This window comes from Streptomyces sp. NPDC050704, assembly GCF_040654355.1.
GTDB lineage: Bacteria > Actinomycetota > Actinomycetes > Streptomycetales > Streptomycetaceae > Streptomyces.
Genome location: NZ_JBFAHW010000033.1, coordinates 57,672 through 101,915, shown reverse-complemented (window position 1 = coordinate 101,915; position 44,244 = coordinate 57,672). Strand labels below are relative to the sequence as shown.

The 44,244-nt window shown below is 70.1% G+C and carries 42 protein-coding genes and 3 pseudogenes (1 of these 45 cut by a window edge); 20 read left to right on the top strand and 25 right to left on the bottom strand.

What is annotated here, in order from left to right:
• On the bottom strand, positions 1–1,138 hold a 1,138-nt coding region (locus AB0I18_RS20975), incomplete at its 3' end, for an adenosine deaminase (protein ID WP_363107037.1).
• Between the two features lie 75 nt (positions 1,139–1,213).
• Entirely contained in the window at positions 1,214–1,624 is a 411-nt protein-coding gene (locus AB0I18_RS20970) for a VOC family protein (RefSeq protein ID WP_363107036.1), read from the bottom strand.
• 182 nt (positions 1,625–1,806) lie between these two features.
• On the opposite strand from AB0I18_RS20970, the gene AB0I18_RS20965 reads away from it, so the two are divergent.
• Positions 1,807–2,517, top strand: a complete 711-nt coding sequence (locus tag AB0I18_RS20965; RefSeq protein ID WP_363107035.1) for a dienelactone hydrolase family protein — start codon at positions 1,807–1,809, stop codon at positions 2,515–2,517.
• Between the two features lie 155 nt (positions 2,518–2,672).
• Here AB0I18_RS20965 and AB0I18_RS20960 read toward each other — a convergent pair whose 3' ends face one another.
• The 5 genes from AB0I18_RS20960 to AB0I18_RS20940 all read right to left on the bottom strand — a co-directional run bounded on the left by AB0I18_RS20960 (position 2,673) and on the right by AB0I18_RS20940 (position 8,633).
• Positions 2,673–4,076: a PI-PLC domain-containing protein gene (locus tag AB0I18_RS20960; protein ID WP_363107034.1), complete on the bottom strand. Its 1,404-nt coding sequence runs from the start codon at positions 4,074–4,076 to the stop codon at positions 2,673–2,675.
• Positions 4,077–4,229: 153 nt separating this feature from the next.
• Positions 4,230–5,117: a glycoside hydrolase family 19 protein gene (locus AB0I18_RS20955; protein ID WP_363107033.1), complete on the bottom strand. Its 888-nt coding sequence runs from the start codon at positions 5,115–5,117 to the stop codon at positions 4,230–4,232.
• Positions 5,118–5,247: 130 nt separating this feature from the next.
• Positions 5,248–6,528, bottom strand: coding sequence for an MFS transporter (locus AB0I18_RS20950; protein WP_363107032.1), 1,281 nt, complete (start codon positions 6,526–6,528; stop codon positions 5,248–5,250).
• 244 nt (positions 6,529–6,772) lie between these two features.
• Positions 6,773–8,095: an aldehyde dehydrogenase family protein gene (locus tag AB0I18_RS20945; RefSeq protein WP_363107031.1), complete on the bottom strand. Its 1,323-nt coding sequence runs from the start codon at positions 8,093–8,095 to the stop codon at positions 6,773–6,775.
• 127 nt (positions 8,096–8,222) lie between these two features.
• Complete coding sequence (locus AB0I18_RS20940) at positions 8,223–8,633, bottom strand: MarR family transcriptional regulator (RefSeq protein WP_363107030.1); 411 nt, start codon at positions 8,631–8,633, stop codon at positions 8,223–8,225.
• A 188-nt stretch (positions 8,634–8,821) separates the two neighbouring features.
• Here AB0I18_RS20940 and AB0I18_RS20935 point away from each other — a divergent pair, with 188 nt between their 5' ends.
• The 6 genes from AB0I18_RS20935 to urtE all read left to right on the top strand — a co-directional run bounded on the left by AB0I18_RS20935 (position 8,822) and on the right by urtE (position 15,052).
• Positions 8,822–9,934 (top strand): substrate-binding domain-containing protein, encoded by a 1,113-nt coding sequence (locus AB0I18_RS20935; protein WP_363107029.1) that lies wholly within the window; start codon positions 8,822–8,824, stop codon positions 9,932–9,934.
• 195 nt (positions 9,935–10,129) lie between these two features.
• The gene (urtA, locus tag AB0I18_RS20930) at positions 10,130–11,425 is read left to right on the top strand and encodes an urea ABC transporter substrate-binding protein (protein ID WP_363107028.1); all 1,296 of its coding nucleotides are present in this window, start codon (positions 10,130–10,132) and stop codon (positions 11,423–11,425) included.
• 67 nt (positions 11,426–11,492) lie between these two features.
• Complete coding sequence (gene urtB / locus AB0I18_RS20925) at positions 11,493–12,389, top strand: urea ABC transporter permease subunit UrtB (protein ID WP_363107027.1); 897 nt, start codon at positions 11,493–11,495, stop codon at positions 12,387–12,389.
• The gene (gene urtC, locus AB0I18_RS20920; protein WP_363107026.1) at positions 12,386–13,516 is read left to right on the top strand and encodes an urea ABC transporter permease subunit UrtC; all 1,131 of its coding nucleotides are present in this window, start codon (positions 12,386–12,388) and stop codon (positions 13,514–13,516) included. The genes urtB and urtC overlap by 4 nt, the downstream gene beginning before the upstream one ends.
• Positions 13,513–14,349 carry an urea ABC transporter ATP-binding protein UrtD gene (urtD, locus tag AB0I18_RS20915; RefSeq protein WP_363107025.1) on the top strand — a complete coding sequence of 279 codons (837 nt, stop codon included), beginning with the start codon at positions 13,513–13,515 and terminating at the stop codon, positions 14,347–14,349. The genes urtC and urtD overlap by 4 nt, the downstream gene beginning before the upstream one ends.
• Before the next feature lie 7 nt (positions 14,350–14,356).
• Positions 14,357–15,052 (top strand): urea ABC transporter ATP-binding subunit UrtE, encoded by a 696-nt coding sequence (gene urtE, locus AB0I18_RS20910; protein WP_363107024.1) that lies wholly within the window; start codon positions 14,357–14,359, stop codon positions 15,050–15,052.
• 12 nt (positions 15,053–15,064) lie between these two features.
• On the opposite strand, the gene AB0I18_RS20905 is transcribed toward urtE, so the two are convergent.
• From AB0I18_RS20905 to AB0I18_RS20860, 10 genes and pseudogenes are all read right to left on the bottom strand, one after another.
• On the bottom strand, positions 15,065–16,261 hold the full coding sequence (locus AB0I18_RS20905) for a sigma-70 family RNA polymerase sigma factor (RefSeq protein WP_363107023.1): 1,197 nt from the start codon (positions 16,259–16,261) through the stop codon (positions 15,065–15,067).
• A complete protein-coding gene (locus tag AB0I18_RS20900; RefSeq protein ID WP_363107022.1) occupies positions 16,261–16,614 on the bottom strand; it encodes a YciI family protein in 354 nt (117 codons plus the stop codon). Before AB0I18_RS20900 ends, AB0I18_RS20905 begins: the two co-directional genes overlap by 1 nt.
• A 92-nt stretch (positions 16,615–16,706) precedes the next feature.
• A pseudogene (locus AB0I18_RS20895) lies at positions 16,707–17,412 on the bottom strand (nucleotidyltransferase domain-containing protein).
• Between the two features lie 125 nt (positions 17,413–17,537).
• A complete protein-coding gene (locus tag AB0I18_RS20890; protein WP_363107021.1) occupies positions 17,538–18,680 on the bottom strand; it encodes an LLM class flavin-dependent oxidoreductase in 1,143 nt (380 codons plus the stop codon).
• A gap of 73 nt (positions 18,681–18,753) precedes the next feature.
• Positions 18,754–19,944 (bottom strand): SfnB family sulfur acquisition oxidoreductase, encoded by a 1,191-nt coding sequence (locus AB0I18_RS20885; protein WP_363107020.1) that lies wholly within the window; start codon positions 19,942–19,944, stop codon positions 18,754–18,756.
• A gap of 8 nt (positions 19,945–19,952) precedes the next feature.
• A complete protein-coding gene (gene ssuE, locus AB0I18_RS20880; protein WP_363107019.1) occupies positions 19,953–20,507 on the bottom strand; it encodes an NADPH-dependent FMN reductase in 555 nt (184 codons plus the stop codon).
• A 115-nt stretch (positions 20,508–20,622) separates the two neighbouring features.
• Positions 20,623–21,375: pseudogene (locus tag AB0I18_RS20875) on the bottom strand (acyl-CoA dehydrogenase family protein); the annotation flags it as partial.
• 149 nt (positions 21,376–21,524) lie between these two features.
• Positions 21,525–21,822: pseudogene (locus AB0I18_RS20870) on the bottom strand (monooxygenase); the annotation flags it as partial.
• A gap of 46 nt (positions 21,823–21,868) precedes the next feature.
• Entirely contained in the window at positions 21,869–23,005 is a 1,137-nt protein-coding gene (sfnG, locus tag AB0I18_RS20865; protein WP_363107018.1) for a dimethylsulfone monooxygenase SfnG, read from the bottom strand.
• A 149-nt stretch (positions 23,006–23,154) separates the two neighbouring features.
• A complete protein-coding gene (locus AB0I18_RS20860) occupies positions 23,155–23,232 on the bottom strand; it encodes a putative leader peptide (protein WP_363107043.1) in 78 nt (25 codons plus the stop codon).
• Positions 23,233–23,495: 263 nt separating this feature from the next.
• Between AB0I18_RS20860 and AB0I18_RS20855 the strand changes: the two genes are divergently transcribed.
• The gene (locus tag AB0I18_RS20855; protein ID WP_363107017.1) at positions 23,496–23,951 is read left to right on the top strand and encodes an SPW repeat protein; all 456 of its coding nucleotides are present in this window, start codon (positions 23,496–23,498) and stop codon (positions 23,949–23,951) included.
• A 121-nt stretch (positions 23,952–24,072) separates the two neighbouring features.
• Here AB0I18_RS20855 and AB0I18_RS20850 read toward each other — a convergent pair whose 3' ends face one another.
• The gene (locus AB0I18_RS20850) at positions 24,073–24,864 is read right to left on the bottom strand and encodes a metalloregulator ArsR/SmtB family transcription factor (protein ID WP_363107016.1); all 792 of its coding nucleotides are present in this window, start codon (positions 24,862–24,864) and stop codon (positions 24,073–24,075) included.
• Between the two features lie 136 nt (positions 24,865–25,000).
• On the opposite strand from AB0I18_RS20850, the gene AB0I18_RS20845 reads away from it, so the two are divergent.
• The 5 genes from AB0I18_RS20845 (at position 25,001) to AB0I18_RS20825 (ending at position 28,914) form a co-directional block, all read left to right on the top strand.
• The gene (locus AB0I18_RS20845) at positions 25,001–26,221 is read left to right on the top strand and encodes an aminoglycoside phosphotransferase family protein (RefSeq protein ID WP_363107015.1); all 1,221 of its coding nucleotides are present in this window, start codon (positions 25,001–25,003) and stop codon (positions 26,219–26,221) included.
• Between the two features lie 90 nt (positions 26,222–26,311).
• Positions 26,312–26,872, top strand: a complete 561-nt coding sequence (locus AB0I18_RS20840) for a GNAT family N-acetyltransferase (protein WP_363107014.1) — start codon at positions 26,312–26,314, stop codon at positions 26,870–26,872.
• 80 nt (positions 26,873–26,952) lie between these two features.
• Positions 26,953–27,516, top strand: a complete 564-nt coding sequence (locus AB0I18_RS20835) for a hypothetical protein (RefSeq protein ID WP_363107013.1) — start codon at positions 26,953–26,955, stop codon at positions 27,514–27,516.
• Between the two features lie 74 nt (positions 27,517–27,590).
• Positions 27,591–27,860 (top strand): GlsB/YeaQ/YmgE family stress response membrane protein, encoded by a 270-nt coding sequence (locus AB0I18_RS20830; RefSeq protein WP_363107012.1) that lies wholly within the window; start codon positions 27,591–27,593, stop codon positions 27,858–27,860.
• 172 nt (positions 27,861–28,032) lie between these two features.
• Positions 28,033–28,914, top strand: a complete 882-nt coding sequence (locus AB0I18_RS20825) for a GNAT family N-acetyltransferase (protein WP_363107011.1) — start codon at positions 28,033–28,035, stop codon at positions 28,912–28,914.
• Positions 28,915–28,930: 16 nt separating this feature from the next.
• Here the strand turns inward: AB0I18_RS20825 and AB0I18_RS20820 are convergent, their stop codons facing one another.
• The 4 genes from AB0I18_RS20820 to AB0I18_RS20805 all read right to left on the bottom strand — a co-directional run bounded on the left by AB0I18_RS20820 (position 28,931) and on the right by AB0I18_RS20805 (position 32,590).
• On the bottom strand, positions 28,931–29,710 hold the full coding sequence (locus AB0I18_RS20820; protein WP_363107010.1) for a GNAT family N-acetyltransferase: 780 nt from the start codon (positions 29,708–29,710) through the stop codon (positions 28,931–28,933).
• A gap of 61 nt (positions 29,711–29,771) precedes the next feature.
• Positions 29,772–30,503, bottom strand: coding sequence for a 2OG-Fe(II) oxygenase (locus AB0I18_RS20815; protein WP_363107009.1), 732 nt, complete (start codon positions 30,501–30,503; stop codon positions 29,772–29,774).
• Positions 30,504–30,581: 78 nt separating this feature from the next.
• A complete protein-coding gene (locus tag AB0I18_RS20810) occupies positions 30,582–31,103 on the bottom strand; it encodes a methylated-DNA--[protein]-cysteine S-methyltransferase (RefSeq protein WP_363107008.1) in 522 nt (173 codons plus the stop codon).
• 122 nt (positions 31,104–31,225) lie between these two features.
• Positions 31,226–32,590: an SGNH/GDSL hydrolase family protein gene (locus tag AB0I18_RS20805; RefSeq protein WP_363107007.1), complete on the bottom strand. Its 1,365-nt coding sequence runs from the start codon at positions 32,588–32,590 to the stop codon at positions 31,226–31,228.
• A 424-nt stretch (positions 32,591–33,014) separates the two neighbouring features.
• Here AB0I18_RS20805 and AB0I18_RS20800 point away from each other — a divergent pair, with 424 nt between their 5' ends.
• The gene (locus tag AB0I18_RS20800) at positions 33,015–33,506 is read left to right on the top strand and encodes a nucleoside deaminase (protein ID WP_363107006.1); all 492 of its coding nucleotides are present in this window, start codon (positions 33,015–33,017) and stop codon (positions 33,504–33,506) included.
• Positions 33,507–33,723: 217 nt separating this feature from the next.
• Positions 33,724–34,794 carry an acyltransferase family protein gene (locus AB0I18_RS20795; protein ID WP_363107042.1) on the top strand — a complete coding sequence of 357 codons (1,071 nt, stop codon included), beginning with the start codon at positions 33,724–33,726 and terminating at the stop codon, positions 34,792–34,794.
• Here the strand turns inward: AB0I18_RS20795 and AB0I18_RS20790 are convergent.
• Together AB0I18_RS20790 and AB0I18_RS20785 are read right to left on the bottom strand one after the other, a co-directional pair.
• A complete protein-coding gene (locus AB0I18_RS20790; protein WP_363107005.1) occupies positions 34,791–35,648 on the bottom strand; it encodes a GNAT family N-acetyltransferase in 858 nt (285 codons plus the stop codon). The genes AB0I18_RS20795 and AB0I18_RS20790 overlap by 4 nt on opposite strands.
• 287 nt (positions 35,649–35,935) lie before the next feature.
• Entirely contained in the window at positions 35,936–36,658 is a 723-nt protein-coding gene (locus AB0I18_RS20785) for a chaplin (protein ID WP_363107004.1), read from the bottom strand.
• A 274-nt stretch (positions 36,659–36,932) separates the two neighbouring features.
• Between AB0I18_RS20785 and AB0I18_RS20780 the strand changes: the two genes are divergently transcribed.
• The 4 genes from AB0I18_RS20780 to AB0I18_RS20765 all read left to right on the top strand — a co-directional run bounded on the left by AB0I18_RS20780 (position 36,933) and on the right by AB0I18_RS20765 (position 42,299).
• A complete protein-coding gene (locus AB0I18_RS20780) occupies positions 36,933–38,501 on the top strand; it encodes an alpha/beta hydrolase (RefSeq protein ID WP_363107003.1) in 1,569 nt (522 codons plus the stop codon).
• A 78-nt stretch (positions 38,502–38,579) separates the two neighbouring features.
• A complete protein-coding gene (locus AB0I18_RS20775; protein ID WP_363107002.1) occupies positions 38,580–39,677 on the top strand; it encodes a chemotaxis protein in 1,098 nt (365 codons plus the stop codon).
• Positions 39,678–39,823: 146 nt separating this feature from the next.
• Entirely contained in the window at positions 39,824–40,564 is a 741-nt protein-coding gene (locus AB0I18_RS20770) for an HAD-IA family hydrolase (RefSeq protein WP_363107001.1), read from the top strand.
• A gap of 289 nt (positions 40,565–40,853) precedes the next feature.
• The gene (locus AB0I18_RS20765) at positions 40,854–42,299 is read left to right on the top strand and encodes a SpoIIE family protein phosphatase (protein ID WP_363107041.1); all 1,446 of its coding nucleotides are present in this window, start codon (positions 40,854–40,856) and stop codon (positions 42,297–42,299) included.
• A 29-nt stretch (positions 42,300–42,328) separates the two neighbouring features.
• On the opposite strand, the gene AB0I18_RS20760 is transcribed toward AB0I18_RS20765, so the two are convergent.
• A complete protein-coding gene (locus AB0I18_RS20760; RefSeq protein WP_363107000.1) occupies positions 42,329–43,828 on the bottom strand; it encodes a hypothetical protein in 1,500 nt (499 codons plus the stop codon).
• A gap of 233 nt (positions 43,829–44,061) precedes the next feature.
• On the opposite strand from AB0I18_RS20760, the gene AB0I18_RS20755 reads away from it, so the two are divergent.
• Positions 44,062–44,244 carry the 5' portion of an aminoglycoside phosphotransferase family protein gene (locus AB0I18_RS20755; RefSeq protein WP_363106999.1) on the top strand. It continues 957 nt past the right edge of the window, so the window shows 183 of its 1,140 coding nt (coding positions 1–183); its start codon is at positions 44,062–44,064; the stop codon falls past the right edge of the window.

Below are 44,244 nucleotides of genomic sequence, written 5' to 3'. Positions count from 1 at the left end.
AGTCGGCGTTGGCGTCGGTGCCGTTGCCGTCCCGGCGGGCGGTGGTGGTGATGCGGTGGCTGTTGGAGCCGGCGTCGGGTTCGGTGATGCCGAAGACCACGTCCCGGATGAGGGCGTTGCGCTCGTCGAACGGGATGAAGGCGCTCTTGAGGGCGTTGACCGTGACCGTGCGCAGGTCGTCGAGGGTCCAGCCCGCCTCGTCGACGAGCAGGGACATCTCGCGGGTCATGGTGGTGCCGGAGACGAGGCGGTTGTCGGTGTTGAGGGTGACGCGGAAGCCCAGGTCGCGCAGGTGGGTGATCGGGTGGTCGGCGATCGAAGTGGCCGCGCCCGTCTGGAGGTTGGAGGTGGGGCACATCTCCAGGGCGATACGGCGGTCGCGCACCCAGCCCGCGACACGGCCGAGCTTGCCGTCCACGATGTCCTCGGTGATACGGACACCGTGACCGATGCGCTGGGCGCCGCAGACCTGGAGGGCCTGGTGGATGCTGGGCAGGCCGTGGGCCTCGCCGGCGTGGATGGTGAACGGGACGTTCTCGGCGCGCAGGTACTCGAAGGCGGCGAGATGGTCGGCGGGCGGGAAGCCGTCCTCGGCGCCCGCGATGTCGAAGCCGAGGACGCCCGCGTCACGGAACGCCACGGCGAGGTCGGCGATCTCCCGGCCGCGGTCGAACATGCGCATCCCGCAGAGCAGCGTGCCCACCCGGACCGGGGTGCCCGCGGCGGCCGCCTTCACCATGCCCGCGGCCAGGCCCTCCTGCACGGCCTCGACGACCTCGGGCAGGGTGAGCCCGCCGTTCAGCATCAGCTCGGGGGCGTAGCGGACCTCGCCGTAGACGACGCCGTCCTCGGCCAGGTCGAGGACGTACTCCTCGGCGGTCCGCAGCAGGCCCTCGCGGGTCTGCATCACGGCGAGGGTGTGCTCGAAGGTGGCGATGTAGCGGACCAGGTCACCGGAGTTGGCCGCGTCGTAGTACCAGGCGGCGAGCGCGTCCGGGTCGGTGGTGGGAAGGGTGTGGCCGACCGCGTCGGCGAGTTCGACGAGCGTGGTGGGGCGCAGGCCGCCGTCGAGGTGGTCGTGCAGGACCGCCTTGGGGAGGCGGCGGATGGTGTCGATGTCTATGCGGGACGCGGTCATGCGGTGGTTCCTCGGCAGGTTCTCTGTGAGTGGGAGCTACTGGTTGTAGGAGCTACGGGCTGTAGGGGCTGCTGATTACTGAGCGGCTTGTTCGAGTGGGGCGGGCTGCAGCAGGTCCCACCGGTTTCCGTACAGGTCCTGGAAGACGACGACCGAGCCGTACGTCTCGTGCCGCGGCTCCTCCAGGAAGGTCACCCCGGCCGCGGTCATACGGGCGTGGTCGCGGGCGAAGTCGTCGGTGTGCAGGAAGAAGCCCACGCGTCCGCCGGTCTGGTCGCCGACCCGGCCGCGCTGCGCCTCGCCCTTGGCCCGGGCCAGCAGGAGCGCGGTGCCGTGCCCACCGGTGTCCGGCTCCACGACGACCCAGCGGGACCCGTCGGGTCGCGGGGTGTCCTCGGTGAGCCGGAATCCGAGGGCCTCGGTGTAGAAGCGGATCGCCTCGTCGTAGTCGTCGACGACGAGGGTGACCAGGGCGATGCGTTTCATCGGGGCCTCTCGGGCAGGTGGTCGGACGGGGAGAGTCCGGGGAAGGTTATACGTAACACGCGAGGATACGGCATCGCGGCGACCGGTCCGTCGAAGTGGGGGGCCGCTTACTGCCTCCTCACCCGACACCTGCATGCTGGAGTCAAGATCGAGTGCGAATCAAGTGACAGGAGTGACTCACCATGTCCGAAACGCCCAGGTCGACCGGGGCTCCCGCCCACCAGAACGTGACCTTCCCGAGCGGCGGGACCACCGCTCACGGCTACCTGGCGCTGCCGCCCGCCGGGCAGGGGCCCGGTGTGATCGTGATCCAGGAGTGGTGGGGTCTGACCGACCACATCGCGGATGTCACCGAGCGGCTGGCGAGGGAGGGCTTCGTGGCGCTGGCGCCCGACCTGTACGGCGGCAATGTGGCGCACGACAGCACGGAGGCGTTCCGCATGATGCAGGACCTGCCCGTGCCGCGCGGTGTCGAACTGCTCTCGGGCGCCGTCGACCACCTGCTCGCGATGCCCGAGGTCACCTCCGAGACCGTCGGCTCGGTCGGGTTCTGCATGGGCGGTGGCTTCGTCCTCTACCAGGCGGCCACCGACCCGCGCGTCAGCGCGGCCGTTCCCTTCTACGGCGTCATCCAGGGCGAGGCGCCCGACTTCTCCGGCCTCAAGGCGCAGATCCTCGGGCACTACGGCGACCGCGACGCCGCCATCCCCGTCGACTCCCTCGATGCCCTGCGCGACACGATCCGCGAGCAGTCCGGCATCACCGCGGACTTCCGCGTCTACCCGGCCGACCACGCCTTCTTCAATGACGGCCGTCCCGAGGTCCACGACCCCGAGTCGTCGGCGCAGGCCTGGGGCAGCACGGTGGACTTCCTGCACGGGCAGTTGGGCTGACACGGTCGCCGCAGCGCCTCGGAGCCGTGCTCGGAGGGCGTGAGATTCGCACAGGTGGGCCGTGCGGATCTCACGCCCGGCCGTGCGATCTCCACTCCGAGGGCACGCGACCACGCTCGGCCCTGTGGTCCAGCCCCGGTTTCACGGCCTGCCCCTCAGTACGTGTACGTGTACGTGTTCAAGGTGGCCACCGCCGCCGCCGGGTTCCCGAGGTCGTACCGGTCCACCGCGAGGAAGTTGGGCTTCTTGCGGGCCGCCGGCTGGCAGAAGCGCTGGGCCCGGTCGGTGAGTTTGGTGTTGTCGGTGGTGGCGGTGGAGGCGATCGCGGCGTCCCGGAAGTGGTTCATCACGAAGAGCGGGCGGAAGGGCGGGGCGGCGCCGGTCAGCGGGATGTTCGTGTTGGCGTCGTACCAGCGGCTGTAGCAGGACCAGTCGGAGCCGCCGAGGCCGGAGCCCATCGACCAGTAGTTCTCCACGGTCCACTCGCGCTGGTACATCACGCCGAAGCTGTCACGGGTCAGGCCCGCGGACTGGTCGGACGAGCGACTGTGGTCGGTGAAGATGAGCAGGCGGTCGTCGGCGGCGATCAGGTCCGCCATCCGCGGCCAGCCCTTTGTCCGTACGCCGGTCTGGTCGGGGCGGTAGAGAACGTCGGACAGGCCGTTCACGCGGGCCAGTTCGCCGCGCAGGACGCCCGGGTCGACGTAGTCCTCCAGGAAGACGGTGACGACCTCACTCGGGTTCTGCTTGAGGAAGTCGACCATGCGCTGGATGTCCACCCACAGGGCCACCGGCCTGCTGACGAGCGTGCAGCTGTTGTGGCACAGGATCGCGCCGTCCGGCGTCTGATGTACGTCCATCATGAACCCGCGTACGCCGTCGGTGAGTTGCTGGCTGATGCCTCGGCTCTGGTTCGGGACGAGGTTCACGAAGGGCGGGGCGAAGCCGCCGTCGACGCCGTTCGCATAGGCGTTGTGCGAGGTGAGGAACGTGACCTGGTCCAGGGTGCGTTGGTCCGGGGACGGCATCGGGGAGGTCGGTGATGTCACCGGGGTCAGATACCAGGCGGACCGGCTGCTCGTCGGGCCCACGACCAGCTGGGCGGGGTAGTTGGCGCCGGAGGGCTTCGCGCCCACGGTCAGGTACTGGTCGGCGCCCGGGACTTTGAGCCGGTACTGGTCCGTTCCCGTTCCCGCCCCCGTCCCCGTTCCTGTCGGTGCGATCTCCCACGCGGCGTCGGCGCCGGCACAGGTCACGGTTCTCGCCTGGCCGGCGGAGCGGCCCAGGCAGCTGCCCGCCGCATCGGTGCTCTCCAGTACGTACGACGTGCCGCTCGGCCGCAGCGTCCACTGCTGGCGGTCCTCGTTGCCCTTGGGGTTGCGCTGGAGGACCGCTCCCCCGCTGTCGGCCGCGTTCAGTCCCGTCACCGCGCTCTGCACGTAGAAGACACCCGACGTCGGCGCCTCCGCCGAGTGTGCGGGAGCCGCCAGGACGGTGGCCAGTGCCGCTCCGGCAACGGCGAAGGAGAGCGAGGAGAGCAGGGGGCGATGGATCCGCATGGCGGTCGGTGTCCCTTCGGCGGCGCGGCGGCGCCGGGAGCGGCGGCCGGGTGTGGGGGTCTGCGCGGCACACTCAATCGGTTTGGTATGTACCGGTCAAGAGCGTGGACCGGTCCGACAGGGCGGCGACACCAGGTCGCCGCCCCACGGACGTCAGCAGTACAGGTTGCCGCCCGCCGTCGTGCCGAGGATCTGCGTGAACCGCTGGTACGCGCTCACCCGGCTCTGCACCTGGGCCGGGTTCTTGCCGTCGCACTCCAGCGAACCGTTGATGCTGCGGATCGTCTGGCCGAAGCCCGCGCCGTTGACCATCGCGTTGTGGCCCGTCATCGTGCCGGGACCGGTCTGCGTGTTCCAGTACCAGAGGCCCGTCTTCCAGGCCACGGATGCGTCGTTCTGTACGAGCCAGGGGTTGTTGAGGAGGTCGATGCCGAGCGCGTCGCCCGCGGCCTTGTAGTTGAAGTTCCAGCTGAGCTGGATCGGGCCCCGGCCGTAGTACGCGGCCTGGCCGGCCGGGCAGCCGTACGGCCGGCCCCAGTCGCAGTAGTGGGGGTAGTTGGCGGTGTTCTGCTCGACGATGTGGACCAGGCCGCCGGTCTCGTGGCTGACGTTGGCGAGGAAGGCCGCGGCCTCCTGCTTCTTGACGGTGTCGCTGCCGGTGTTCGCGAAGGCCGGGTAGGCGCTCATCGCCGCCCGCAGCCCGCTGTACGTGTAGAAGGAATTCCGGTTCGGGAACATCTGGTTGAACTGCGCCTCGCTCACGACGAAGCCGGCGGGGTTCGTGGGGCCCGACTCGCAGGCGTACGGCTCCCAGTACCAGGTGCTGATCGTGGGGTCGTAGCCCGGGTTGTCGTGCTCGGCGATGTAGGCCTTGCCGTCGGTGTAGCGGACGATGTTGCCGGTGACGTAGGGCTTGCCGGCCACCCAGCTCGGATAGCTCGAACAGGCGGCCGCGGTCGCGCCCGTCGCCGGCAGGAGCACCGGCGCGGCGCTTCCGACGATGAGCGCGGCCATGAACCCGGCGATACGGCGTCTCGACACAGGATCAACTCCTTCGCGGAGGACGGCCGTACCCGTACGAGGGCAGCGCGGAGCGGAACCTTGCGCGCACAGGCCGGTGAGACCGGCCACGGCGTACGGGGCGGCCGTGGTGGGGGGTGTGGAGGCACACTCAACTCCCTTGGTCTGGACCAGTCAAGGGTGTAGACCAGTCAACTCGCGGCGGCTGCGGGTTCGGCGTCGTGGCTTCCGTGGGCGCGGGCGACTTCGGCATGTCCAGTAGCGAGCCCCGCGGACCACCGAGCGCCAGGACCGTCATCACCGCCGCGGCGCCCGCCGCCACCCCGAAACCGCCGTGCGCACCGCTCGCGTCCACCGCCCGCCCCGCGATCGCCGCGGCGCCCGCTATGCCTGCCGCGCTTGCGGAGTTTCCCCAGGTGAACGCCTGGGTGAGGACGGCGCGCGGGACCGCCGACTCGGTGAGGACGGAGGCCAGGATCAGCAGGACCGGCACGGCGAGTCCGGTCAGGGCGAGGGTGGCGCCGACCGCGAGGGGAGCGTCGAGGAAGGTCAGCGGGATGCTCGCGAGGGTGAGGCAGGCGGCGGCCGCCGCCTGTCGGCGCCGGGGTGAGCCGCCGTGGCGCCATGCCCCGTAGGCCCAACCACCCACCAGATTCGTGCAGTTGAAGGCGACATAGAGCAGCGCTGCCGCGTCCGGCGTGCCGCGTCCGACGGCGTACGCGGCGACGGACACCTGCACCGCGCCGAAGAACACCCCGAGCGTGAGGCCGAGCGCGACCTGCCGCAGGAACGCGGAGCGGAGCAGGGCGCGTCCGGCGTGCCGGCGTTCGGCGTGGCCGGTGAGGGGCGGCTCGGTGCGGCGCTGGACGGCGAGAGCGAGCCCGCCGCCGACGACGAGCGCGGCGGCGAGCAGCACCCCGGCTCCCGGGCGGCCCGCCGCACCGAGGACGCTCACCAGGGCCGGACCTGCCATGTAGGACGCGCCGTTGGTGAGAGCCTCCAGGGCGAAGGCGGCGGGCAGCGCGGCGGCCCGTTCACCGGACAGCAGGGCGGACCAGCGAGCGGCGGACAGGGCACTGAGCTGGGGCAGCGTCGCCCCGACGAGCACTCCCGCGACGAGGTCCGGAACGGCGCCGGCGAGCAGCAGCGCCACGGCCCCGGCATGTGCGCCCAGCGCGTAGGGAAGCACCCGCGTCTGCCCGAACCGGTCGACAAGGCGGCCGATCTGGGGCCCGGCGACGGCGTCCGCGACAGCGAACCCGCCGGTTACGAGACCCGCGGCGGCATACGACCCGGTTCGAGCGTGCACCAGCCAGACGATGCCGATCCCCGTCATGGCGATACCCAGACGCCCGACAGCGGCGGGAAGAAAGAAGGCCGCGGCACCCGAAGTGCGCAGCAGAGTACGGTAGTTCGCCGACGCCGAAGGCACGACGCATCCCTTTCGCCGCCCGGCGGGACGCGCCACACGGGGTCGTCGGCGTCCGGATGTGCCGACCCGTGGCTGCGCCTGAAGCCGTCCAGTGGTGGCGTGGAGCGGGGACGCGCACCCCACGCCGACTTCGTCACCGGGCAGATGTCATGCGGTAGTTGATGACCTCCTTGAGCCTAGAGGAACGGCACGCAGAAACGAACAGAGGAGCCCGGCCGGGCACTTCACCCAGAGCCCTCGCACATCACCGCAGCGGTTTGGCGAGCACCGCCTTGCGGTGGCTGAACGTCTCGATCGAGTACCGGCCGTGGTAGTTGCCCATGCCGCTCTCGCCGACCCCGCCGAACGGCAGGTCGGAGACGGTGAGATGGGCGAGGGGCAGGCCGAAGCCGAGACCGCCGGAGGAGGTCTCGTCGGCGATCCGCTGCCGGGTGGTGTCGGACTCGGAGAAGACGTAGAGGGCGAGGGGCTTGTCGCGGTCGTTGATGAAGGCGATGGCCTCGTCCAGGCCGGGGACCGTCACGATGGGCAGGATCGGGCCGAAGATCTCCTCCCGCATGACCGGTGCCTCAGGGGCGACGTCGGCCAGGACGGTCGGCGCGATGTACTTCGTGGCGCGGTCACGGTCGCCGCCGACCACGACACGGCCGGAGTCGAGCAGCCCGCTGAGCCGGTCGAAGTGCCGCTCGTTGACGATCCGGCCGTACTCGGCGGAACTCGCCGGGTCGGACCCGTACAGCGTCTCGACGGCCTTCAGGAGAGCGGGTTCGAGAGCGCGGGCCGTCTCCGGATCGGTGAGTACGTAGTCGGGTGCGACGCACGTCTGCCCGGCGTTGGAGAACTTGCCGCGCGCGAGGCGGCCGGCGACGACGGAGAGGTCGGCGTCCCGGTCGACGAAGGCAGGGGACTTCCCGCCGAGTTCGAGGGCGACGGGGGTCAGGTGGCGCGCGGCGGCGGTCATGACGATCCGCCCGACGGTGCCGTTGCCGGTGTAGAAGATGTGGTCGAAACGCTCGGCGAGCAGGGCCGTGGTCTCCGGGATACCGCCTTCGACGACGGCGACCGCGTCGGTGTCGAGGTACTGCCGCAGCAGCCGCGCCAGGACGGTGGAGGTGGCCGGGGCCAGCTCGCTGGGCTTGGCGACGACCGCGTTACCCGCGGCGAGCGCGCCGAGCAGGGGCGCGAGCAGGAGCTGCGCCGGATAGTTCCAGGGTGCGATGACCAGGACGACGCCGAGGGGGTCGTACTGCGTCCACGCCGTCGCGTCGCCGCCGAGGTGCGCGGGGACGGGTGCGGACTCCGGACGCAGCCATTCGTCGAGGTGGTCCAGGGTGTGGTCGATCTCCCGCACGACGAAGTTGATCTCCGTGCGGAACGCCTCCGTGGAGCTCTTGCCCAGGTCGGCATGGAGGGCGGCGGCGAGGTCGTCACCGTGCGAGGTGAGCATCTCGCGCAGGCGCCCCAGCTGGGCGGTACGCCACTCGACGGGCTTGGTGCGGCCGGAGCGGAAGGTGGCGCGCAGCCGGGCCACGACGTCTGCGGGCTGCTCGGGGGTGGGGTGGTTCACGGTGCGTGCCTCGCTGGTCGGGGCGGACGTGGGCCCGCGCTCTGGTGATACTAGATGTATACACCAACCTTTTGGGCGGCCGGATAAATTCCACGTCCGACACGGCACATGTTCCATGAGGGTCAGGTCACACGGAGGACTCCGCGGCCGAGCCGTCGAGCGCGTCCACCAGCCGGTGCAGCAGCCCTCGCAGCAACTCGTCGTCGCCGTCGCTCAGTGCCGGCCACTGGGCACGGACCTCGCGGTCCACGCGCCGCCAGTACGTCTCGCCGCGCGGGGTGAGGTGGGCGAGGATGCGGCGCCGGTCGAGGGGGTCGACGCGCCGGTAGACCAGGTTCTGGTCAACGAGGTGGTCGACCAGCTTGGTCAGGGTCGGCGGCGGCAGGAAGGCCGCTTCGGCGACCGCCGTCATGGGGTGGCCCTCGCCGTCCGAGAGCAGGCAGAGCACGCGCCAGGCGTCGAGTGAGCAGTCGTGCGCCTCCAGGGCGACCTGCAGGCGGCGCGCGGCCAGCCGCTCGGCCCGCGTCAAGAGGTGCATGAGGTCCTGAGACCGACGCGGAGGTGGGGTCGGCATCCTTCTCCTCGCTCCCGGGGGTCAGCACATCGTACAAGTCGCGCTTCCCGTAATGGATCTCCCACCGAAGATCCGCACACCTGCCCCCGCAGGCGCGGACCGCACCCCGAGACGGATTGGAGTTCACCGGACGGACCCGGAATCATGACCGTATGGTCAGGCTCGACCCGCCTCCGCTCGACTGGTTCACCGCCGACGACTCGGTCGTCAGCGTGGCCCTGGTGTTTCCCATGCAGGGCGCCGCGGGGATCTTCGGGCCCACCTGCGAGCTGTGCGCGCGGCTCGCCGCGGAGGAGGTCAACCGCTCGGGCGGGGTGCTCGGCAAGGAGCTGCGGCTGCTGCCGGTCGACGGCGGCGCCGAGCCGCGGCACATCGCCGAGCACGTCGAGGCGCTGGTGGACCTGGGCATCGTGCAGGGCGTCACCGGCTGGCACATCTCCTCCGTACGCCAGGCGCTGGCCCCGCGGATCGCCCACCGGGTGCCCTACGTGTACACGGCGCTGTACGAGGGCGGCGAACACACCGCCGGGGTGTTCCTGACCAGCGAGACGCCGAACGACCAACTACGGCCCGCCATGCGGCTGTTGGCCGGTGAGCACCGGGTGCGCCGCTGGTTCGTCGTGGGCAACGACTATGTGTGGCCCCGGCGCACGGCCAGGGCGGCGCACCATTACGCCCGCGAGTCGGGAGGCGGTATCTGCGCGGAGGCGTACCTGCCGCTCGGCACCCATGACTTCGACGGTGTGCTGCGGCGGATCGAGCGGTCGGACGCGGACGCCGTGCTGATGCTGCTCGTGGGCAGTGACGCGGTCCGCTTCAACCGGGCGTTCGCCGCCTCCGGTCTCGACGAGCGGTGTCTGCGGCTGAGCACGCTGATGGACGAGAACATGCTGATGGCGAGCGGCCCCACCGCCACGAAGGGCCTCTACAGCACGGCCGGGTTCTTCGCGTCACTGGCGAATCAGGACACGCTCGACTTCCACGGCCAGTACGCCGGACGGTACGGAGTCGAGGCGCCGGTCCTCGGCAGTCTCGGTGAATCGTGTTACGAGGGCGTGCTGTTGCTCGCCGCGCTCATCGACCGGGCCAGGACCCTCGACGTCTCCGCGATCGGCGCGGCGGCGGACACCGTGTCGTACGAGGGCCCGCGCGGGCTGCTCCACCTGCGGGGCAGCCATGTGCGCCAGCGGATCTACCTGGCGCGGGCGGACGGCGTGGACTTCGACGTCGTCGCCCAGCTGGATCTTCACGAATCACGGTCTTGACATGCTCCCGTCCTCGCGAAGATACTTCCCACAGGAAGTAATTAGAATGCCTCGGGCGAACTGCGAATTCATGAGCAGAATTCCGCCCCGGGCATTTTTTGTTACCCGCTGAGAGCGCGAAGATACCGCTGGGAAAGTATTGCGAAACGCCGTGGAAACAGGGCGACCTGAGGCTGTGGACCGCACTTCAGGAGGATGTCCTCCTTCCAGCCCGAGGGGGTTCTTTTGTCCAGCGGTTCCAGCGGTTCCAGTTTTTCCCGGCGCAGGGTCATGGCGGGTGCCGCGGCGCTCGCGGCCGTCGTCACGCTCTCCGCGTGCGGCGCCAAGACCGACGCGGGCGGCTCGTCCGACACGGCGGCCAAGGCGGACACGAGCGGCGACACGGTCAAGGTCGGCCTGCTCAACTCACTGTCCGGCACCATGGCGATCAGCGAGGTGACCGTACGCAACTCGCTGAAGCTGGCGATCGAGGAGATCAACACTTCGGGCGGTGTGCTCGGCAAGAAGATCAAGCCGATCAGCGAGGACGGCGCCTCCGACTGGCCGACGTTCGCCGAGAAGGCGAGCAAGCTGATCAAGGAGGACCGGGTCGTGGCCACCTTCGGCTGCTGGACCTCGGCGAGCCGCAAGGCCGTGAAGCCGGTCTTCGAGAAGAACAAGTCCCTGCTGTTCTATCCCGTGCAGTACGAGGGACTCGAGGAGTCCCCGTACATCTTCTACACGGGTGCCACCACGAACCAGCAGATCGTTCCGGCGCTCGACTACCTCAAGAGCCAGGGCAAGAAGAGCATTTACCTCGTCGGCAGCGACTACGTCTTCCCGCGTACCGCCAACAAGATCATCAGGGCGTACGCGAAGGCCAACGGCATGAAGGTGCTGGGCGAGGACTACGCGCCGCTGGGTTCCACGGAGTTCAGCACGATCGCCAACAAGGTGAAGGCGGCGAAGGCCGACGCGGTCTTCAACACCCTCAACGGCGACTCGAACGTGGCCTTCTTCAAGGAGTACAAGTCCGCGGGCCTGACCGCCAAGAGCATGCCGGTGGTCTCGGTGTCGATCGCCGAGGAAGAGGTCAAGTCGATCGGATCGCAGTACCTGGCCGGCCAGTTGACGGCCTGGAACTACTACCAGACGACCGCGGGCGCGGCGAACACCAAGTTCGTGAAGGCGTACAAGGCGGAGTACGGCCAGGACAAGCCGACCAGCGACCCGATGGAGGCCGCGTACACCTCGGTCTACCTGTGGAAGGCGATGGTCGAGAAGGCCAAGTCCTTCGACCCGGAGAAGGTGAAGGCCGCCTCGGACGGCATCACCTTCGACGCTCCCGAGGGCAAGGTCACCGTCGACGGCGCGTCGCAGCACATCTACAAGACCGCCCGGATCGGCAGGATCGGCGGCGACGGACTGATCGAGCAGGTGTGGGACTCCGGCAAGGCGATCAAGCCCGACCCGTACCTCAAGGGCTACGACTGGGCCTCCGGCCTCTCCTGATCACCCGTCACGTGCACGTGGGGGCCTCGCGCGAGGCCCCCACGTCCCGCCTCCCCGGAGCCGCCGCATGACCGTGATCCTCGGTCAGACCTTCACCGGCATCAGCATCGGTGCCGTCCTGCTGCTCATCGCGCTCGGCCTCTCGCTCACCTTCGGCCAGATGAACGTCATCAACATGGCCCACGGCGAGTTCATCATGGCCGGCGCCTACACCACGTACGTCCTCCAGAAGTCCATCAGCAGCGCGGGCCTGTCGCTGCTCGTCGCGCTGCCCGTGGCCTTCCTGGTGGCGGGCGCTCTCGGTGCGCTCCTGGAGTGGCTGCTCATCCGCCGCCTGTATCTGCGCCCGCTCGACACACTGCTCGTCACCTGGGGTGTCTCGCTGATGCTCCAGCAGGCGGCCCGGGACATCTTCGGCGCCCCGAACGTGCAGACGCGCGCGCCCGACCTGCTCACCGGGAACATCACCATCCTCGGCGGCGACGACCCGCTGACGTTCGCCAACAGCCGCCTGTTCATTCTGGGGTTGGCGGTCGCGGCCGTCGTCGCGCTGTCGCTGACCCTGCGCCTGACCTCGCTGGGCCGCCGGATCCGCGGTGTCGTACAGAACCGCGATCTGGCCGAGGTGTCCGGCATCTCCACCGAACGCGTGGACCGGACCGCGTTCTTCATCGGGTCCGGGCTCGCCGGGGTCGCGGGCGTCGCACTGACCCTGGTCGGTCCGATCGGTCCCACGATGGGCACCAACATCATCATCGACGCGTTCCTGGTGATCGTGGTCGGCGGCATCGGACAGCTCAAGGGGACGGTGATCGTCGCCTTCGTGCTGGGCGTCCTGCAGTCCGTCCTGGAGTACTCCACCACGGTCAGCGTCGCGAAGGTGCTCGTCCTCGTGGCCATCGTCGCGTTCCTCCAGTGGCGGCCCCAGGGGCTGTACACGCTGCGCACCCGGAGCCTCGTATGACCGAACCGAAAACCACCAAGGGAATCAAGGGCAAAGGCCTCCTCGACGGGCGGTCGACGCGCGCCGTGGCCGGTTTCGCCGCGGCCGCCCTGGCCCTGTTCGCCGTCGCCCCGCTGGCGCTCTCCGACTTCCGGCTCGGGCTGCTCGCCAAGTACCTGTGCACCGCGATGGTCGCCGTCGGCATCTGCCTGGCCTGGGGCCGCGGCGGACTGCTCACGCTCGGCCAGGGCGTGTTCTTCGGGCTGGGCGGCTACGCCATGGCGATGCACCTGAAGATCGCCGACGCGGGTCCTGGCAACCTCCCCGACTTCATGCAGCTGTACGGCACGGCCACCGAACTCCCATGGTGGTGGCGGCCGTTCGAGAATCCGCTCTTCGCGCTCGCCGCGACCGTGCTGCTGCCGATGGCCGTCGCCGCGATCCTCGGCACGTTCATCTTCCGCCGCCGGGTGAAGGGCGCCTACTTCGCGATCCTCAGCCAGGCACTCACCGCGGCCTTCGCGATCTGGCTGATCGGCCAGCAGGCCACGACCGGCGGAACCAACGGACTCACCGACATCCAGGGCTTCTTCGGCTACGACCTCAACGACCCGGTCAACCAGCGGATGGTGTACTTCATCATCGCCGCGGCGCTGCTGCTGCTCATCGTCATCGCCCGGCAGCTGATCAACAGCCGGTACGGCGAACTCCTCGTCGCCGTACGGGACTCGGAGGAGCGGGTGCGCTTCCTCGGGTACGACCCGGCGAACGTGAAGCTCGTCGCGTACGTCGTGGCGGCCGGCATGGCCGGCCTCGCGGGAGCCCTCTTCGTGCCCGCGGTCGGCATCATCTCCCCCGCGATGATCGGCATCGTGCCGTCCATCGAGTTCGTCATCGGCGCCGCGGTCGGCGGCCGGGCGAGCCTGGCCGGCGCGGTACTCGGCGCGGTCGGGGTCGCCTGGGCGAAGACGGCACTGTCGGAGGAGTTCCCGGCGGCCTGGACGTACTTCCAGGGATTGCTGTTCATCGTGGCCCTGGCGTTCCTGCCGGGCGGTCTCGCCTCGCTGGTCGGGATGGTCCGGCGGCGCAGGGCGGCGCGCGCGACCGGGGAACCGACGCCTGCCCTTCCTCTTGGAGAAGCAGCATGAGTGAGCTCTCAGGCCTTGCGATACGCCAACTGCGGGTGTCCTTCGACGGGTTCAAGGCCGTCGACGGTGTCGACCTCGACGTCGCTCCGGGTGATCTGCGCTTCCTCATCGGGCCGAACGGCGCGGGCAAGACGACGCTCGTGGACGCCGTCACCGGCCTGGTGAAGGCGGAGGGTTCGGTGCTCTTCGGCGGCGGGGAGCTGCTCGGGCGCAGTGTGCACAGGATCGCCCGGTCGGGGATCGGCCGGACGTTCCAGACGGCCACGGTCTTCGAGGAGTTGACGGTCCTTCAGAACCTGGACATCGCGGCGGGCGCCGGGCGCGGCATGCTGACGATGCTGCGGCGCCGCAAGAGCGTCCCGGAGCCCGTCGCGCGCGCCCTGGAGACGGTCGGGCTCACCGAGTCGGCCGACAACCTCGCCGGGACACTCGCCCACGGACAGAAGCAGTGGCTGGAGATCGGCATGCTGCTCGTGCAGGACGTACGGCTGCTGCTGCTCGACGAGCCGGTCGCCGGCATGAGCCACGACGAACGGCAGGCCACGGGTGAGCTGTTGCAGCGCATCAGCGAGGAGCGGACCGTGGTCGTCATCGAGCACGACATGGACTTCATGCGCTCCTTCGCGCGCAGCGTCAGCGTGCTGCACGCGGGCCGGGTGCTGAGCGAGGGGACGGTGGCCGAGGTGCAGGCGGACCCCAAGGTGCAGGAGGTGTACCTCGGGCACGCGGCCGTCCAGGACGCCGAGTTGATACTGCCGGAGCCGGAGCCGGAATCTGAGCCTGAGCCCGTGGACGGTGCCGCCGCCGCAGGCGCGGCCGTGAAGGAGGCGTGAGCCGGACATGAAGCTGGAGATCGACGACATCCGGGTCGGCTACCACCGCAGCACCGTCCTGCACGGAGTCTCCGTGGAGGTGCCGGCCGACGGCGTCGCCGCGGTGCTCGGGCACAACGGCGCGGGCAAGAGCACCCTGCTGCGGGCGGCCGTCGGGCTGCTCACCCCGTCGAGCGGCGCGATCCGCCTGGACGGGGAGGACATCACCCGCCGCAAGCCCCACGAGCGCGTGGCACGCGGTATGGCCTACGTGCCGCAGGGCCAGCAGGCCTTCCCCCACCTCACAACGGCGGAGAACCTCCAACTGGTCGCGGACGGACGCAAACGCGGCAAGGCGGCGATCGCCGAGGCACTGGACATGTTCCCGGTGCTGCGGACCCTGTCGAACCGGCGGGCGGGTCTCCTCTCCGGCGGCCAGCGGCAGCAACTCGCCATCGCCCGGGCCCTGGTGACGGAGCCTCGGATCCTGCTCCTGGACGAGCCGACCGAAGGCATCCAGCCCTCGATCGTGGCCGAGATCGAGGAGACGATCCTCGCGCTGGCCGCTCGCGGCGGACTCTCGGTGCTCCTCGTCGAGCAGCACGTGGGCTTCGCGATGCGGGCGGCGCAGCGGTACTGCGTCCTGGAGGCCGGGCGGGTCACGTCGTCCGGTGAGGGCGGGCAGGAGGCGGAGCGGTCCGTGCGGGAGGCGCTGAGCGTGTGAGCGGGCCCGCCCTCAGGGCCGTACGAGCGCCTGCCGGCTTCGCTCCAGGCAGGCGCGCTCGGCCGAGTTCTCGGTCAGGGCGATGGCCGCCTCGTACGCCCGCACCGCCTCCGCCCCGCGGCCCAGGCGGCGCAGCAGATCCGCTCGTACGGCGTGGAAGGCCGGGTAGCCACCGAGGTCGAGCTTCTCCACGAGGTCGAGGGCGCGATCCGGTCCCTCGGTCTCGGCCACCGCGACGGCGCGGTTGAGGGCGACGACCGGGCTCGGGGCGAGGGTCATGAGCTGGTCGTACAGCCGGCGGATCTGGCCCCAGTCGGTGGCTGCCGCGGTGGGGGCGTCGCTGTGGACGGCGTTGATCGCGGCCTGGATCTGGTACGGGCCGGGCCGGTTGCGGCGCAGACAGCGGCGTACGAGGGACTGGCCCTCGGCGATCAGATCGCGGTCCCACCGGGAGCGGTCCTGGTCGGAGAGGAGCACCAGTTCGCCGTCGGACGTCGTGCGGGCGGGCCGGCGGGCCTCGATGAGGAGCATCAGCGCGAGCAGGCCGAGGGCCTCGGGCTCGTCCGGCATGAGCTCGACCAGCAGACGGCCGAGGCGGACTGCCTCCGCGCAGAGGTCCTCCCGGCCCCCGTACCCCTCGTTGAAAATGAGGTAGACGACCGCAAGCACTCCCTTGACGCGATCGGGGAGGTCGGCGTCGCGCGGAACGCGGTACGGGATACGGGCGTCGCGGATCTTGGTCTTGGCCCTGACCAGGCGCTGGGCCATGGTGGGCTCCGGCACGAGGAAGGCGCGGGCGATCTGTGGCGTGGTGAGCCCGCCGAGGAGCCTCAGAGTGAGCGCGACCTGGGCCCGGGTGGCGAGCGCGGGGTGGCAGCAGGTGAAGATCAGGCGGAGCCGGTCGTCACGCACGGGGCCCTCCTCGGGCGGTGCGTCGGGGGCGTACAGCCGGGCCGCCTCGGCGTGCCGGGCCGCACGCGCGGACTCGCGGCGCCACCGGTCGACGGCCCGGTTGCGGGCGGTGGTGATGATCCACCCGGCCGGGCTCGGCGGGATCCCCGTCTCCGGCCACTTCCGCAGCGCCGTGGCGAACGCGTCCTGGACCGCTTCCTCGGCGAGGTCGATGTCGCCGAGGAAGCGGACGAGGACGGCGACCGCACGGCCGTATTCCGCGCGGAATACGGCCTCGATGGCGGCGTTCGAGGTCATCAGTCCTCGGTTTCGCCCATGAAGGGCCGCACCTCGATGGGAAGCGTGGTCGCCAGCGTCGCCCTGCGGCCCCATTCAAGTGCCGCGTCGAGGTCGGGTGCCTTGATCAGGCAGATCCCGCCCAGGTATTCCTTGCTCTCGGTGTACGGGCCGTCGGTGATCAGTACGTCTCCCTTGTCGGCCCGCACCACCGTGGCCGTCTCAGGTCCGTGCAGTCCCCCGGCGAACACCCAGGCGCCGGCCTCCTTGAGTTCGGCGTGGAAGACATCGAGGTCGTGCATGATCCCTTCCAGGACCTCGGGGGCGGGCGGCTCCCCCACCGGCTGCATCACGCTCAACAGGTAGTGCTTCATGACGTGTCCTCCTTGGTGGTCTCTCACTGACTACACGAAGGGGAGACCGCCGGATCGACACACGCCACGACGTCGACGGGAGATTTTTTCGGTCACCGCCCGGGCGCTGCCGCCGGTGTGTAGTAGTGAGCGCGGACGCGGCGCAGCCACGCCTCGGCGGGCGCCCTCGTCGGGCTGTTCCGGCAGGGCGCTCGGGGTCGCGTCGAAGGCCGCTTCGTACCGCTTGAGCAGGGGCAGCGCGGTCATGGCGTCGGCTGCCACCTGTTCGCCGAAGCGGTGGTACTCCTCCGGGTCCTCGACTCGGATGCTCAGCCGTCCGGTGGCGTACAGCTCGAAGCCCTGGTGGCACAGGCGCTTCAGGTGGCGGGCGTGCTTGGCCGTCCGTTTGCGCGTATCGGCGGAGAAGGAGCCGTCACCGCGCTCGTAGAGCCGCTTGAACTGCTGCGTGGCGTAGCCGAGGTAGGCCTCGCGGACCCGCTGCGCGGCGAGCAGGGTCGACCGGATGCCGATCAGTTCGTCACCGAGCGGCGTACGGACCTCATACAACTCGTCGGGCAGCCAGACGAGTTCCATGACGGTCGGGTTGCCGCTCAGGGCGAGCCGGCACCACTTGGCCGCTTCGTGGAGTGTGCTGTCGGGCGCGGTCGTGACATGGGACTCCTTCGGCCGGTGCAGGCCGTGGAGGTCTTCGGTGGGGGCGGCGAACATGCCGAGCCGGTCCACGTCCGAGCCCGCGTGGGCGAGGCCGTAGGCGGTGGAGCCGACGATGCCGGACAGCAGGATGTTCGCGATCGTCATGGCCGTCCCCCTTACCTGTGCGAGTTCCCCTGTACGAGCCGGGCGGCTCGCTCAAGGTCATCACCTGGGAGGCGGCCGAGTACAGCGGTTTTCCGGGGGCGGGGTGCGGCCGCGCCCCCGGAGCCTCAGCTCGCGAACGGCACCTGTGCCGAGGGGATGGGCCGGTCGGCGAAGGGGTGCTGCCACAGGCCGCGCGCGGCGAGCCGGGGCAGGACGCCCTCGCCGAACCAGTACGCCTCCTCCAGGTGCGGATAGCCGGAGAGCACGAACTCGTCGATGCCCAGGCGGTGGTACTCGGCGATGCGGTCGGCAACCTCGTCGTGGCTGCCGACCAGGGCGGTGCCCGCGCCGCCGCGCACGAGGCCGATGCCGGCCCACAGGTTGGGGTGGATCTCCAGGCCGTCGCGACCGCCGCCGTGCAGCGCGAGCATCCGCTGCTGGCCCTCGGACTCGCTGCGGGCGAGCCCCGCCTGCACGGACTTCACGGTCTCCGGGTCGAAGCCGGCGAGCAGCCGGTCGGCCTCCGCCCAGGCCTGCTCGGAGGTGTCGCGGGTGATGACGTGCAGCCGGATGCCGAACCGGACGCTGCGGCCCTCCTTCGCCGCCAGCCCGCGGACCCACGCGATCTTCTCGGCGACCTGCGCGGGCGGCTCGCCCCAGGTCAGGTACACGTCCACGTGCTTGGCGGCGACCTCGCCCGCGATGGGCGAGGATCCGCCGAAGTAGATCTCGGGGACCGGGTCGGGCACGCGTGCGAGCGTGGCGTCCTCGACCTGGAGGAACTCCCCTGCCAGGTCGACGGTCTTGCCTTCCCACAAGTCCCGGACGATCTCCAGGAATTCGCCGGTACGGCGGTAGCGGGCGTCCTTGTCGAGGAAGTCGCCGTACGCGCGCTGCTCGTGGCTCTCGCCGCCGGTGACGACGTTGAGGAGGAGCCGCCCGCCGGTCTGCCGCTGGAAGGTGGAGGCCATCTGCGCCGCGAGCGTCGGTGAGACGAAGCCGGGGCGGAAGGCGACGAGGAACTTCAGCCGCTCGCTCTGCTGGGCGACCATCGCGGTGGTCAGCCAGGCGTCCTCGCACCAGGCACCGGTGGGCGTGAGCGCGCCGACGAAACCGAGGTCCTCGGCGGCGCGGGCGATCTGGCTCAGATACGCGACCGTCGGCGGCCGGTCCCGGCCGGACACCGTGGCGGGGGTGCCGTGACCACCGCCGACGACGTGACGGCTGTCGCCGTTGGTGGGCAGGAACCAGTGGAAGGTGAGGGACACGGGGGTGTTCTCCGATCGGGGGGTTTCTCGTGGCGGTTCTTGTGGGGGGGGTTTGTACGAGCTCTCGTGGGGCTCAGAGGAGTCCGTGGCGCGGGGGCAGGGTGCCGTTGAGCACATAGCGGCCGATGTGCTGGACCTTCCAGCGGGCCGGGTCGTGCAGTGTGTGGGTGCGGGCGTCGCGCCAATGCCGGTGCAGATTGAGTGAGTTGAGGGCGGATCTGGTGCCGGACACTTCGAAGAGCGCGGCCGACACCTCGACGGCGGTGGTCGCGGCGTACGCCTTCGCGGCGGCCACGGCGATGGACGCCTCCGCCGCCGAGGCCTCCGTCAGGTCGGCGCGGGCCGCGTCGACGGCCCGGGCTGCCGCGCCGAGCAGTGCTTCGGTGGCCCGTACCCGGATGGCCAGTTCGCCGAAGCGCTGGATGAGCAGCGGGTCCTCGGCCGCGGTCTCGACTCCGCTCTCGAACCAGGGACGGCTCTCGGTGCGGACGAACTCCACGGCTTCGGGGAGTGCGCCCGAGGCGATCCCGGCATCGATGGCGGTGTGCAGCAACTGGGCGATCGCGCCGTGGAGTTGAGGGCTCTGGAAGGTGAGGTGGTGCGGGACGATCCGGTCGGCGGGTACGGGCACGGCGTCGAGCCGGACGGTGCCGCTGGCGGTGGTGCGCTGGCCCATGCCGTCCCAGTCGTCGACGACCGTGACTCCGTCGGCGTCCCTGGGCACGTACGCGACATGCAGGGTCTCGTCCTCGGTGCGGGCCAGGACGGGGATCCAGTCGGCGAAGAGGGCGCCCGTGGAGTAGTGCTTGACGCCGGTGAGGACGTACGAGCCGTCCGGGCGCGGCTCCAGCCGGGTGCGGATGTCCTGGACGTGCTTCGTACCGGCCTCCGACTGGGCGTTGCCGAAGCGGCGCCCGGCCAGCACCTCGCCGAAGAAGAACTTCCGCTGTTCCGAGGTTCCCTGACGACGGATCACGTTGACGTACACGAAGTGGCTCTGCGGGATCTGGGCGAGGCTCGCGTCGGCCGAGGCGAGCAGCCGGAAGATCTCGGCGAGGGTCTCCTGGCGTACGTCGGCGCCGCCGTGCTCGGCGGGCACGGTGACGGCGAGCAGTCCGGAGGCGGAGAGGAGCTCCAACTCCTCCCGGGGCAGCCTGCGTTCGGCGTCCCGCCGGGAGGCCTCGGCCTGGAACCCGTCGGCCAGTGCGGCGGCGACGGACAGCGCCTCGGTGTCGTCGGCGATGACTTTGGCTGCCGTGGACACGGACACGGTCAGCCCGCCGCGGCCAGGATCGGCCTACGGCCCAGGGCTTCGGAGAACTGGTCGAGCACCTGGGTCAGGGCCTCGGTGGCCGCGGGCGCCACGGTGATGCCGCCGTCCTCGCCGACCGTGATGTCCTTGTCGAGGGTGAACCAGCCCTGGACTATGTGCCGGGCGCCCATGGAGCTGAGCACCGGGCGCAGGGCGTAGTCGATGGCCAGCACGTGCGCGGTGGTGCCGCCGGTGGCCAGTGGCAGCACGGTCTTGCCGGTGAGGGCGTACTGCGGGAGCAGGTCGAGCAGCGCCTTGAGGACACCGGAGTAGGCGGCCTTGTAGACGGGGGTGCCGATGACGATGCCGTCGGCGCGTTCGAAGAGTTCGGTGGCCTCGACGATCGCGGGATGCCGGAAGTCGGCGCCGAGCAGGGCGTCGGCGGGGATCGTGCGGACGTCGAGCGGGATCACCTCGTGGCCCTGCGCGATCAGCCGCGTGTCGAGGTGGCGCAGCAGACGGTTCGTGCGGGAGGAGACGGAGGGACTGCCGGAGACGGACAGGACGGTGGCCATGGGCCCTCTTTCGGGAACGAGGGGCGCCTCCTGCGCGGAGGAGGCGCCCCGAAGCGAGCGGAAGAGCGGAGGAGCAAGAAACGGTGGAGCGGAGGAGCAGAGGGCAGAGGGGCGGTCAGGAGTACCAGGTGGGTTCGGGCAGTTCGCCCTCCAGGACCCAGCGGCCGACCTCTCGCCGCTTGTAGGCGACGGGGTCGTGGAGGGTGTGGGTGCGGACGTTGCGCCAGAAGCGGTCGAGGCCCTCGGCGGTGGCGGTCGAGCGGGCGCCGGTCACCTCGAAGATGCGGTTGCTGATCTCCAGGGCGACGTCGGTGGCACGCGCCTTGACGGCTGCCACCCGGACCTCGAAGTCGCCGCGGGCCTTCTCGGTGACGGCGTCGGGGTCGTCGTGCAGCTTCTGTCCCTCGGCGGCGACGGTGTCCGCGAGGGCCTCGACCGCCCACAGCTTCGCGGTGAGGTCGCCGTAGACGTCGATGACGTACGGCTCGTCGACCGCACGCTCGTGGCCGCCATGGAGCCACGCGCGCGCCTTGGTACGGGTGTAGGTGGCCGCCGTCTCCAGGGCGCCGCCCGCGATGCCGAGGTAGAAGCTGACGAAGACCAGCTGGATGGTGGGGACGTTGAGGGTGTTGTAGATCCGCGGCCGGAACTCCTTGTCGACGTATCCGGCGGCGGAGGCCCAGGGGGTGCGGACCCCGTCGAGGGTGACGCCGCCACTCTCGGTGAGCCGCTGGCCGATGTTGTCCCAGTCGTCGAGGAAGGTCAGGCCCTCGGAGTCGGAGGGCACCATGGCGAATTGGTGCTGGTCGGTGCCGTCCAGGATGCCTTCGAGGACCATGACATCGGAGACGCTGCTGCCTGTCGAGAAGATCTCTGACGGTGCGAGGCGCCGTGCTACGCTCGCGACGTCGCGGCGGGACACGCCGGTGGGACGACACCGCTCAAGCGGTCGAGCGTCCGTGAACCTCAACCTCTCAAGGTTGGAATCCTCCTGCTTCCAGCGGGGGGAGGATGTCAAAGGTAGTGGTAGCCGAGCAGCTGCCCGATGGAGTCGTCCGCCTTGGAAATCTCGCGGACTACGCGGTGGGCGGTGGGCCAGTCCTGGCCTCCGCCGCCGTGTTCGCTGGGGCTGAGCAGGGTAACCAGGTCGGCGCCCTTGGGGAGTTGGACCCCATCGTGCCGGGTGGCCCACGCGGTCACGTGCGGCGGCGTCGGTGGCGAGGACGGCGGCGACCTCGGCGGCGCGGGCGACCCAGTGCTGGCCGGTCTGCGGGGCGGGGCGGGTCTGCCAGTCGGTGGGCGTGGCGGTGCTCATGGTGAACCTCTCTCGCAGTGCGGTGCGAACGGGTCGTGGACAGACGTCAGGCATGGACCGCTACGGACTCTGGCTCGCTCTCCGGAAGTTGGGCCTCCAGCTCCCGCACCAGTGGCAGCACCCGACGGCCGAAGTACTCCACCTCCTCGTGGTAGTGCAGGAAACCGAGGAGGAAGAGGTCGACGCCGAGGCGCTTGTACGCGACGATCCGCTCGGCGATCTGCTCCGGGGTGCCGATCAGGCCCGTACGGAAGCCGTCGTTGTACTGAACGAGGTCCTCGAAGCTGGAGTCCTGCCACATGCCCTTGCCGTCGGCGGCGGACTGTCCGGCCTGCTTCACCGCGGCACCGAAGCCCTCGACGGCCTCGGTGTCGGCCTGGGCGACGATCTCGCGGAGCGTCTCGCGGGCCTCGGCCTCGGTGTCCCGGGCGATCAGGAAGGCGTTGAGGCCGAACTTCGGTGCCCTGCGGCCGACTTGGGCGGCGGACGTGTGGACGTCGGCGATCTGCTCGGTGACGCCGTCGAAGTCCTTGCCGTTGGAGAAGTACCAGTCGGAGACGCGGCCGGCCATGGCGCGGGCGGCGGTGGAGTTGCCGCCCTGGAAGATCTCCGGGTGCGGGCGCTCGGGGGTGTTGAGGGGCTTGGGCTTGAGAGTGAAGTCGCGCAACCGGTAGAAGTCACCGGCGAGTTCGGTGTGGTCCTCGGTCCAGATCTGGCGCAGGGCGCGGATGAACTCCTCGGAGCGGCGGTAACGCTCGTCGTGCTCCAGCCATGGTTCGCCGAGGGCGGTGAACTCGCCCTTGAACCAGCCGCTGACGACGTTGACCGCGAACCGGCCCTTCGACAAGTGGTCGGCGGTGGCGCCGAGTTTGGCGAGGACGCCCGGGTGCCACAGGCCAGGATGGACGGCGGCGATGACCTTCAGCCGCTCGGTGGCGAGGAGCAGGGCGAGGCTGAAGCTGGTCGACTCGTGCTGGAACTCGGCGCCGTAGCTGGCCATGTAGCGGACCTGGCTGAGGGCGTAGTCGAAGCCGTTGTTCTCGGCGAGGACGGCGAGTTCGCGGTTGTAGTCGTAGCTCCAGTCGGTGCGCTGCTCGATCTTGCTGGTGACCAGGCCGCCGCTGACGTTGGGCACCCAGTAGGCGAAACGGACGGGGTCTGCGGAGAGGTTTTGGGCAGGCATGAGGAACTCCTGTCGCGGAACTGCGGGCAGGGCGAATTCAGGGTGGGGAATTCATGAATTCAGGCAGCACACACCTGTGGACCGACGGCATTCGACGGTTCACGGATCAAGCAGAGAAGGGGGAATGGACGAAGGTGTGCAGGCTGCGGTCAGGCCGCAGGGCAACAGGCCGCGCTGGAGACACGCGCAAGGTCGACATGGCGTCGCCGCGTGAGGTCCAGTCGCATCGTCATGTTCTCGATCGTGGCAGCCTCCGGTCCGGACCGTCAAGGAATACCCGATCGGTCTCGCATCCCGGACCGGCGAATTTCACGTAGCGCACCAACCTCGTCGCGAAGTGTCACCAGGAGCGATACGCCTGACCACTCGCGCCCCTACGGACCCACCGACCGCTACACATAAAGATGAAATAAGCGCACAATGGGTACGCGGCGCTTACCGCACACCACACCGGAGCGGTTGGATCTGCCGAGAACGAAGGAGACGAGTCATGGCCGACGTCTCACACACCAGAGGTGACATCACCAGCCACCCTGATGTAACCGAAATGCGGGACAGGTACGCCCGCATGCTCGGTGGTCGCGATGTGGCACTCGTGGACGGACCGGTGTTCCTGCTCGGTCTGTACTGCGCCACCTCCCCGTGGATTCTCCACTACACGACAAGCCAGCCCGCCCTCGTGACCCACAACCTCATCATGGGCATCGCGATAGGCGTACTGGCCCTCGGATTCACCACCACCCCGGCACGGATGTACGGCCTGAGCTGGGCCATGTGCGCCATGGGCGTGTGGATGATCGTGTCGCCCTGGATCGTCGGCGACAGCCCTGACGCGGGTGTCGTACTGAACAACATCATCATCGGAGCTCTCGCCCTGGTGCTGGGGTTGTTGTGCACGGCCGCGTCGGCGAAGACACAGCGGACAACAACTACACCGCCGGCGTAGCAGGACGCCGGCACGGATGAGGAACCCCGACCGGTCCGAGGCGCTGACGTCGCGGACCGGCCGGCCCATGGGCACGCGGCTCCGGCGCCGGGCCGCACCGCCGAAACTCAGGTACCGAAACTCAGGTACTCGGCACCAGCCACGGCTCCTGCGGCAGCGGACTGCCGGTCTCCAGCAGGGACTTCAGGTTCGACAGGACGGCCGCCCAGCCGGATGCCGCCTCCGCCGCCTCGGCCTCGTCGGCGAGGTCCTCGTGGGTGACGGTGAGCCGGACGATCCCACCGTGCGGCCTGATGTCGAAGGAGACCCGGGAGTACTTGTCCTCCTGGCCCTCGTCCTCGGGCGCGGCCCAGGTGGTCACCAGCCGGGTGGGACGCTCGCTCTCCACGACGGTGCCGACCACGTCGGCGATGCCCGAGCCGTCCGTACGCCGATGCTCCCACCGGGAGCCGGCCCGCCGCCAGTCCTCGCAGACATTGCTGTGGCCCCAGTAGGCGGCGGTCAGGTCGGCGTCGGTGAGCGCGTCCCAGACCTTCTCGGGCGTGCTTGCGATGTAGGTGACATACACATACGTCGGCTTGTCGGTCATGTCTTCCTCGGCTCGTCGCTTGACTGCGCCCAGCACACGCAGACGCGGGCGCTCGAACTTGTCGATCCACCGCTCCTGGATCTCGTGAAGCGGTACGGGGTTGAGGTAGTGCAGCCTTTCCCGCCCCCGCCGCACCACGCTGACCAGGTTGGCGGCCTCCAGGACGGCCAGATGCTGGGTCACGGACTGGCGGGCCATGTCGATGCGCTCGCACAGCTCCCCCAGCGTCTGCCCGTTGTGCTCGTGCAGCCTGTCGAGCAGTCGCCGGCGTGTCCCGTCGGCCAGCGCCTTGAACACCTGATCCGTCTCCGAGTGCCTCTCCACCTCTGAACCCTTCTCCGATCGCACACTCAAAGTTATGCAGGCAATTGCCTGCATGTCAATCACCGGACCGCCTCAGCCGACCGGCGCGGCACGAAATTCACTGGCCGAGCGCGGTCGGGCCGCTCACACTGACGCGGTGAGCCGAACTTTCAGTGCGTGGGTGACGTCGGGTGAGGACTTCCTCGGCGTCGTCGGCCCCTTTCCCGTCGACGTACCGTGGTGGTCCGAGGTGGAGCCGGTCGTGCAGCGGCTGCAAGAGAGCCTCGGTGTACCGGTGTTCGTGTTGCGTCTGCTGTCCGTGGAGGGTGGCGAGGGCGCGCGGGACGGACATGTGACGTACCACGTCGAGGCGTTGGAGCGTCCGAGCATGCTGCTTCAGCTGCCCGCCGAACCAGCGGTGTTCAACGGTTACGAGGCGCTGCGGGCGCCGTGGGCACGGATCGACGGGCTGCGGGAGCTGCTCGACTGGTCGACGGGCACGCTGGCCGCGGCGGGGCGGCCGGTGACCGGGCCCGTGGAGCAGCGCCGCACCTGGAACCTGGCCGGGCTCTTCCGGCTGCCCACCGCCCGAGGTCTTGTCTGGCTCAAGGCCACGCCGCACTTCGCCTCCGTCGAGGCGGCGGCCATCGCCGCGTTCGCCCGCGTCGATCCGGGGCTGGTCCCGACGGTCCTCGGCTCCGCGGGCGGGCGCCTGCTGATGGAGCACATCCCGGGCGAGGACTGCTGGCAGGCGTCACCGGAGACCGCCGCCCTCGGTGTGCGGCGCTTCGTCGCCGCCCAGGCGGTGCTCGCCACACGGCCGTGGGATCGCCCCTCCGGCCTGCCGGACCGTCGTACATCCGTCTTCGCCGAGCGCGTCCGGGAGTTGCTCGACGGCCCGGTCTCCGGCCTGCTCACGGCCCAGGAGCTCACCGTCGTACGGGAGTTGGCCGGCCGCTGGTCCCTGCTCGACGAGTGCGGTCTGCCGGACACGGTCGTGCACGGGGACTTCCACCCAGGCAACTGGCGCAGTGACGGCGGGCCGCCGGTGATCGTCGACTTCGCCGACGCCCACTGGGGGAACCCGGTCCTGGACGGGCTGCGCGTCTACTCCTTCCTCCCCGACGCCGTTCGCGCGGGTGCCGCCCGCGCCTGGGTGGACGCGTGGCGGGCGGAGGTTCCCGACAGCGATCCGGCCCGCGCCCTGGCCGTCGCCGAGCCGCTCGCGCATCTCGCGTACGCCGTGCGCTACCAGGAGTTCCTGGACGGCATCGAGCCGTCGGAGCGGCCCTACCACGAGGACGATCCGGTGTCGTCGATCCGCCAGGCCGTGCGCTGCGCGGCAGCTCCCGACCAGGAGCTCGGAGCCTGTGTCTGAACCCCCGCCTGCGCCCCGACGCCCGCCACGCGCTGAACCGACGACGACGCACCCTTGGCCGCCCGTCCGCGCGCGAGGCACGATCGATTCATGGACAGCCCGCTGACTCTCGCTCTGCCGCCACACCTGCGCCTCGAAGGGTTCGGGCTCCACCTGCGCGAATGGTCCGAGGACGACATCTCCGCCCTGGTCGAGTTGTACGACGACCCGGAAGTCGCTCGCTGGACTCCGGTGGCCTCGCCCTTCGACACCATGGCGGGTCAGGTCTACCTCGCGGAGGCCCGTGAGGCGCGGGTACAGGGGCGCAAGGTGCAGCTCGCGATCACCACGGACGGTGTCCGGCCCCTGGGCGAGGTGCTGCTGTTCCGCAACAAGGCCGACGAGCGGGATGTGGAGATCGCCTACGCCGTCGGCGCCGCCCACCGGGGCCGGGGCCTGGCCTCCCGGGCCGTCCGCCTCCTCTCCGACTACGCCGTGCGCCACACGGATGCGCGGCGTGTGGTGCTGTGCATCGAGGAGGGCAACACGGCCAGCGCCGCCGTCGCCCGGACCACCGGGTTCACCCTCACCGACGACGAGCCCGTCCTGCGTATGTCACGGGGCCGGGAGATCACCCTGCGGACGTGGCGCCTCACCGGCGAGACCGGCTGACGGTAGACCGGTCTGAGGGACGTAGAACCGTCGGGGAATCTCGATCGCGCCACGCCACCCCCAACCGGCAGGCTGCTCCCATGGGTCATGCGGAGGTTCTGCTCATCGGCGGACGTGCGGGAGTCGGGAAGTCGACGGTCGGGTGGGAGGTGTCGGCCCGGCTACGGACGGCGAAGGTCGCTCACGCGGTGATCGAGGGCGACTTCATGGGTCAGGTGCATCCGGCACCGGACGGCGACCCGCACCGGGCCGGCATCACGGAACGCAATCTGACGGCGGTGTGGGGGAACTTCGCCGAGCTCGGCTACCGGCGCCTCGTATATACGAACACCGTGAGCGTCCTGGCCGCGGCGGCCGGCATGTTCGAGCGGGCGATGGGCGCGGACGTACGGCTCGTACGGGTGCTCCTCACCGCCACCGACGCCACCGCCGCCAAGCGGTTGAAGGGGCGGGAGCTCGGCTCGGAACTGGAGCAGGAGTTGAAGGGCAGCGCGCACAAAGCCCGGCTGTTGGAGGAGCGGGCACCCGCGGACACCGTACGGGTGGCGACCGACGACCGCGAGGTGATCGACGTCGCGCGCGAGGTGCTGGCTGCCACCGGCTGGGTCGGCAGTGACGGACGGGGCGGAGACGGCGTCGAGTGAGCCGCGCCTTGTGGACTGCACTCACGACCAGGGGGAACCCATAGCAGCAAGGAGTATGACGAAGAGGGGCTGAGATGGAGATCTCGGGCATTATCAGTGCCGTCGTGATCGGAATCGTCATCGGCGTGCTGGGCCGGCTCGTCGTCCCCGGACGTCAGCGCATCGGCATTCTGTGGACGATCGCGGTCGGCATCCTGGCAGCGCTGGCCGGCACCGCCGTCGCGGGCGCGTTCGACGTGGCCGACACCGACGGGGTGGACTGGGTCGAATGGCTGATCCAGATCGGACTCGCGGCAGTCGGTGTCACGGCCCTGGACCGGTCGAAGGCGGGCCGCCGCCGCTGACCACGACGGTTACCGGCGTTCTTTCGTGTGGGGTCGCGCTCTCGCGGGGCCGCACCGCGTCACCGCCGTCAGTCATCGGCGTACGACTACGCGAAAACCAGTTGCAGACGTTCTCCGTCACGGCTAGCGTCTGCGGGCTTCGGCCCGTACCGCAACCGTGACGGAGACGTCTTTGCCGCATCACATCACCGCGCTCACCGACCCCGAACCCACCGCGTCCAGCCACCGCTTGGCGTGGCTGGCGTCCGACGAAGAGGGGGCGCCGGTCGGATCCGCTTTCCTGCGGCTGTTCACCAAGGAGGGGCAGGAGCATCTCGCCGAGCTCGAGATCTCCGTACACCGGACCGAGCGACGGCGGGGTGTCGGCAGTCGTCTGCTGGACGCGGCCGTGGCGGCGGCCCGGGACGAGCGGCGCCGGTCGCTCCTCGCCCAGGCCCAGGACGGCTCCCCCGGCGACCTCTTCCTCTCGGCACGCGGCTTCCGGAGGGTGCTGGCACTGACGTACGCCCGGCTTCCGCTGGCCGACGCCGACCTCCACCGCATCGGCGAGATCGCCGAACAGGCCCACGAGGGCTACCGGTTGACGCAATGGGACGGCACGGTGCCGCCCGAACTGGCGCAGACCTTCGCCTGGTCGCGACGGGCCATGGACGACATGCCGATGGACGGGACCGACTACGGCACGGTCGTCTGGGACGTGGACCGGGTGCTCTCCGCCGCCGAGGCGATCGCCAAGCGGGGCGAGCTGCTGCACACCGTCGCCGTGGTGGACACGGCGGACGGGTCGATAGTCGGTTTCTCCGAGCTGGTCGTCCCCGGCGACGGCCGGGGCGACGCACAGCACTACGGGACCGGCGTGCTGCCCGAACATCGTGGCCGCGGGCTCGGCCTCTGGATGAAGGCGGAGTCGATCCGCCGCGCACGGCAGCGGCATCCCGAACTCGGCGGTCTGCTCACCGACACGGCCGACAGCAACACACACATGCGCGGCATCAACGACGCCCTCGGATACGTGCCCACGCACAAGGCGGTGGAGTACCAACTCGACCTCTGAGGCGGTGTGCCTGCGCCTACGGGGCCGCGTGGACGTACGGCGTGGTCGTGGTGAGGGATGCGAAGCCGAGCCGTCGGAGGATGGGGCGGCTCTGGTCGGAGGCGTCGACCTGGAGGTAGCGGTAGCCGCGGTCGGCGGCGATGCGGGCACGGTGGGCGACCAGGGCGCGGTAGATGCCGCGGCCGCGCCAGGCCTCGACCGTGCCACCGCCCCACAGGCCCGCGAACCGCGTGCCGGGGGTGAGTTCCATACGGGCCGCGCTCACCGGCACGTCACCGGCGAGGGCCACGACCGCGACCACGGTGTCCGGAGCCGCTTCGAGCTGTGCGAGCAGCTGATGGCGGAACTGGGACTTGTCGGTGCCGAAGGCCTGTTTCTGGACCTCGGCCATGAGGTCCACGCCCGCGCGGTCGGTGATGGGCCGCAGTTCGACGCCCTCCGGCGGCTTGGCGTCGAGGTCCAGCTCACCGCACTCGGCGATCATCAGCGTCTCCTCGGGCTCGGAGGTGAACCCGGCCGCGCGCAGCCGCTGTCCCAGGTCGTACGGCCTGTCGTGCCCGTACAGCTTCCACTCGAACTCGCGGACGAGCCCCGCGAAGTGGCGCACCTGCTCGGCGATCACCACGTCCGCGTCGGCATCCGCGAGGTCCGACCAGAGCACTCCGCTCCAGCCCTGTTCGGGGCCGATCTGCCGCACCACTCCCTCGACCCGCTCCACCACGGCGCCGGGGCTGTCGGCGCGCGCGTTCTCGCGCATGTCCCGGTCGAACAGTGCCAGTACCGCTTCGTGATCCATCCGGCCACTTCAGCATCCGCGGGTCGACCGGGCAACGGAGTTTCCGGCGACACGGGCGGCGCTAAGCGGCTTCGTGGAAGACCAGGCCGAGCGTGCGTCGTCGTCCGGAGCGGACGGTGCTCACCCCGTGCCGCATGGGACCGGTGGACCAGCCGCGCTTGGATGCCACGGGCCGGTCGCGGGTGGTGAAGATCAGCCCGTGGCCCTGCAGCAGGGTCGTGGACGATCCCCTGGACTGGGCGCGCGGTCGCTGCTCGGTCATGAGGAACTCACCGCCCGTGAAGTCGACTCCGGGGGCGTCCAGGCCGATGACGACCTGGAGCGGGAAGAGCAGGTCACCGAACACGTCCCGGTGCAGGGCGTTCCAGTCACCGGGGCCGTAACGCAGCAGGATCTGAGCGGACTTGGTCTGCCCGGCGGCATGGCACCTCGCCACCCACTCCCCCAACGTGTCGGGCCAGGGCGCGGGTTGGCCCAGCTTTGCGGCCCAGTCGCGGGCGACGGGCAGCAGCAGCGGGTAGAACGCCTCGCGCAACTCCCGTACGACATCAGGCAGTTGGTGGGTGAAGTAGCGGTACTGGCCTGAACCGAAGCGGTGGCGGGCCATGTCGATGGTCGCGCGGAAGCGGTCGGGCTCGTCGTACAGGGCGGCGATCTCGTGGCACTGTTCGGGCGTGAGGAGCGGACCGGTGAGCGCGTTGCCGTAGGCGTTGAGTTCGCCGGTCAGCGCGTCCCGGTCCTGTGCCGCGACCCGGTCGCCGACGCGGCCCGCTCGGAGCATGGTGTCGGTCATGGTGAGGGTCTCCTTCGTGGTTCCCCGGCGGTGCTTCACGCGGCGGACCGCCAGGGACTCGGTCTCAGGTCTCAGGTCTCAGAGGAGGGTCGGCTGCAGGACGCCCTCGTGGGTGAGAAGGCGGACCTTGCGCTCCACGCCGCCGGCGTAACCGCGCATGGTGCCGTCCGCGCCGATCACGCGGTGGCACGGACGCACCAGGAGCAGCGGGTTCGCGCCGATCGCGGCGCCCAGGGCCTGGACCCGCTCACGGGGCAGGCCCAGCCGCTCGGCGAGTTCTCCGTACGTGGTCGACGTGCCATACGGAATCTCCTCAAGCGCGGACCACACGCGCCGCTGGAAGTCCGTGCCGCCGCCCGGAGTGAACTCGACCTCGAACTCGGTGAGTTCACCGGCGAAGTAGGCGGCCAGCTGCCGGGTGACGGACGTGAAGCGGTCCGGTTGGCGCGACCAACCGGACCGCACCGTGGGGGCGTTCCGCTGACCGGGCATGGACAGCGACGTCAGTGTCACACCGTCCCGGCTCTCTTCTCCGACCAGCAGCAGTTCGCCGAGCGGACTGTCCGTCGTCGTATAGGCGGTCGTCATGTGGACGGTCATCGTCGCTTCCCCTTCGTTCGGCTTTGTTCCACCTCCCAGAGTGGGGCGTTTCGATCACAGGTGCTGGCGGGATTCGGACGTCACTCTGCGGACGCGCCGTCCCTTGTCCTTCGAGTCGCCTCTTACTTGAAGAAGCGCAGCGGCACCGCGCGGGCCATCGCCTCGCGGCCCGCGTCGTTGGGGTGCAGGTGGTCGCCGCTGTCGTAGGCGGCGAGGAGTTGTTCGGGGTCGTCCGGGTCACGGAGTGCGGCGTCGAAGTCGACGACTCCGTCGTACTCGCCGCTGGTGCGCAGCCAGTGGTTGAAGGTCTTGCGCGCGGCCTCGTTCTCCGGGGTGGAGAAGCCGAGCGTGTCGTTCTTGAACGGCGTGATCGTGCCGCCGTAGATCCTCAGTCCGCGTTCGTGGGCGCGGGCGATGAGCTGACGGTGGCCGTCGATCAGGTCCTGGGCGGTCACCTTCTCGGAGAGCGGGGCGATGTTTCCGGGGTGCCCGAGGTCGTTCACGCCGATCAGGACGAGGAGATGGCGGGCGCCGGGCTGGGCGGCGACATCGCGGTCGAAGCGCTTGAGTCCGCTCTCACCGAAGTAGGCGGCGTATGCCTCGGCGGGGTTGCCGGCGGGCGGGTTGGGGTCGTGGAGCAGGCGGTTGCCGCTGATGCCCTTGTTGAGGACGCCGACGGGGTGGCGTGGGCCGCCGGGACCCTGGAGGCGCTGGGCCAGGTAGTCGGACCAGCGGTGGTTGGTGTCGACGGTGCTGCCGGCGGTGATGGAGTCGCCGAGCGCGACCAGGGCGGATGCGCCTGCCGTGCCGGCCGAGTCGGTCGTGTCGGCCGACCGGGCGGCGGTGGCACGCACGCTGACGCCGGTCAGGAAGTACCACCGCTCGGTGACGGACTCGGCCTCGATCTTGGTCTCGCCCGTGACGTTGCCCGCCGCGACGTAATTGCGCTGCGAGGCGAAGGCGTTGACGGTGGACCCCGGGGTGCTCTCAGGAAGGTAGAGGCTCACGACGAGATCGGAGCGCGCGGGCACGCGGAGCGTGACGGGATCGCTGAGCGCGGGCGATCCGGCGGGGATGGACACGGCGGACTTGCCGCCGAAGGTCAGCCGTCGGTCGCTGCCGGGCTCGATGCTCGCGTTGTCCGTGCCTGCCGCACGGCGCGCGATGTACACTTCGCCGATCTTCAGCGCCTGCTTGCCGAACTCGTTCGACAGCCGCACCCGCAGGGCGTTTCCGGCGATGCTGGTGTGGATGATCTGCCGGATCGTCTGCTTCTCGAAGGTCGTGGTGTCCGACCTGGGCACGGTGGTGGGGGCCGTCGCCCAGGTCCCGGTCCAGGCGGCAGTCGATGCGGCCCGCGGCGCGGCTGCGGGAGCCGCGGACTCGACGGAAGCCGCCGACGCCGTGGGAGTGAGGGACACGCCTCCCAGCAGCAGGGCTCCGGCGAGTAAGGCGGAAAGTCTCTGGCGAACGGTCAGGTGCTTCACGTCGGTCTCCTCGTCGTCCGGGAGGAAGCGGGCGGTCAGGCGGTGACGCAGAGGTTCGGCGGCGCACAGGCTCGAAGCCAGGGGCGATCAGCCCCGGCGGGCGGGCAGAATTCGCAGAGAGTCGTTTCGAAAGTTTCGAGGCACTTTACGAATGAGCGGGTGTGACGATAGAGAGAGCTGTTACTCGCGTCAAGGCATCGAATCAGTGGGAAGCCGAGCGGTCTCCGGCCTTCCGGCCTTCCGGCCTTCCGGACTTCCGGTGAGATGCGCTGGTGTCCGGCCAGGCCGGGGAGGTGCGGGCTCGCCTTCACCATTCTGGGCGCGGCGTTCCACGGACCGACCCGGTCGGATATCGGTGGGCTTCAGGGCGCGGACGGATCTAGTCTGCACCCCGGAGAGCAGGTCCGAGGAGGGTGGGTACGGCATGGTGGACGAGGCCGAGCTGAAGCATTTGCGCCGCTGTGTGGAGCTGGCGGCCGAGGCGCTGGAGGCCGGCGACGAGCCGTTCGGTTCGGTGCTGGTGGGGGCGGACGGCACGGTGCTGGCCGAGGACCACAACCGGGTGGCCTCCGGTGACCGCACGCGCCACCCGGAGTTCGAGCTGGCGCGCTGGTCGGCGGCGCACATGACGCCCGAGGAGCGGGCCGCGGCGACCGTCTACACCTCAGGCGAGCACTGCCCGATGTGCGCGGCGGCCCATGCCTGGGTGGGACTGGGCCGCATCGTGTACGTGGCCTCGTCCGAGCAACTGATGTCCTGGTTCGACGAGTTGGGCGCCCCGGCTCCCCCGGTACGCACCCTGCCGATCCACGAGGTGGCGCCCGGCGTGGTCGTGGAGGGGCCGATCCCGGGGCTGGCCGACGAAGTACGCGCTCTGGTCAGGCGTTTCCTGCACGTCCTTCACGCGGAGGACTGAGTTCCGCCGGCGGAGGCCGCCACCAGCCGCTCCGCCGCCGCCCGGAGTTCGGCCCCGTGGACGCCCTGGAGACGGCCTTCGACCGGGCGGCCGGGCGAATGTGAACGTCCGGGACGACTGAGCCGTATGCGATGGGGCAGGCGGATGGAATCCGCTCATCGATTCGAGGCCTGGAGACGAGGTGCCCCAAGACTTACCGGCCGCCGCATCCGCGACGCTGCCGAAACCACCGCCCGCGAGGCCGGCCAAGCCCGCCGCCGCCCGGGATCCGTACTTCGACAACGCGAAGTACCTCACCATCGTGCTGGTGGCCTGCGGTCACGCCTGGGAACCGCTGACCCACGGAGGCAGGGCGGCGACGGCGGCGTATCTGACCGTCTACGCCTTCCACATGCCGGCGTTCGCACTCATCTCCGGCTATTTCTCCCGGAGTTTCGACATGGCGCCGGGACGGGTGCGTCGGCTGCTGACGGGCGTCGTCGTGCCGTACCTCGTCTTCGAGACCGCCTACACGCTCTTCTACCGCTGGGCGCAGGACGATCCGGGCTATCCGTTCAGCCTGCTGGACCCCTGGTACGTGATGTGGTTCCTGGTCGCGCTCTTCATCTGGCGGCTGACCACTCCGATCTGGCTGGCGCTGCGCCACCCGGTGCCGGTCGCGATGGGCTTCGCCATGCTGGCCGCGGTCTCACCGGATCTGGGCGGGGACATCTCGATCCAACGGACCCTGGGATTCCTGCCGTTCTTCGTGCTCGGACTGACGCTGCGGGCCGAGCACTTCGACCGGCTGCGCACCTGGCGCGTACGGCTGCTGGCGCTGCCGGTTGGCGTGGTCGCGCTGGGGGCGGCGTACGCGGTGGCGCCCTGGTTCGACACCGGGTGGTTCTATCGCCGCGGCAGCGTCGCCGGCCGAGGCGTGCCGGAGTGGGTGGGGCTGTTCAGCACGCCCGCGCTGTTCGTCCTCGCGCTCGTCCTGACGGCCTGCTTCCTCGCGTGGGTGCCGGGACGTCACCTGTGGTTCACGGCTCTGGGCACGGGCACGATGTACGGCTATCTGCTGCACGGTTTCGTCATCAAGACGTCCCGCTTCGAGGGCTGGTACGACCATGCCTGGCTGCACACCCCACTCGGCCAACTGGCCGTCACGGCGGCCGCGATCGGACTCATCACGCTGCTCTGCTCGGCCCCGGTCCGCTCCATGTTCCGCTTCGTCGTCGAGCCGCGCATGACATGGCTGTTCAGCCGCCCCGACGAGGTCGCGAGACCTGAAGCCCGCCCGCCGCGCTAGCCCAGTTCCAGTGTGGTGACTCCGTGGACGCGGTCCGTGGCGTACGGCCGGACGGGCCCGGTGTACATCCGGGCCGTCTCGAACGACGGGGTGAGACCGTGCGCCTCGGCGAGGGCGACGCTCGCCGTGTTGGTCTCGGGGATGTCGATGGCGATCCGGCGTCCGTCGGCCTCGTCGGCCAGTGCGGCGAAGAGCGCCCGGGCGTCGTCGGGAGTGTCGGCGAACAGGGGCCCGATGCGTAGGCAACCGAGGGCGGGCCGGATCACGCCGTAGCCGGTGAGCCGCCCGTCGACGACACGGACCAGGGCGCGGTGCCCGCGGCCGGTGACCCACTGCTCCACGAAGCGCGGCCGGTCGGCCGGGAAGCAGGCGCTGTCGTACGCCGTGATCGCCGCGAGGTCCGCCGCGTCGGCGGGCCTGACGCCACCGCCCACGAACGTCCCCGTGGCGGGGACGCCTGCGAACCGCACGGTGTTGTAGGCGGGTTCGAACCCGGACTGGCGATAGTTGTCCTGTTGTGCGACCACGCCGTCGAGGCCGATCGTCCGGTTGCCGGCGTGGGCGAGGGACGCCTTCCAGGTGGCCAGACCGTAGCCGCGGCCGCGCAGGTCGGGGCGTACGAGATAGCAGCCCAGGAAAGCGTAGTCGGCGCCGTAGTTGACGACGGAGATCGCCGAAACCGGCTCGCCGTCGATCCTGCCGAGGAAGAAGCCCTCGGGATCCTGCGCGAAGAAGCACGGGCCGTCGGACGCCCCCGGATCCCATCCTTCGTCCGCCGCCCACCCGCTGATCACCGGCCAGTCGTCGAGCGAGGCCTGCGTGACGATGAGGTCGTGGGAGGCGGGAGAGGTCATCGATGCGTTCCATTCGTCGGGAGAGGGAAGGGGCGACGGAGTGCGGTGCTCGGCGGTATGTACGCACCATCCTTCCCGGCCCTCGAACCGCACCCGGTGGTAATCGGCCAGGGTGCGGACCGTTGTTCAGACGGCCACGGGGGCGAGCCGGGGAAGCCTGTGGCGAGGGGGCGGAACAGGGAGTTTCCCGAAGGCAGACCCCACCGGTCGCGCACCCGGTGGGGTCTGCGGTCCGCAGCGGCGCCACTCGGCCGCGAATCGGCGCGGCGGTCGGCTGCGGGATCGATTCAGCGCCCTGCCGAGTGGCTGGGCTGGGCACGACCAGGGAGTTGCGGGGACGGCGCACGGAACCGTCGGTACAGCACGGCCCCGCCCAGCATCAGTGCCGCGCTCGCGGCGACCGTGGGACCCGTCAGGTCCATGCCGGTGTGGGCGAGGGAGTCGCCGGGCTGTGGCGGCGCGACGGGTCGTGGCGGCTCAGGAGGCTGCGGGGTTGCCGGCTTCCTCGGCGGTGGGGACGGCTTCGGGACGGCGGGCCCGGCCGGAGGGTGCGGCCGTTCCCCGGGGGTGTTGGTGGACTCGTTGCCGGCGGCGGCGTTGCCGATGCCGACGACGTTGACCGAGTTGCCGGTGACATTCACGGGGAGCTGAACCGGGAGCCGCACACCGTTGCCGGAGAGCACCCCCGGCGAATCCTTTCCGCTCCCGTCGGCGACGGCACCGGACAGATGCTTCGCGTCGCCCCTCCCGGTGTCGCCCGTGGTGCCGCCGCCCGCGTTGGCGCAGCCGTTGCCCGCTGCCGGATTGAGGAGCCCGGCCGCGTTCACGGTGTTCCCGCACACGTTCACCGGAACGTGCACCGGGAGCTGGATGGTGTTGCCGGAGATCAGCCCGGGTGAGTCCCCGGTGGCGCCGCCCGCCGCGGAGTCCGCGTACACCGGCATCGTCACGGCCACGGCGCCGGAGGCGGCGGCCGCGATGATCAAACCATTTCGGGTAACCCGTTTCATAGGTTCCCTGCCTTCCAGACATGGTCGCGGGCGTTCGCCCGCACCGGTAGAACGCGGCCGAACCATGCGAGTTATGGCTTGTCCGCCTTTCACTCGATCGGGCGACACGCTTATCGAACTTGCCCGCTCCAGGACCACGGCGGGGGACGCGCGGCGCGCAGGGTAAGGCCTCCGCCGTCGGTTCGCTCGCCGAGAGGCGTGGTCGACAGCGCCCCCTTATCGTGATCGAGGGGAAATCCCCGGCCGTGGGCCGGGGCGTTCCGGGAGGCCTGTCATGCCGTCCACGCACCAACGCCGCGCGCTGACCTGCGCCGTGACGCTGGCCCTGTTGGGAGCCGGGCTGCCGTCGATGGCCGCAGCGGCCGCCGACCGACTCGACCGGCCCGACCTGTCCCGCTTCTACGACCAGAAGATCGACTGGTCCGACTGCGAGGGCGACGGCGTTCCGGAAGATCTGCAGTGCGGGAAGGTGACCGTCCCGCTCGACTACGCGAGGCCCGCCGAAGGGACGCTCGATCTGGCCATGGCCCGCTTCAGGGCGGCGGGCGGGTCCCGGGGCTCGGTGCTCCTCAACTTCGGCGGCCCCGGCGGGCCGGGAGTCGGCCAACTGGCCGCCGGTGGCGAGGACTTCATGGGCCTGACGGAAGGCTACGACGTCGTGACCTTCGACCCGCGCGGTGTCGGAAGGAGCTCGCCGGTCAGCTGCGGCGAGGGCACGGAGGAGGCCTTGGACGCGACGGCCCCCGACGTGGACGACAAAGGCGATGATCCGCGCGCCTCCCTCGACCTGCTGCGGAAGGTCGCCGCCGCGTGCGCCGAGCACTCCGGTCCCGTGCTGCCGCACATCGGCACGGTCAACGCCTCGCGCGACCTGGACGTGATGCGCCAGGCCCTCGGCGACAAGAAGCTCAACTACCTCGGCTTCTCGTACGGAACACGGCTGGGCGCGGTGTACGCGGCTCAATTCCCCAAGAAGACAGGCCGGTTGGTCCTCGACGGCGTGGACACCCTCATCGAACCGGTGAGCGAACAGGGCATCGCGGGTGCCGAGGGCCAGCAGACGGCGCTGGAGGATTTCCTCAACTGGTGTGTCGAGGACATCAATTGTGCGTTCGGGCAGGACGCGCGCTCGGCCCGGGAAGGCGTGGTCCAGCTGGTCGGCTCGCTGGACGAGAACCCCGTACCGACGGACTTCGGCGAGCAGTTCTCGGGCCAGGACCTCGTGGGCGCCATAGGACAGGCCCTTTACAGCAAGGAGTTGTGGCCGACCCTCTCGCACGCGCTCAGCTCGCTGGTCCAGGACGGTGACACCCGGGGCATCATGGGCTTCTCGATGGGCTTCTCCATGGGCGGCAGCACCATGCCCGGCGACGGCGGGCTCGTGGACGAGGGCGACATCCCGCTCGACAACCTCCCGGCCGCCCTCATGGCCGTCAACTGCGCGGACGATCCCGACCGCCCCAGCGCCGACCAGGTCACCGAGGACATCGACACACTGCGCGCCGAGTACGAGCATGCGTCGCCGGTCTTCGGCGAGTACCGGCTCACCCAAGTACTGATGTGCTACGGCCGCCCCAAGGGCACCACTTACATCCGCGAGGACGTACGCGACGTCGACACCCCGAAAATGCTCCTCGTCGGAACCCGCGGCGACCCCGCAACCCCGTACCGCTGGACCGTGCAGACCGCGCGACGACTCGGCTCGTCGGCCGTCGTCCTAGACAACAAGGGCGAGGGCCACACCGGGTACATGTCCTCGAAGTGCGTACACCGGAAGATCGACGCCTTCCTGCTCCACGGCTCGCTGCCGGACGACGGGAGTTCCTGCGGGCCGGAGGAGTGAAGGGCCTCTCCCGCCGGCCTGTTCCTCCAACCTGTTCCTCCGAATGCCCGACCTTCGATTCGGTCATATGGTGCATATATGGAGCATGCTCTCAGCCCCACCACACTCACCGAGCTGCGTCGGCCCCGGCCCTATCCGGCCGTATCGGTGCTCACACCGACCCACCGCCGTGAGCCCGACAAGGCACAGGACCCCGTCCGGCTGCGCAAGGTGGTGACCGAGGCGAGAAAGCAACTGGAAGCCGACCCCGGAGTCACCCGGGAGCGGCGGATGGATGTGGTCAAGCAACTCGAACAGGCGCTGGCAGAGGTCGATCTGGCGCACGTCGAGGACGGCCTCGCGATCTTCGCGGCTCCCGGAGAGCACCAGGTGTGGTCGCTGGCCCGGACCGTGCCGGAGCGCGTCGTCCTCTCGGACACCTTCCTGACCCGCAATCTCGTCGCCGCGCAGGCCGCCGAGCGTCCGTTCTGGGTGCTGGCCGTCTCCGCGGACCGGATCTCCCTGTGGAGCGGCGGCACGGGACATGTCACCGAGGCCCGGACCGCGGGCTTCCCACTGGCGCGGAGCCTGGAGGACCCGGACGCCGAGCGCAAGGAACGCGTCGGTGACCTGCCCAGTACCTTCCGCGACGAGCGGACACGCCATTTCATGCGGGCGGGCGACACCGCCCTCGCCGGTCTGCTGCGCACCGATCCGCGACCGGTGTACGTCACCGGTGAACGGGCCGCGCTCGCCCTTCTCGACGAGGTCGGCACCGTCGGCAGGGACGCCGTCCACGTCCCGCACGGCGGCCTCGCACACGCGGGTCCCGACGCCGTGTGGCAGGCGGTCCGCCCGCTGGTCACCGCCCAGGACCGGGAGCACGCCGACACCGTGACGCGGGAGCTCGAAACCGCCCGGGGCCGACGGGCGTTCGCCGCGGGCGTCGACGAGGTGTGGCAGAACGCGACCGCCGGCCGCATCCGGCTGCTGGCCGTCGAGGAGAACTACCGCGTGACCGTACGTGACGACGGTGGCGACCATCTGGTCCCGGCGGAGAGCGACGACCTCGACGCCCGCGACGACATCGTGGACGAGATCGTCGAACAGTGCCTCGACACCGGCGCACAGGTCCGCTTCGTCCCCGACGGCACGCTCGACGACGCACAGGGCATCGCCGGAGTGCTGCGCTACTGACTTCGGTGGGGCTCTCGTACGCAGGACTTACGACTCACCGCCTACTGGCTTCCCGGTCCGGGCGGCGCGTCCACGGCGGTATCCGCCGAACTCGCAAGCGAAGTAGGGGGATTGCCTGTGCCGCGCCAAGCGGCTAGGAAGATCGAATGACCAGGTCTCCTCTTCCGGCTCTTCCCGTCTGCGGCCCCGAGGGCCCTTTGCGTGCCGCACCCGTGACGCGGGCGCCCTCCCCCGTCCGGGCCGTGCTCTTCGATTTCAGTGGCACGCTGTTCCAGATCGGTACGTACGCGGACCGGATCCGGTCCGCGCTCCAACGCCCCGTCGGCGAGCGCGAGATGGACGGACTCCTGGACGGACTGGAGGCAGGGCTCTGCGACCCGGATGTCGTCGAGGCGCAGCGTGGGCGCGACGTGTCGTCGAAGGCGCATCGACACGCCTTCACCACCTGGTACGCGTCCGTGCCCGAGCTGGCCCCCTACTCCGAAACGCTCTATGCGCAGTTGCGCGAGCCCGAGCACTGGGTGCCGTACGCGGACACCGAGTCCACGCTGGCGCGTCTCGTCCGCGAGGGGCTCGCACTCGGCGTGGTCAGCGATGTGGGCTGGGATCTGCGGGCGACGTTCGCGCATCACGATCTCGACCGCTACTTCTCGGCCTGGGTGCACTCCTATGCGTACGACACGGAGAAGCCCGATCCGGTGCTGTTCGGGCATGCCTGTCGCGATCTGGGGGTCGGCCCGGCCGAGACGTTGATGGTGGGGGACCATCCGGCGAAGGACGGCGGGGCTGCCGGAGCGGGTCTGCGGGCTTACGTGCTGCCCGCCGGGGCCGCTCCGGGCGCGCACCGGGGGTTGGACGCGGTGCTTCGGGTGGCCGGGCTGAACTGACGCCCGAGAGCAAGCCACGAACCCCGTACGCGCACTCGACGAACACGTGCCTGAGTAAACGCCCGGCGACTCCGGATACCCGTCAACTTGCCGATGCGCTCTACGACTTGACCAACCCTCCGCGTACTCAATACATCCGACTCACATCACCCGGAAGGACTTAGGCATATGCCCCCGGCACCACCGCCTCACGTGTTGCCAAATCCCTTACAGGGCGTCGCGGGCTGTGCAACAGTCGTAACGGTCCTTCCTCAGCTTCGGTCGTACCGTGCCTGTATCGGAGTACGTCATGCCGTCCCATCTCCCGGCGGACCACCCGGCCGCCCAGCCGCCCTCGCGCGGCTCGGTCGACGCGCTCATTTCGCAGACGCGTCGGCTGCGGGGCGAGGTGGACGCCGTACGGCGCGACGCACCGGTCGACGGCGGGGATCCGGAAGAACGCTGGCAGCGCGCCCTGTGCGATCTCGCGATGCACCAACTCAACGATCTGGACGAGCATCTGGCCCAGCTGAGGGACGGCCCGCCGCCCGTGCCCGTCCAGTTCCGGGCCACGGCTCCCGCCGTACGGGCCGCGCCGGCCGGACCCCCGCACGGTTCGCTGCTCACCCGGGTCGGCAGCGCCGAGTGGAACCTGCTGACGGACGAGGCGAGTTGGTCCGGCGAGCTGTACCAGATCCTCGGCCGTGACCCCGCCGCTCCCCCGCTCACCCTCGACGAACTGCCCTCAGTGGTCCTCGACGCGGACCGCCCGAGACTGACGGCGATGGTGACGGACTGCCTCATCGACGCCAAGCCGATCGACGGGGAGTTCCGCATAGTCCGGCCGGACGGCGGTGTGCGGACGGTGCACATGATGGGCGAGCCCGTGCTCGACGCCGACGGCAGCACCGCTTCGATGTGGGCGGTACTCAGAGACGTCAGCGAGCTGCGCCGCAGCCAGCGGACCGTCAGCGAGACCCGTGACTCGCTGCAGCACCAACGGCATCTCGCGCAGACCGAGCACCGGCTCGCGGTCGAGTTGCAGGAGGCTGTGCTGCCGCCGTGGCGCGGCTCCCTGCGGCTCCCGCACCAGGGGACGGAGACACTGGACCTGGCCGCCCGCTATCTGCCGTCCTCGACCAGCGCGCTGATCGGCGGCGACTGGTACGACGCTCTCGAACTGCCCAACGGAGAAACGCTGTTGAGCGTCGGAGACCTCACCGGCCACGGCGTCACCGTCACCTCGGGCATGGCGATGCTGCTCGGCGCGCTGCGCGGCATGGCCATGGCGGGCACCGAGCCGGGCCAGCTGATGGCATGGCTGAACCAGTTACTGGACGCCTCGGTCCAGCCCGCGCTGGGCAGCGCGGTCTGCTGCCGCTACCGCCCCGAGAGCCGCACGCTGGTGTGGGCGCAGGCAGGACACCCCGCCCCGCTGCTGTTCCGCAACGGGACGGGGCGCATGCTCGCACCGCCGGAGGGCGTCCTGCTCGGCGCGACCTCGGGTGCCGTCTACGGGCAGGCCGAAGAGCCGCTCGAACCGGGCGACCTGCTCCTCCTGCACACCGACGGACTGGTCCCGGAGCGAGCCGGGAGTGCGGAAGGCACCGCGGCCGTCAACCGCCTCCTCGACCTGGCCCCCCGCTTCGGTGAGGCCCGTGCCGCGCAGGACTGCGTACGGACGGTCGTGGAGGAGTTCGGCGAGACGGAGCGCGAGGACGACGCCTGCGTGCTCGTCGCCAGGGTTGCGACCTGACTGTTTTCAGTGGCACAGGTCCCTTATGCCTATGCCCGTGCGCTGTTACCGCCCCGCGGCTTCAACGAGCCCTTGGGCAGCGCCAGTTTGATCTCCTCACGCAGGTCGTTGATCTTCGGATAACTGGAGTACTGCCCGGTGAGCCGGTACATCTCGCGCAGCCGGTCCCAGGTGCGATGGGAGGAGTTCGATCCCATCGAGGTCAGGGCCAGCCGTGCGTACCGGTCGGCCTGTTCGGGGTCGTCGGCGATGAAGCAGGCGGACGCGAGCGAGAGATGGTCGAAGATCTTCGACCGCTCCCGGCCCTTCTCCCGCAGCTCCAGCGCCTCCTTGGCGTGGCGCTGCGCGACGGCGGCCGCGGTCGGGTCGTGCTCCGCGAGCGTCCGGTAGGCCAGCGCCTGCATTCCGTGCATGTCCGCCTCGTCGAAGAGCTGCATCCAGCTCGGCGGCGGGACGTCACCCTTGTCCGAGACGAAGAGGTCCTCCGCCTCCCCGAGGGTGCGCCGCATGGCCTGCCCCTTGCCCATCGACGCCTGTGCCCAGGCCTCGATGGTGTAGAGCATGGCCTGCGTACGCGGCAGCACCTCGTCGCCGGATCCCGACTTGGCGAGCTTCATGAGGTCCAGCGCGTCGTCCGGCCGGCCCAGGTGCACCATCTGACGGGCGGCGCGGGAGAGCGCCTCCCCGGCGCGGGGCCGGTCCCCGCCTTCTCTGGCGGCGTGGGCGGCGATGATGAAGTACTTCTGAGCCGTGGGCTCCAGGCCGACGTCGTGCGACATCCAGCCGGCGAGGACGGCGAGGTTGGCGGCGACGCCCCACAGGCGCCGCTGCAGATGGTCGGGATGTCGGTAGGAGAGCATGCCTCCCACTTCGTTGAGCTGGCCCACCACGGCCTTGCGTTGCAACCCGCCGCCGCGGGCCGCGTCCCAGGCCCGGAACACCTCGACCGAGCGCTCCAGTTCCTCGATCTCCTGCGCCCCGATGGGGGCGGCCTCGTAGCGGTCGAACCCGGCGGGGTCGGCGTGCAGGGGATCGTCGAAGTCGGGGGCGTCGGCCGCGAGGGCCGGATCGGTGTTCAGCCAGTCGTGCATGGCACTGTTGAGTACGGATCCTGCGGTGAGCGCGGCACCCGCTCCCACCAAGCCGCGTCGGTTGAGCATGAGGTCCATTCCCGTGAATTCGGTGAGGACCGCAGCAGTCCGCTCGGGCGCCCACGGCACTCCGTCGGGATGATCCACACTCCCGCCGCCCTGCCGTTTCCCTGTGCGCCCGTGCCGGACCAGACCGAGGTCCTCGATGGTCACGACACGGCCGAGACGCTCGGTGAACAGTGCTGCCAGTACCCGTGGCACCGGATCGCGCGGGATCTCTCCCATGTCGATCCAACGCCGGACCCTTGAGGTGTCGGTCGCCAGCTGGGGGTGGCCCATGGCCGCCGCCTGCCGGTTGACCATCCTCGCGAGTTCCCCTTTGGACCAGCCGGCCAGGCCGAACAGGTCCGAGAGTCGGGTGTTGGGTTGTCCGTTCACGTCAAGCCCCCAGGTTCTCGGCTGAGTTGACAGTAACCCTCTGTCAGTTGCTGCGGGACTATTCGCCAGGGTTCGCCAGGGCACGCCAGATGGTGTGCCAGTGGGCATCAGGTGTCAGGTAGGAACGCGCCACCCCGACCCGGCCGCCGTAGGGACATTCCCCAGGGTGAACCAGGGCGGCCGGGGCGGGTAGCGCGGAAAACTGCAGGCACACGAAGGGATCTGTTTCGCCCATGTACACAGCATCGTCCTCCGTGTCCGCCCCTCCACGGTCGCTGCTCCCCCGCCAGCCCGGCGGCGGCCCCTACCTCGACCCCGCGCGCCCGTCGGCCCCCGTGCTGGGTGCCGGTCGGACGCGGCGCCTCCCGGGGCTGGGCACGCAACCGCTCAGCGGGAGACTCGACTTGTCCGGCCCT

Coding starts and splice junctions, on each gene's coding strand:
- AB0I18_RS20960 (WP_363107034.1), bottom strand. CDS start 4,076: ATGCGGATCCATCGCCCCCTGCTCTCCTCGCTCTCCTTCGCCGTTGCC.
- urtC (WP_363107026.1), top strand. CDS start 12,386: ATGACCGAACCGAAAACCACCAAGGGAATCAAGGGCAAAGGCCTCCTC.
- AB0I18_RS20970 (WP_363107036.1), bottom strand. CDS start 1,624: ATGAAACGCATCGCCCTGGTCACCCTCGTCGTCGACGACTACGACGAG.
- AB0I18_RS20810 (WP_363107008.1), bottom strand. CDS start 31,103: ATGACCGTCCACATGACGACCGCCTATACGACGACGGACAGTCCGCTC.
- urtB (WP_363107027.1), top strand. CDS start 11,493: ATGACCGTGATCCTCGGTCAGACCTTCACCGGCATCAGCATCGGTGCC.
- AB0I18_RS20830 (WP_363107012.1), top strand. CDS start 27,591: ATGGAGATCTCGGGCATTATCAGTGCCGTCGTGATCGGAATCGTCATC.
- AB0I18_RS20855 (WP_363107017.1), top strand. CDS start 23,496: ATGGCCGACGTCTCACACACCAGAGGTGACATCACCAGCCACCCTGAT.
- AB0I18_RS20785 (WP_363107004.1), bottom strand. CDS start 36,658: ATGAAACGGGTTACCCGAAATGGTTTGATCATCGCGGCCGCCGCCTCC.
- urtE (WP_363107024.1), top strand. CDS start 14,357: ATGAAGCTGGAGATCGACGACATCCGGGTCGGCTACCACCGCAGCACC.
- AB0I18_RS20935 (WP_363107029.1), top strand. CDS start 8,822: ATGGTCAGGCTCGACCCGCCTCCGCTCGACTGGTTCACCGCCGACGAC.
- AB0I18_RS20860 (WP_363107043.1), bottom strand. CDS start 23,232: ATGCGACTGGACCTCACGCGGCGACGCCATGTCGACCTTGCGCGTGTC.
- AB0I18_RS20820 (WP_363107010.1), bottom strand. CDS start 29,710: ATGGATCACGAAGCGGTACTGGCACTGTTCGACCGGGACATGCGCGAG.
- AB0I18_RS20835 (WP_363107013.1), top strand. CDS start 26,953: ATGGGTCATGCGGAGGTTCTGCTCATCGGCGGACGTGCGGGAGTCGGG.
- AB0I18_RS20940 (WP_363107030.1), bottom strand. CDS start 8,633: ATGCACCTCTTGACGCGGGCCGAGCGGCTGGCCGCGCGCCGCCTGCAG.
- urtD (WP_363107025.1), top strand. CDS start 13,513: ATGAGTGAGCTCTCAGGCCTTGCGATACGCCAACTGCGGGTGTCCTTC.
- sfnG (WP_363107018.1), bottom strand. CDS start 23,005: ATGCCTGCCCAAAACCTCTCCGCAGACCCCGTCCGTTTCGCCTACTGG.
- AB0I18_RS20780 (WP_363107003.1), top strand. CDS start 36,933: ATGCCGTCCACGCACCAACGCCGCGCGCTGACCTGCGCCGTGACGCTG.
- AB0I18_RS20815 (WP_363107009.1), bottom strand. CDS start 30,503: ATGACCGACACCATGCTCCGAGCGGGCCGCGTCGGCGACCGGGTCGCG.
- AB0I18_RS20800 (WP_363107006.1), top strand. CDS start 33,015: ATGGTGGACGAGGCCGAGCTGAAGCATTTGCGCCGCTGTGTGGAGCTG.
- AB0I18_RS20775 (WP_363107002.1), top strand. CDS start 38,580: ATGGAGCATGCTCTCAGCCCCACCACACTCACCGAGCTGCGTCGGCCC.
- AB0I18_RS20770 (WP_363107001.1), top strand. CDS start 39,824: ATGACCAGGTCTCCTCTTCCGGCTCTTCCCGTCTGCGGCCCCGAGGGC.
- AB0I18_RS20840 (WP_363107014.1), top strand. CDS start 26,312: ATGGACAGCCCGCTGACTCTCGCTCTGCCGCCACACCTGCGCCTCGAA.
- AB0I18_RS20900 (WP_363107022.1), bottom strand. CDS start 16,614: ATGAAGCACTACCTGTTGAGCGTGATGCAGCCGGTGGGGGAGCCGCCC.
- AB0I18_RS20965 (WP_363107035.1), top strand. CDS start 1,807: ATGTCCGAAACGCCCAGGTCGACCGGGGCTCCCGCCCACCAGAACGTG.
- ssuE (WP_363107019.1), bottom strand. CDS start 20,507: ATGGCCACCGTCCTGTCCGTCTCCGGCAGTCCCTCCGTCTCCTCCCGC.
- AB0I18_RS20765 (WP_363107041.1), top strand. CDS start 40,854: ATGCCGTCCCATCTCCCGGCGGACCACCCGGCCGCCCAGCCGCCCTCG.
- AB0I18_RS20790 (WP_363107005.1), bottom strand. CDS start 35,648: ATGACCTCTCCCGCCTCCCACGACCTCATCGTCACGCAGGCCTCGCTC.
- urtA (WP_363107028.1), top strand. CDS start 10,130: ATGTCCTCCTTCCAGCCCGAGGGGGTTCTTTTGTCCAGCGGTTCCAGC.
- AB0I18_RS20905 (WP_363107023.1), bottom strand. CDS start 16,261: ATGACCTCGAACGCCGCCATCGAGGCCGTATTCCGCGCGGAATACGGC.